This window comes from Brooklawnia cerclae, from assembly GCF_011758645.1.
Lineage (GTDB): Bacteria > Actinomycetota > Actinomycetes > Propionibacteriales > Propionibacteriaceae > Brooklawnia > Brooklawnia cerclae.
Genome location: NZ_JAAMOZ010000001.1, coordinates 515309 through 571629, shown reverse-complemented (window position 1 = coordinate 571629; position 56321 = coordinate 515309). Strand labels below are relative to the sequence as shown.

The following is a 56321-nucleotide window of genomic DNA, read 5'->3' as shown; positions in this document are numbered from 1 at the left end:
AACCGAATGAGCACCAGGCGTCGCGGACGACCGGCTCGTGTCTCAGGCGCTCACAGCGGACTCGTCGAGCCGGAACTCGTCGGGCACGTCGACCTCGTGCATGGCGATGCTCTGCTCCAGTTGGCGAGCGACTCCTTCGGCGTCGCGGGTTCGCAGAGCATCGACATAAGCTCGGTGCTCCTGCACCATGCGGACCCCCGCCTCACGATCGCGAAGATACTTGCGTCCGTAGATCAGTTTGTAGACAGCGAGCTTGTCCCACGCGGCGCGGATCGCCTCGACCACCACCGGCATCCCCGCAGCCTCATACCACGTGAAATGGAATTCACGGTTGCACAGATAGATCTCCTTCGGGCTGGGAGATGCGTCGAGAGTTGCGGCCTCCAGCTCGCCGAGCTTGTCCTCGACGGCGGCCACACCCTCATCGGTGATGCGTTCACAAGCCGTCCTGGCCACGATCGGCTCCAGGGCCTGGCGGATGATGTACCCCTCGCGTATCCGCTCCGGATCCAGCGAGACGACCCGGTAACCGCTGTAGGGGGTCGCATCCACCAGGCCACTGACCTGCAGGTTGATCAGCGCCTCGCGCACGGGCATCCGGCTGACGCCGAACTGATCGGCCAGGTCCTGCGTGCGGAGCTTGTCGCCCATGCGGATAGTGCCGTCCATGATGGCGTCCATCAGTGCATCACTGATCTGATCCGCCATCGTCTGGCGCTTCACCTTAGCCACAGCCACCTCTTCAGTATGACCGATCCACCCCGCTGTGGGTCAGGCGAACGCGCCGACCGCGCCACCCGCCAGGCGGAGGATCTCGGCGTATCCCTCACCCGACCAGGCGGAGCGTCCCACGAACAGGCCCGACACCCCGGGGATCCCCAGCAGCCGAGCGGCGTTCCCGGGGTTCACCGATCCCCCGTACAACGTTGCTTCCACCCGATCGCCGTAGCGGCCCTGCAACGCGTCGAAGACCTTCTCGAGATCGCCCGGCATGGGCTCGCGCCCCTTTTCGCCGATGGCCCAGATGGGTTCGTAGGCGAGCAGGATCGTCGACGTGTCGTCGACTCCGCGCAGGGCGGCATCCACCTGGGCGCAGACGTGCTCGACCGATCCGCCCGCCTCGAAGACGCTACGATCCTCCCCCACACACACCAGGGGCCTCAGGTCGTGGGCCAGTATGGCCTTGACCTTCAGGTTGACCGTCTCGTCGGTCTCGTTGAAGTACTCGCGGCGCTCGGAATGACCGATCTCCACGATCTGCGCTCCGGCGTCGGCCACCTGGGGAACCGACAGTTCACCGGTCCAGGCGCCCTTGTCCTCCCAATGCGCGTTCTGGGCACCGACCAGAACGCCCGCAGGACCCAGCGCTGCCCGCACGGCCGATATGAGGGTCGCGGGCGGGATCACGAACGGCTGCAACCCCTCCCAGGCTGACCGGTCAGCCGCGAGCAGGGCCGCGCAGTACTCGCGGGCCGATGCTGCGTCGCCGTTCATCTTCCAGCTGGTTCCAACCCAATACATGAAGTCGATTCCCTTCGTCGTTGGCAGTGCTCGACATGTCCTTGGCGCTAAAGACCCTCGCCGAACCTGACCGCTCACGCTCGAGCGTCGGCCAGGTCCTCACCGTGGGGGGTCGGGGCGACATCGTCCAGCAGGAACAGGATCGCCGCGAGACCGACCACGGCCCATGCACCGATGTATACCAGCATGGCGTTGTAGCCGCTCGACGACACCAGGTACCCGGCCACCACCGGCGACAGAGCTCCGAACAAGTTGGTGAAGAACCCGTAGGTGCTGTTGGCCAATGCCGATACCTCCTTGCGCGACACCTCCGCGGGCAGCACCCATGCGCAGTTGGCCATCGACGCAGAGAAGTACGCAACCGAGATGACTGTCAGGCCCGCCGTCTGGCTGTGCGCGAGCGGCATGAGGAACACGACGCTCGTCCCGATCAGGCCGATGCTGATCGGCCACTTGCGTGCGACCTTGGCCGGGATTCCGCGCTTGATGAGGTGATCGCTGAGCCACCCCCCGAAGACGATGCCGGCCAGAGCGAAGATGTAGGGGATCGTGCCTTTCATTCCGCTCGACAGACCGCCGGTGACGTCGATGCCCATGCTGTCCCTCATGTACTTCGGCAGCCAGGTCATGAAGAAGAAGAACGCCGTCGAGGTCGCGCCGGTGATCACGTACAGTGACAGCAGGCGGCGATCAGTCAACACGTAGCGCAGGTCTTCGCGTGTGATACGCCGACGCGCCTGTTCGGGCTCCCTGTCGGCGTCGATGAGAGCGCGTTCAGCACTGTTCACGCGCGGGGTCGACCCAGGCGAGTTGTGAACGAATCTGAACCACAGCAGCGCGATGACGAGCCCGAACGCTCCCGCCGCGAAGAACCCCGCGCGCCATCCCCACTGGTGGGCGATGAGCCCGATGATGGGTATCCCGAAGGCGGTCCCGGCTGTGGCGCCGAACTGATAGGTGGACACGGCCTTCCCTCGTTCGGATCGAGGGAACCACCGACGTACCAGGGTCGCGTTCATGGGAAAAGTCGGGGCCTCGAAGACGCCCAGCCCCAGCCGGCAGCCGAGAAGCGGCCAGAAGCCCGCCGTCGTACCGCTGAGCAGCGTCGCCAGCGAGAAACCGACCAAGCCGATTCCGCCGATCAGACGCTCGCCGAACCGCTGCATAAGAGCCCCGAAGACGAGGATGACAGCCACGATCCCCCAGACGAAAGCGGATGACAGCCAGCCGTACTGGACGTCGGTCATCCCGAACTCGTCCTGGAGCGTCGGGCCGACCACAGCGAGTGTGGCCCTGTCCAGGTAATTGGTGAAGGTGGCCAAGAAAAGTAGTGCGAGAATCCCTACTCGATATCGGGTCGGCCCGGCAGAGGTTCGGACCGTGGAGGACATGCTGGTTGTGGAAGACATGGGTCATCTCCATCGCTAGGAAGAACGGTTACCCTGCGCGACGATGCGCATGGGAGCCGAGGGACGCGATGATCGCGCCGGTGTGTGAGTGTGCTGACCGGGGTCTAGCCCCTGCCCGCCATGTGGGTCAGGAATGCGATCTGTGCCGTCTCTTCGACGAGTTCGGCCAGGTGCTCCGCGTTGTCCGGGCTCTGAGCCATGGCGACGATGCCGTGGTCACGCAGGATGAACGCGTCGACGTGCGGCTCGGCGAGCAGACATCGTTCCACGATCGGCCAGTCCGAGGGCCGGACCATCGGAGACTGCACGTCGAGCACCGGGATGCTCCCGGGGATCTTGAGACGGGAGTGCCAAGTCACGAGCGGCAACTGCGAAACTGCGTGCGCCATGGCGATCGCATACGGCGCATGCACGTGGACGACGGCCGACACGTCCGGCCTGCACTGATAGATGTGGCCGTGCATGTAGGTCTCGCGAGTCGGCTTCCCCTTCCCTTCCCTGACCGTGCCGTCGAGATCGGTGGTCAAGAAGGATTCCGGTCGGCAGTCGCCGAAGGAACCACCGCTGGCTGTCACCAGCATCGACCGGCCATCGGGTAGACGGGCGCTCACGTTGCCTCCATTGCCCGTCTGGATGCCGCGTGTATAGGCGCGCCCGGACGCAACCGCCAACTGCTCGCGAAGTTCGTCGACGTCGGTCACAACGATCCCACCTCCTGCCGTGTCGAGGGACGGGCACCGGCATGGTCGAACGCCTCGATCATGCGATCGGCGACCAGGGCACCGAACTCCTCGGTGTTGAGATTCATGGCGACCCTTTCGACCTCCACGCCATCGCCCGCGTGCTCGACGATGGCCTGGACGAGGGCCTCGTCCACCGGCGGATCATGCATCGGCTCTCCGGGGTCCGTGTCGGCTCGCAGCCCCGCTGTCGGAACCACGAGGCGAACCGGCACCCTCGCCCCACGCAGCCGCTCACCCACGACCCCACCGACCATCGCCGCCTCGTCAACCGTCAGCTTGATGTGGGCAAGCGTCCCGTTGTGCAGGACGTATTTGCGCCCCGCCAGGCCCGGTTCGAACTCGTTGACCATGTAGTCCACGAAATCGAGGCCTCCCGGCGTCACCACCAAAGGGATGCCTCGTTCAATCGCGGCGGACAGCCGGTTGCGCACACCGAACGAGTAGCCGCCCTGAAAACACTCGTTGACGATCTCGTGCAGGTTCATGTCGAGCACCGCGTCGACGAGCCCGGTCCGCACGAACTCTTCGAGGACGCCGCCGCCTGCGCCTGTCGCGTGGAACCCGACAGCCTCGAAACCGTGCCGTTCCAACTGGTGTATCGCCCCGGCGGCTCCGGCATTGGTCACGCCCATCAGGGTCAGGCCGACGACGGGGCGGTCGGGGCGCTGGAGTTCCGTCCTGTTCGACATCAGGCCTATGAGACAGTCGCAGGCAGTGTTGAGGGTCGATCTGGTGGCGAAGTTGAGCCCGGCCATGTCTGCCAGGGCCGGCACCACGACCACGTCGCGATCACCCACGACCGACATGAACGAGCGCCTGCCTGTGGCGACCGTGGTGGCCATCACCTTGGGGAACCCGATGGGCAGGGCTTTCATCGCGGCGGTGGCCAGTGTCGTGTTCTGCAGCCCGCCGGCACTGATCACGCCGTCGATCTGCCCGCGCTCCTGCAACAGCACGACGAAGTCGCGGGTCGCCCTGGCCATGAAGTCGATCTTCGCCCCTCTACCGGCTCCGGCGAGTTCTCGCCACTCGTTCTCCAGAGGCCGCCGGATGTCCTGCGCCGAATACCCGTTCGCGTCGTCGAATGCCTCGGTCACAACCGTCGACACGTCGACGAGGACGACTGCTATCCCTGCGTTCTCCAAACGGGACCGCATGTACCGCATCTCGTCCCGTTTGGTGTCCCAGCTACCGAGTACCGCTGCTGTCGACCGCATCGCTGGCTCCGCCGATGATCGGATTTTCGGCCACACGATCGGGCAGCGTCGCGTCGTGCGCGAGCAGCAGATGGCTCGGCGACTTCGCCCGTTCCTTCTGGAGCTCCACGCTCCGCCAGCACTCGACGATGTTGTAGAACCGCCCGGGCGGGGTCACGTCGTAATGGAGTTCCGGGATCGGGTCAAGGTTGCGCAGTGAGAACATCGAGTCTCCCGCACAGATGTAGCTGTCCCCGTCCGCGCAGTCGATCTCGACCGAGATGTGGCCCGGTGAGTGCCCGAACGTCTCGAACGCACGGATCCCGGGGACGATCTCCGTCTCCCCCTCGATCGGCTCCAGTTCGACACCCTTGAAAGGCGCCTCCAGCCCCAGGACCGGATCTTCGTACGACTTGTAGTAGAGGGGAATCGGATGCAGGGCGAAGTCGAGTTCCCGGCGATGACAGATCACACGTGAGTTCGCGAACTTCTGGGCGTAGTAGGTGTGATCCCAGTGGAGGTGGGTGAAGATCACGGTCCCGATGTCCTCACACGAGTACCCGCACGCCTTCAGTTGGCTTTCGATGTCCTGACCGGCGTCCTGCCATGAACCAGGATGGTGCACCCCCGAGGCCCTCTCGGTCCACGCCATGCCCGTGTCCACCAGGACGGGCTGGTCGCCGCCCTCGACGAGGAAGGTGAAACAGGGGAGCGGGATCTTCTCGTTGGGGACGTCCTTCAGATACGGACCCGCCGAGAAGTGGAAATGGTACTGAAGCGGCACAGTCGGGATATACCCCGTGTTCAGCGGCCGGATCGTGAGCGTTGACGCAGCCATGCGTCTCCTCCTTGGTTGGTGACCTGCGGCTTTGCAGATTGGATATTGGCTACAACATCCAACATCCAGTGTATGGTGAGGTTTCGGTGATGTCAACGACTGCGTCACCCACAGCATCCAGGAGGCGATCCCCGTGACGATGACGCCGACGAGAGCGCTCGAAAAGCGCCACTTCCGCTACTCACTGAGCATCGGATGGTTCTGTACGGACGTACCGGTGCCCGCAAGGTTCGACCGAGCCAGACAACTCGGCTTCCGAGCGGTCGAGATGTTCTGGCCCGGCGAGCCCGCCGAAGAGCTCCGGCGAGCCCAACGACGATCGGGAGTCGATGTCGCCCTGGTCAACATGTTCGAAGGCGACTACGCAGCAGGCGACCGGGGCTTCGCCTGCGACCCGGCGCGCCGAGAGACCTGGCGTGAGGCCTTGGACAGGGCGCTCGACCTGGCGACGGACTTGTCGTGCCGGCGCGTCAATGTGCTCACAGGGGACGTCCCCCGCGGACGGACGCGCGCGGAGGCTCAGGACTGCGTCCTGGAGAATCTTGACTGGGCCGCGCCCAGGGCAACCGATCGCGGGGTGACTCTGCTCATCGAGCCGCTGAACCACCTCACCCACCCGCACTACCTGTGCCAGCGGACGAGCGATGTGCTGGCCATCCTGGACGAACTCGACCGCGCGGGCGTCGCCCTGCAGTACGACCTCTTCCACGCACAGTGTTCTGAGGGGAACCTCATCGGCACGCTGAGACAGTCCCTGCCACGCATCGGGCACGTCCAACTGGCCGATGTGCCGACGCGGTCAGCACCCGGCACCGGCGAGATCAACTTCGGCAATGTGCTAGGCGAGTTGGCAGAACTCGGATACGAAGGATTCGTCGGCCTGGAATACGATCCCAGCCAGGTCGAGGACCCATTCGCCTGGCTCCCGTTCCCCGAGCGATCGAGGATTCCCCGGCTGTCCGGGTCCCTCAGCCCTTCAACAGCTCCCGCATGAGATCGGCGGTACCGCTCGGTGTGCGTCCCACGGTGACACCGACCGCCTCGAAGGCACGTTTCTTCGCCTCGGCGGTGCCGGAAGAGCCCGAGACGATCGCGCCGGCGTGGCCCATCGTCCGTCCTTCGGGCGCGGTGAAACCGGCCACGTAAGCGACCACGGGCTTGGTCACATGCTCCGCGATGAAGGCCGCGGCGCGCTCCTCGGCGTCTCCGCCGATCTCCCCGATCAGCACGATCGCCTCGGTCGCGGGATCGTCCTGGAACGCCTGGAGCGCGTCGATGTGGGTCGTGCCCACGATCGGGTCGCCGCCGATGCCGATGGCCGTCGAGAAGCCGAGGTCGCGCAGTTCGTACATCATCTGGTACGTGAGCGTCCCCGACTTGCTGACCAGCCCGATCGGCCCGGGCCCGGTGATGGACGCGGGGATGATGCCCGCGTTCGACTCCCCCGGCGAGATGATCCCCGGGCAGTTCGGGCCGATCAGCCGCACGCCCGCGTCCAGTGCCTGGTTGACGAAGCGCGCCGAGTCGGCCACCGGGATGCCCTCGGTGATGCAGACCACCATGTCGAGCGCGGCGCTCACCGCCTCGGTCACGGCGGCTCCCGCGAACGGCGGGGGCACGAAGACGACCGAGGTGTCCGCGCCCGTCGCGGCGCTCGCCTCGGCCACCGTGTCGAACACCGGCAATTCGACGCCCTCGAACGCCACCGACTGACCACCCTTGCCGGGGGTCACGCCCGCCACCACCGCTGTTCCCGAGTCGAGCATTCTCTGCGTGTGCTTGCGTCCCTCCGACCCGGTCATTCCCTGGACGACGATGCGCGACTGCTTACCCAGCCAGATGGACATCTCAGGCCTCCTCGTCGGTCTCGGCCGCCGCGAGCGCGGCGAGGCGCGCCCCTGCGTCCATGGTCTCGGCCAGCCGGATCATCGGATGCCCGTACTCGGCCAGGATCGCCCGGCCCTGTTCCACGGCGTTGCCGTCCAGTCGGACGATGATCGGGAGCGTGGCCTGGTCACCCAGCATGTCGAGTGCCTGCCGGATGCCGTTCGCGACCTCGTCGCAGGCCGTGATGCCACCGAAGACGTTGACGAACACCGATGTCACCTGTGGGTCGGAACAGATGATCGACAGTCCGTCGGCCATCACCTGCGCGGACGCGCCGCCACCGATGTCGAGGAAGTTCGCGGGTCTCGGCGTCCCCGGCAGGTCGGCCCCGGCGTAGGCCACCACGTCGAGCGTGCTCATCACGAGACCGGCACCGTTGCCGATGATGCCCACCGAGCCGTCGAGCTTCACGTAGTTGAGGCCCCGGGCGGCCGCCGCGAGTTCGAGGGGGTCGGTCGCCCCGACGTCTCGCAGTGCCTCGTGGTCGGGGTGACGGAAGCCGGCGTTGTCGTCCAGGCTCACTTTGCCGTCGGCGGCGAGGAATCGGCCGTCAGCGGTCTTGACGAGCGGATTCACCTCGACGAGAGTCGCATCCTCGGCGACGAACACCTCACCGAGCCGGACGAGTACCTCGGCGATATCCGCCTGGTCGGCCTCCCGGAACCCGGCCGCCGCCACGACCTCGGCAGCCTTGGCGGCGTCCAACCCGGCCCGGGGATCCACAGGTATCCTTGCCAGCGCCTCAGGATGTTCGGTGGCGAGCGTCTCGATGTCCATTCCCCCCTGGACGCTGCACATCGCGAGCCAGCGCCGCTCGGCGCGATCGACGAGCAGCGAGAAGTAGTACTCCTCGGCGATGTCGATGCCCTCGGCCACCATCACGGCCCGCACGGTGTGCCCCTTGATGTCCATGCCCAGGATCGCCTCTGCGGCCTCCTTCGCGGCTTGTGGTGATCGGACCACCTTGACGCCGCCCGCCTTACCGCGCCCCCCGGTCTTGACCTGGGCCTTGACGACGGTGACGGGCGTGCCGAGTTGTTGTGAGGCCTCGGCTGCCTCGTCCGGTGTGCGGGCGACGATGCCCCGCGGAACAGGAACGGCATGCTTGTCGAACACGTCACGCGCCTGATATTCGAAGAGGTCCACGGCGACCCTCCCATGGGTGTGTCGGACGAATGACGACCACACTAATGGGAAGATCGGGCGCGGCGCGGCCCAACGAGCGCGCCGGTGTTACAAACTTCTACAGTTTCTCTATCGGCGCATACTTCACGGCCAGGCGCTTCACTCCGTTGGACCCGAAGTCGACGTCGGCTCGCAGGCCGTCGCCCGCGCCGGAGGTGGCGATCACCTTGCCGAGCCCGAAAGCGGTGTGATTGACGCGGTCGCCGGGCTTCAGCGCCGGCACCTGTTTGACCACAGGCCCGCGCCCCTGGCCGAAGACCGTGCCGGACGCGAAGGCGGCTCTCGTCGACGACTCCCGTTCGGCGGACGAGGAGTGCCAGGTGGTGGCCGACGGGGCCAGCCGGCGCCAGTCGATGAGTTCGGGCGGGATCTCGTCGAGGAACCGGCTCGCCGGGTTGTACTGCGGTGAACCCCACGCGGAGCGGACGCCGGCACGCGTCAGATAGAGGCGTTTACGCGCCCGGGTGATGCCCACGTAAGCCAGGCGGCGCTCCTCCTGCAGCTCCGAGGGGTCCGTCATGGCGCGCATGTGCGGGAAGACGCCGTCCTCCATGCCGGTGAGGAAGACCGTGTCGAACTCGAGCCCCTTCGCGGTGTGCAGCGTCATCAGCGTGACGACGCCGGCGTCGTCGGTGGCGTCGGGGATCTGGTCGGAGTCGGCGACGAGCGCGATCCGCTCGAGGAACGCTCCCAGGGACGCGTCCGGTTCGATCATGCCCAGGGCGAGTTCGGAGGCCAGCTCGTACTCGTCCGAGTCGTCCGCCAGGTCCTGAGTGGTCGCCTGCCCGACGAACTCCTGCGACACCTTGACCAGTTCGAGCAGGTTCTCCACACGGGTCTCGTCCTGCGGATCCGTGGAGCCGCGCAGTTCGTCCAGCATGCCCGAGCGCTGGAGCACGGCGGTGAGGATCTCGCTGGCGGGCAGGTCGGCGGTCACCATCGCCCGGAAGTCGCGCATCATGTCGGCGAACCCACGTATCTGGTTGAGCGACCGCGTCGCGATGCCCGGCGCCTGCGACGCGCGGTCGATCGCCTCGCTGAACGCGATCCCCTCGGACGCCGCCAGCATGCCCAGGGCCGCCTCGGCCCGATCGCCGATGCCACGCTTGGGCACGTTGAGGATGCGCCGCACGGACACGTCGTCCGCGGGGTTCGCGATCGCCCTCAGGTAGGCGACGGCGTCGCGGATCTCACGCCGCTCGTAGAACCGGACTCCGCCGACCACCCGGTAGGGCAGCCCCACCCGGATGAACACCTCCTCGAACGCACGCGACTGGGCGTTGGTGCGATAGAACACCGCCACGTCGGAGTATTTGTGAACGCCCTTGTCGAACAGGTCGTCGATCTCTGAGGCGACGAACCGTGCCTCGTCGTGCTCGGTGTCGGCGACGTAACCGACGATCTTGTCGCCGTCGCCCTGATCGGTCCACAACCGCTTGCCGGGACGATTCGTGTTGTGCCCGATGACGGCGTTGGCTGCCGACAGGACGGTCTGCGTGGAGCGGTAGTTCTGTTCGAGCAGGATCGTCCGCGCCCCCGGGAAGTCCTTCTCGAAGTCGAGGATGTTGCGGATCGTCGCGCCACGGAACGCGTAGATCGACTGATCGGAGTCGCCCACCACCATCAGCTCGCCCGGCGCGATGCGAGGGGTCCCGGACGCGGGGTCCTCGTCCGGGCCGAGGTCGCCGCACAGTTCCTTGATGAGCAGGTACTGGGCATGGTTGGTGTCCTGGTACTCGTCCACGAGCACCTGGCGGAACCTGCGCCGGTAGGCCTCGCGCACCTCGGGATGCTGCTGGAACAGCTGCACCGTGGTCATGATCAGATCATCGAAGTCGAGCGCGTTGGCGGCCCGCAGCCGCTTGTCGTATTCCGCATAGGCTTCGGCGAACACTTCCTCGGCGCCGTTTGCCGTCGTGCCAGCCTGCTCGGCGGTGACGAGTTCGTTCTTGCAGTTGCTGACCCAGTTCATGATGGTCCGCACCGGAAACTTCTTCGGGTCCAGTGACAGATCACGGGTCACCAGCGTCATGAGACGCTTCGAGTCGGTGTCGTCGTAGATGGAGAAGTTCTTCTTGTAGCCCATCGCGTCGATCTCGGCACGCAGGATGCGCACGCAGGCCGAGTGGAACGTCGACACCCACATGACACGAGCCCGGTTGCCCACCAGGTCGACGACGCGTCCGCGCATCTCGGCGGCGGCCTTGTTCGTGAACGTGATGGCCAGGATCGATCCCGGGTGCACCCGGCGCTGCCCCACCAGATAGGCGATACGCCGCGTGAGGACGCGGGTCTTGCCGGAGCCCGCACCGGCGACCACGAGCACCGGGCTCCCGGCGTGCACGACAGCCTCGCGCTGCGGCTCGTTGAGGTCTGCCAGCAGATCGGCAGGATCGGTGTGACGACGGGGTGCGGACGACTCGAGGGCCGGGAAGAGATCGGGATGCTCGGACATGGCCGTTCCACGATACGCGGTCATGCGCGGAAAGCTTCTACCGGACACCCTCGGCGGCTAGCGTCATGACCATGATGTTCATCTCATGGATCATTCTGGGTTTCATCGCGGGGTCGATCGCCAAGGCGGTCGTCGGAGGCGGTGGCGGCTGGCCGATCACCATCCTGCTGGGGGTACTCGGTGCCGTCGTCGGTGGCTGGATCTCGGGTGCGCTGCTCGGCGTCTCTCTCCGGGGCTTCTGGAACCCCGTCACCTGGGTCATCGCGATCCTCGGGGGCTTCCTGGTCACCTTCCTCTACAACAAGCTGACCAAGCGCAGCTGAGTCACACGAGCTTGCGGTCCGTCGCCCACTTGGTGAGCTGGTAGCGGTTCGACAGCTGCAGCTTGCGCAGGACGCTGGACACGTGGGTCTCGACCGTCTTGATGGAGATGAACAGCTCGCGGGCGATCTCCTTGTAGGAGTAGCCGCGAGCGATCAACTTGAGCACTTCACGCTCACGCTGGCTGAGACGGTCGAGATCCTCGTCGATGGACGCGACGTCGATCGATCCCGAGAAGGCGTCCAGGACGAAGCCCGCGAGCCGCGGCGAGAAGACCGCGTCGTTGGTGGCCACCCGTCCGATCGCCTCGATCAGTTCCGGGGTCGCGATGGACTTGGTGACATATCCGCGTGCACCGGCGCGGATGACGCCGATCACGTCCTCGGCGGCGTCGCTGACCGACAGGGCGAGGAACTTGATCTCGGGATGACGCGCATGCACCTGCTTGACGACCTCGGCTCCCCCACCACCGGGCAGGTGCACATCCAGCAGCACCACATCGGGCAGGGTGGCGACGATGGCCTTCACGGAGCTGTCCACGTCCTCACCCTCACCGACGACCTCGACCTGGTCGGCGTATCGCCCGAGCTCGTGGCGGACGCCGGCGCGGAAGATGCCGTGATCGTCCACGAGGACGATCCGCCAGGGCCCCGGGGTGGTCACTGTCCCGGCGTCGTTGCTCATGCCTTCATCTCCAATCGGATCTCGGTGCCCTCTCCGGGCGCCGACCGCACTCGCGCGGTGCCCCCATGGCGCTCCATGCGACCGATGATCGACCCGCGTACGCCCATCCTGTCATCCGCGATGGCGTCGAGGTCGAAGCCGCGGCCACGATCCCGGACGAAGACCTGGACTACGTGCTTGTCGCCGTCGGCCTCCTCCACCTCCGCATAGACGTCGATCGCGTCGGCCTGCGAGTGCTTGGCGGCGTTCATCATCGCCTCGCGCGCGGCTTTCACCATCGCCCGGAGGTCATCGGTCAGATCGATGTCTCCGACGCAGACCACCTCGACGGGGACGCCCCGCTCGTCCTCCACCTCTCCCCCGGCCTGGACGAGTGCCGCCTTGAGTGTGACGGGGCCGGTCACGTCCGCATACAGCCACGTTCGCAGTTCCCGCTCCTGGCGGCGTGCGAGACTCGCGACCTGCTTGGGGTCGTCGGCCTGCCGCTGGATGAGCGCGAGAGTCTGCAGCACCGAGTCGTGCAGATGCGCGGCCATGTCGGCACGTGTGTCGGCGATGAGTTTCTCCTCGCGGGCGCGGTCGAGCTTGCGGCGGTAGCGCAGCATCCAGGGGGCGGCGACGACGACGCTGCCCGCCACGGTCAACGCGACCACCCAGGCGACGATGGGCAACTGCTCCACGCCGATGCGGGACGCGGCCACCATCGACATGCCTGTTCCCAGCAGGCCCATGCCGAGCACGATCCGCAACATCGCCGCGAGCCGGTGACTGCCGATGAAGGGGGCCAGCCATTCGGGCACGTTCTTCGCCGCTGCCCCTTCGGCGTCGTCGGACTCGTCGGCCTGAAGCCAGAACAGGGCGACGCCGATACCCGCGAGCAGAGCCGGCCAGAAGAACGCGTTGGTCACTCCCAGGCCCATGGTCTGAGCCAGCATGATGACCCCGAAGCCCACCATGACCACTGCGGTGACGCGACCGGCGTTCGAGGCCGGGCGCTCCTGCTTGGGCTGGGAAGGCCTCATGTCGTCGTGACTGGCGGCCCGCAGGCCAGGGGGCTCCTCCTGGGTGGGCTCGGCCGCCATCAGCAGCCACAGCGCACCGTAGATCACGATCGACAGGTAGCTCGTCAGCGTGAGCGCGACGAAGCAGAGCCGGACGAGCCAGATCGGCCAGCCGAGGTGACGCGCCATGCCGCTGGCCACACCGCCCAGCCACGCCTCGTCGCGATCCCGGTAGAGCGGGGGCCGTGGCTGTGGAGGCATGGGGGGCCGCGGTGGCGCGGCCTGCCGGGGCGGGACGTGGGCACCGGTGGGACGCCCCGGCCTGGTGTAAGCACCGGTGGTCTGCCGAGGCGGCGCCTGCCTGCCCCGGGTTCCGCGTGGGGCGACCGGCGGATAGTACGCGGGTAGACGTGCCGGGGCCGTGGGCACGGGGGGATGCGGCCACTGCCCGCCTGGCTGTGGTGTGCTCGTCATCGCTGCTCCGGTCGTCTTCTCACGCGCGTCTCCCCTTCAAGACTCACACGTCGGGCGGCGAAACTCCACCCGTCGGAGGCGATTTTGGGGAGGTTTCAGGGTGCTACCCCATACTCTGAGACGGTTCTCGCGTCCAGACTGGATGCATGCCAGCAAACCAGTGGCCCCTGCGACCTGGGACCAAGGTACCCCGCCCGGGATGGGAGGAGTCCATGCTGGCATTGGAACGCGATCCCGGCAAAGGAAAGATCTCCGGGTTCTGCGCTGCCCTGGCCGACTACTACGGGGTCGATCCACTCCTTGTCCGGACGCTGTTCGTCGTCGCCGCACTGTCGTCCGGTATCGGCGTCGTGCTGTACCTGGCGGGCTGGGCGCTCACCCCCGCCTCGACGACCGGGAGGGCTCCGGTCGACAGGCTCGGCCCTCGGTGGCGCAATCTGTCGCCACGGACCTTGGTGTGGTGGGCGATCGGCTTGACCGCCGTCACCGCGATCGTTCTCGGCTCCTTCGGCGGTCTGGGATGGACCCCTTTGATCATCGTGGCCCTGACGATCCTGACCGGCCAGCGAACCCACCACCGTGCTCGTCCGACGGTCTACCGCTTCCCCACACCCCAAGCCGCCGCCGCTGCGCGGCAACGCGCGATCGAACGCGGCTCGCAGGCCCGGCGAAAGCCTCGTCCGACCGACGGACGCCGCTCGACCGGCCCTCTGACGCTGCTCGTCATACTGCTGGCGCTGGCCGCCGGGGGCGGATGCGCGACCCTGTGGCCCGGCGACCCCACGCTGGTGGTGTCGGCCGCCCTCGCCACCGTCGGTCTGGGCCTGGTCGTGCTGGCATGGCGGGGTCGTGCGGTCGGGCTGATCGTCTTCGGTGTCGTCTGCTCCCTCGCGCTCGCACTGACCGCCGCCGTCGGGCCGACCCCTCTTCGCACTCAGCAGCACATCGAGACCCTGTCGTCCGGCGAGCAGACCGTCGTGTCGTCGGAGTACTCGCTGCTCGACGCGGGCGACGTCCGCGTCGAGCAGGACACCGAGTGGGAACTGACGGTCGACTCGTCGTCCGTCGTGCTCCAGTTGCCCGCAGACGAGAACATCCAGGTGGAGACCGACTACTCCAACACCGTGATCGTCATGGACGATCAGGCCTACGCGGGCAACGGCCGTACCGCCTGGGGACGTCACCCCGACCCCGACGGGCCGACGCTGATCGTCCACATCACCACCTGGGACTCCGTGGTGGTGGTGAGGACGCCATGAAACCCCGCCGCCGTCCCAACGTCGCGGCCACCCTGTGGGGCCTGCTGTTCATCGCCATCGCCGCACTCGGTATCTGCCACGCCACCGGTGTCGAACTGACCACGACCACGCTCAGCATCATCGTGCCCCTGGCCCTGATCGGGCTCGGGGCGGTAGGGCTCGCGCTCGGGCGCCGGCCCTGAATCATCCCACCCGCAAGGAGGAAACCATGAGCAAGCAACTGACCCGAAGCCAGGATCACCGCGTGATCGCCGGGGTCTGCGGAGGCCTCGCCGACTACTTCTCCATCGACCCACTGCTCGTCCGCCTCGGAGCGATCGCCCTGGGGTTCGTCAGCGCCGGGCTGGCAGGTGGCGCCTACGCCGTCGCCTGGCTCCTCCTCCCCGAGGAGGGAACGGGCCAGACCGGGCTCGACCAGTTGTTCAGGCGCTACGACGCCTACCGCAACGATCGGAACGCCGGCGGTTCCCCGCGCCCCAACGACACCTTCCGCGCGGACGAGTGAGCGAGGCGGTCGATGCGGCCGGTCAGTACGCGAGTTTCTTCGCGACGATCGACGTGCCGGCCGCATCGACAGCCACGTAATCGCCGGCCGTTCCCTGCAGCGCCTGCGCGAACTCGTTGAACTGGTCGGTGGCCTCGGAGGTCCAATCCCCCGCCTGGCTCTGGCAAACGGAATACGTGCCGGCCGGCATCGTGACCATCCCGAACTCGCCCGAGTCGGCCTGCGCCGCCTTGACCTGCGCGTTGATCTCGGCCATTCGTTGCGCCCAGTCCTCCCAGCGGTTGGCCTGGCTCGTGATGTTGCTCGGGGACGCTGTCGTGTTGTTGCCCAACCCGGGTTCGTAGGTCGAGCCGGAGTAGTTGCCGGAGTACGACACCCCCGGGCTGTACCCACCCGAGCTCGATCCCGACGACGTGGAATACGACCCCACCGCCGATGAGCCCGTCTGACCGGAACCCGTCTGGCCAGAGCCGACGCCGGTCGTCCCGGGCGTATAGCCACCGCTCACGCCACCGTCGGCGGAACTGGAACCAGAGCCGGATCCGCTACCGGTCGCGCTACCGGCGCCCTGATGGCCGACCTGCGAGCCCGTCCCCGCGGAGCCCTTGCCGTCCGCGGCGGTCGTCCCCCCGCCGGCATACCCGCCGCTCACACCCGAGCCGGTCTGCGCACCGACGATGCCCGAGGACGCATACCCGCTCGTCTGCGCCGACCCGGCGGCACTGGTGCCACCGATCAGGCCGAACGAACTGCCCGAAGAACCGCCTGCCGTCCCGCTGCGGGAAGCCCCCGCCCTGCCCGCCACGCCGGTGCACGCCGAAGCGGTGAGCGCCGCGCTCGCGTTACCACCGGCCGCACCCGAGGCCACGCCGCTGGACGACACCGTCCCGGCCGCCGAGGTGCCCACGACCTGCGTACCTGCCGTCCCCTGCGTACCACCCATGGCCGCGGGCGGCATCATGCCCCCTTGACCGTCCTTGCGATCCCGGCGCTTGAGCGCATCGACCTCGATCAACGCCTCGTAGACGTCCAGGTCGCGCAACTCGTCGTCACTGCTCGCGCGGTAGCCGGAGACACCGTCCTGCGCGGCACGCGCCGCACCGCCCGCATCCGGGGTGGGCAGCCCCGAGTTCATGTCGGCCATGCCGACGAGTCTGCCATGGCGCGGGGTCAGCGCCCCGGAGCCCTCACTCCCATTCGATGGTCGCCGGCGGCTTGCTGGTGACGTCGAGGACGACGCGGTTGATCTGACGGCACTGATTGGTGATGCGCGTGCTGATCCGTTCCAGGACGTCGTAGGGCAGACGCGACCAGTCGGCGGTCATCGCGTCCTCGCTGGCGACCGGACGCAGGACGATCGGGTGGCCATAGGTTCGTCCGTCACCCTGCACCCCCACCGAGTTGACGTCGGCGAGCAGGACGACCGGCATCTGCCACACGTTACGGTCCAGTCCTGCTGCGGTGAGTTCCGCGCGAGCGATGGCGTCGGCCTCACGCAGCAGATCGAGCCGATCGGCCGTGACCTCACCGATGATGCGGATCGCCAGGCCGGGCCCGGGGAACGGCTGGCGCCAGACGATCTCGTCCGGGAGCCCCAGTTCGAGGCCCGCCGCGCGCACCTCGTCCTTGAACAAGGTGCGCAACGGCTCGATGAGGGTGAAGCTCAGGTCGTCCGGCAGCCCGCCGACATTGTGGTGGCTCTTGATGTTGGCCGCGCCGTCCCCGCCACCGGACTCGACCACGTCGGGGTACAGCGTCCCCTGGACGAGGAAGTCCACTCCCTTGGCGCCCGTGACCGAACGGGCGACGGCCTCGAAGCTGCGTATGAACTCACGCCCGATGATCTTGCGCTTGGCCTCCGGTTCGGTCACCCCCGCCAGCGCGCTGAGGAAGCGCTCCTGCTCGTCGGCGACCACGAGGTCGACCCCGGTGGAGGCCACGAAGTCCTCGCGCACCTGCTCCGCCTCACCCTTGCGTAACAGGCCGTGGTCGACGAACACACATGTCAGCTGACTGCCGATGGCCCGTTGCACCAGGGCGGCGGCCACCGCGGAATCGACGCCGCCCGACAACGCGCACAGCACCTTGCGGTCACCGACCTGCTCACGGATGCGCTGCACCTGCTCGGAGACGAAGTTCGCGCTCGTCCAATCGGGGGTGCACCCCGCGATGCCGAACAGGAAGTTCTCCAGCACCTGCTGCCCGTACTCGCTGTGCATGACCTCCGGGTGCCACTGGACGCCGGCGAGGCGCCGTCCCGCGTCGACGAACGCCGCCACGGGGGCCCCGATGCTGCGGGCGAGTTCGATGAACCCCTCGGGTGCGCGCGTCACCGCGTCCCCGTGACTCATCCAGACGTTGAACTGCACCGGCAGGCCGTCGGTGAACGACGACTCCTGGTCGTCCAAGCGGACGGCGGTGCGCCCGAACTCCGAGGTCTCGGTGCGGCGCACCTCGCCGCCCAGCGCCTGGGCCATGGCCTGGAAGCCGTAGCAGATCCCGAACACGGGCAACCCTGTGCCGAAGAGCCCGGGATCGATCTGCGGAGCCCCTTCGACGTAGACCGATTGCGGTCCCCCGGACAGGATCACGGCCTTCGGCCCGCGCGCCATGATCTCGGCCGCGGACGCCGTGTGCGGCATGATCTCGGAGTACACGTGCGCCTCGCGCACCCTGCGGGCGATCAGCTGCGCGTACTGGGCGCCGAAGTCGACGACGATCACGAGATCATTGGGCATGGGCCGAAGTCTATGACAAGGTCGGGAATCGGCGTTCAACGCCACCTTCGAACTCGACTGGGCTATCGGCGGGTGATTGGATGGACCCGTGAGCATCTACTCGACGATCCGCGCGATCGCCTCGCGCGTCAATGAGGACCTGTCCGCGGCCCAGCGCGAGGACCCCGCGGCACGCTCCAAGATCGAGATCGCCATCGCCTACTCCGGGGTCCATGCGATCTGGATGTACCGGATCGCCCATCGTATGTGGCAGGTGGAGCCGCTGCGCTTCCCGGCCCGGCTGCTCAGCCAGTTCGCCCGCTTCACCACGGGGATCGAGATCCACCCCGGGGCGACCATCGGGCGACGGTTCTTCATCGACCACGGTATGGGCGTGGTGATCGGCGAGACCGCCATCATCGGGGACGACGTGCTCATGTACCACCAGGTGACCCTCGGGGGCCGTGCCCGCGGGCGCTTCAAGCGCCATCCCACGATCGGCAACCGCGTCCTCATCGGCGCCGGGGCCAAGGTCATCGGTGACATCACCGTGGGGGACGACGCCAAGATCGGCGCGAACGCCCTGGTCGTCAAGGATGTGGCCCCGGGCTCGGTCGTCGTCGGGATCCCGAGCAGCGTTCACAAGGGCGACGTCATCGCCTGACGTCGTCGGCGATCTGGGTGTGGTGACGCACCACCTCGCTGACGATGAAGCCCAGGAGCTTCTCGGCGAACTCCGGGTCGAGGTCGGCATCAATGGCCAGCTCCCGCAACCGGGCGATCTGCTGCTGCTCGCGAGTCGGATCGGCCGGAGGGAGCCCCAACTCGGCCTTGAGCCGCCCCACTCGCTTGGTGATCTTGAAGCGCTCGGCCATGATGTGGATCAGGGCCGAGTCGAGGTTGTCGATGCTCCCCCGGAGCTGGGAGAGCTCGGGGGGGATCTGTCCGGTGTCGGCAGCCATGTCAGTGGACGATCAGATCGATCCGCTGGAACGACTTGACGTCGGTGTAGCCCGTCGACGCCATCGCGCGACGTAGCGCCCCGGCCAGGTTCATCGTCCCGTCAGGAGTGTGCGAGGGCCCCAGGACGACCTCCTCCAGCGTCCCGACCGGCTCCATGCGGACGCGGCGTCCGCGCGGCAGCGTCTGATGCCAGGCCTCCGGGCCCCAGTGCCAGCCGGCGCCCGGGACGTCGCTGGCACGTGCCAGCGGGGTGCCCAGCATGGCGGCGTCCGCACCGCAGGCCAGTGCCTTGACGATGTCGCCGGAATGCCCCATCGAACCGTCGGCGATGACGTGGACGTAGCGTCCACCCGACTCGTCCAGGTAGTCGCGACGCGCCTCGGCCACGTCCGAGATCGCCGTGGCCATGGGCACCTCGATGCCGACGACCTGGGCGTTGGTCGAAGTGGCCGCGCCACCGAACCCGACGAGGATGCCGGCCGCACCCGTGCGCATCAGGTGGAGGGCGGTCTGGTAGGTGGCACAGCCACCCACGATGACGGGCACGTCGAGTTCGTAGATGAACTTCGCGAGATCGAGCGGCTCCAGCGCGTCCGAGACGTGCTGAGCGCTCACCGCGGTGCCACGGATGACGAAGAAGTCGACACCCGCGTTCTCGACGACGTCGGCGAACTCCTGGGTGTTCTGCGGGCTGAGCGCGCCTGCCACCGGCACACCCGCCTCGCGGATCTCGCGCATGCGCTCGGTGATCAGCTCGGCCTTGATCGGCTCGGCGTAGACCTCCTGCATCCTGCGGGTCGCGGCGCGTTCGTCGTCGATCGACGTCAGTTCCTCGAGCAGCGGAACCGGATCGTCGTAACGCGTCCACAATCCCTCGAGGTTGAGCACACCCAGGCCACCGAGCCGCCCGAAGGCGATCGCGGTCTGCGGGCTCATGACGGAGTCCATCGGGGCGGCCACCATCGGGAAGTCGAAGCTGATCGCGTCGATGCGCCAGCTCAGGTCGACGGTCTCGATGCCTCGCGTACGACGCGTCGGCATGATCGCCACATCGTCCAGTGAGAACGCCCTCGCCGCGCGCTTGCTTCGTCCGATGTCGTACATGGTCCCTCCGATTCGGTTTGCCGCCTGACCAATCTAGCGTCGGTCGGCCTGCGCCACGACGGCCGCCAGCGTCTGGTCGAAGTCGGTGTGGCTCTCGCCGAGCATCGTGCGCGCATCCGAGTCGTCCATGACGAACGGTCGCTCGAACTGGTAGAGCTGCTGGCCGACGGACCTGAGGTCGGCGCTGACCAGGCCGGCCGACCGCACGACCCAGCCCGGGAGCGCCGAGACCCGCGCCGGGCCGGGGAGGCCCGCGGTGGCGCGCAGGGCGTTGCAGTACTCCCGCATCGACACCGCCGGGGCGCTCGGCACGTGCCACGCCCGGCCCCACATCGCCTCGTCGCGGGTGGCCCTGGCCAGCAAACGGCCGAAGTCGTCCACCGCCGTCCAGGTGTGTGGCTGTTCGGGATCGCCCAGCGGGCGAGCCGTGCCGCCGCCCAGCACCGCGGGGACGACGCGCGTCGCATGCGAGTTCGCTCCTGCTCCCGGCCCCACGTAGTCCGAGCCGCGCACCTCGACCACGCGAACGCGTCCGGCCTCGTGGGCTGTCATCGCCTCGCTCCACACCAGGGCGCGGACGCGTCCGTTGATCGTGGTCGAGGTCTGGGGATCGGTCTCACGCATCGGGCGGGTCGGCGGCGCGTAGGCGTACAGATTGCCCGCGAGGACGAGGACGGCACCGGATCGCTCGGCGGCGGCGATCAGGTTGCGTATCGCCGACGGCCAGTACCGGTCCCAGCGACCGTACGGAAAGTTGCAGCAGGCGACGACCGCCTCGATGTCATCGGGCAGCCGGGCGGGAAGATCGGCCGATGTGACGTCCGCCGCCAGCGGCCGGGCGCCGGGCAGGGATGTCGCCGAGCGTGTGACCAGCGTGACGCGATGGTCGTCGGCAACCAGGTGGGCGGTGGCGGAGCGGCCGAGCGGGCCTGCTCCGACGACGAGTGCGTGCATGGCGACCTCCTATAGTGAACAGTGTTCACAACAAACTTAGGTGAGCACTGTTCACCACGTCAAGAAGGCATGGCATCGTTGTGGCATGCCCAGACGATCGGACGAGCAGACGGCGGCCATGCGCGAGCGGATAGCCGTGGCGGCCCGGGAGGAACTCGCCGCCACGGGTGCCTCCGGCCTGTCGATGCGGCGCGTCGCGGCTCGGGTCGGCGTCACCGTCGGAGCGCTCTACCGGTACTACGCGGACCGCGATCAGTTGCTGACGGGGCTCATCATCGAGGCATATCTCGCCATCGGCCAGGCAGCCGAATCCGGCGAGCGATCGGTCGGTGCGCCCGCGGAGCGTTGGCTGGCCATCTTCCGCGCGGTCCGTGATTGGGCGAAGGCGCACCCGCACCAGTTCGACCTCATCTACGGGTCACCCGTGGTCGGCTACATCGCCCCGGAGACCACGATCGGCCCCGCCACCAGGATCCTCGCGCCCCTGATCCGCACCGCCCTGACCGCACCGGGGCGCGTGGACCCTTCCCCGGTGACCGACGCCGGGCTCGCGTCCGACCTCGACCGGGTGCGCGGCTGGCTGTCCGATCAGGGCTACGAGGTGGACCCCGGCACGCTGCCCGACTCCGTCATCCTCGGGGTCCTACGAGCATGGACGGAACTGGTGGGGACGATCGGCCACGAACTGCACGGCCACTTCGTCGGATCCATCGAGCACACGGACGACTACCTCGACGAGATCGCGCGCCGCACCGGGCAGGCCATCGGGCTGTGAGCCGCCCGGGCCCGCTCACCCCTTGTTGGACGCGTAGTTGGGCGCCTCGACCGTCATCTGGATGTCGTGTGGGTGAGACTCGCGCAACCCGGCCGACGTGATACGGACGAAACGCCCGTTGCTCTGGAGATCGGGCACGGTGCGGGCGCCGCAATAGAACATCGACTGGTGCAGGCCGCCTGCGAGCTGATAGATCACCTGGCCGAGCGGGCCGCGATAAGGAACCTGTCCCTCGATGCCCTCGGGGATGATCTTGTCGTTGCTCGTGACGTCGTCCTGGAAGTACCGATCCTTCGAATAGCTCATGTGCCGACCGCGCGTGGCCATGGCGCCCAGCGAGCCCATGCCGCGGTAGCTCTTGAACTGCTTGCCGTTGATGAAGACCAGCTCGCCGGGACTCTCGTCGCAACCCGCCAGCAGCGAGCCGAGCATCACCGTGTCGGCACCCGCCACGATCGCCTTGGCGGTGTCGCCGGAATACTGCAGGCCACCGTCCCCGATCACCGGCACTCCCGCAGCCTTCGCCGCCCGGGAAGCGTTGTAGATCGCGGTGATCTGAGGGACGCCCACTCCGGCGACCACGCGGGTGGTACAGATCGATCCCGGTCCGACCCCCACCTTGATGCCGTCCGCGCCGGCGGCGATGAGAGCCTCCGCGGCCTCGAACGTGGCCACATTGCCGCCGATGACGTCCACCCCGGCCGCGGCCGGGTCGGCCTTCAACCGCGTGATGAACTCGACCTCCGCACGCGAATGCCCATGGGCGGTGTCGACGACCAGCAGGTCGACACCCTCCTCCACCAGGGCCATCGCCCGCTCCCAGGCGTCCCCGAACACCCCGACGCCCGCACCGACGCGCAGCCGGCCCTGCTCGTCCTTGCTCGCATTGGGGTACCGGTCGGACTTCGCGAAGTCTTTCAGCGTGATGAGACCCTTGAGGCGCCCCTGATCGTCCACCAGGGGGAGCTTCTCGATCTTGTGGGCGGCCAGCAGCTTCAGGGCGTCGTCGCCCCTCGTACCGACAGGCGCCGTGACCAGGGGCATCGGCGTCATGACCGCGCCCACCAGCCGGGTCGGGTCCGTCTCGAAACGCATGTCACGGTTGGTGATGATGCCCAGCAGCACCATGTCGTCGTCGACGACCGGGATGCCGGAGATGCGGTAGGTGGCGCAGAGCTCGTCGGCGTCGGCGATCGTCGCGTCCGGGCTGATCGTGATCGGTTCGTCGATCATGCCGGCCTCGGACCGTTTGACCTGATCGACCATGTGGGCCTGCTCGACGATCGACAGGTTGCGATGAAGTATCCCGAGACCACCCTCACGTGCCATGGCGATTGCCATGCGCTGCTCGGTGACGGTGTCCATGGCCGCCGACAGGAACGGCATCTTCAGCGTGATGCGACGGCTGACTCTTGAGGAAGTGTCGACCTCACTGGGGATCACATCGGATTCCCGGGGCTGGAGCAGGACATCATCGAAGGTGAGTCCAAGCGTCTCGAACAGTGGTGGCACTCCGGCAGGCGTCAACTGGTCAGTCACTCACATACCCCTCGTCATCTGGTCGAGCCGCCATACTATCTCGCGCCCACCGCCGCAGCAGCAGCACGACCACCACCGCCACGCCCTGCCCCACCGGAATCGGCAGCCCCGCCGTCTCCAGGCAGACGCTGAGGGCGAACAGCCCGCCCACGACGGCGACAGCCCAGCCCTCGATGCGGGAGTCGTGCCCCACCGCCCCCAGCAGAACCCCGCCCCACAGCACGTACCAGGGCTGCAGGCTCGGGGTCGCGAACGCGAACACGACGAGCGCCCAAGCGACGAAGGCGACAGGACGCGTCGCGCCGCAGCGCCAGCCGAGCCAGGCCATGACGCCCACGCCGGCGAGGACGAAGACCGGCCCGACGATCGCCAGGCAGTCGGCCAGCGGACGCCCGGTCACGAGCGCCGCAGTAGCGGCCACCGTGCGGGGCAGTGAGGGATTGCCGGTCGAATAGGGGGTTCCCGATCCCCTCGCCCATCCCAGTCCCCAGCCCGTCGACGCGGACACGGCCCCGAACGTGGCCAATGTCACGGCGACCGCCACCGGCACCCGCCACAGGGCCGGACGGATCGCCTCGCGCCACGCTCGACGAGGTGGGGTGCCTCCTGGCAGGGCGATGCCGAGCATCGCCACGGCTACCGCCATGAGCCCGACGGGCTGCTTCACACTCATCCCGAGGCCGACCAGGGCGGCAGCCGCCAACCAGGCGATCGCGGACCGCCATCGGGCGGCCAGCCAGACGCCGGTCACCGCGAGGGCGAGCGCCCACGCGTCGTTGTGCATGCCGCCCACGAAATAGACGATGACCAATGGGTTGAGCAGCGACCCCCAACGAGCGCGATCGGCGCCGTGCCCTGTCAGTTCGGCGATCCGTGGGACGAGAGTCCCGATCACCACCACCGACGTCAGTGCCGGCAGGCGCATCGCCATGAGCGACCAGAACGGGTCGGCGCCGCTTGCCACCACCACGCCCGCCTGGACGAGCAGCGCCCCAGCCGGGTAGACAGGTGTCGTCCCCTGCCAGTACGAGTCCACCCGGTCGGCGAACGGCCCGCCGATCGTCGCGAGCCCCGTGGAATAGGGATCGAACCCCTGCGCGACGATCCACCCCTGGTCGAGGTAGGCCCAGGCGTCCTTGCTGAGCAGCGCGGGAGCCAGTACGAGCGGGACGCTCCACAGCGTGAAGGCCCGCCAGGCCGTGCGCCGATCCGCGTCGCGGATCCCGACCCAGGCGAGGAACAGAGCACCGAGGCCCAGGACCGCCGGCACCGTCTGCACGACGGTGACGCCTACCGGATTCTCCCGGGACGCGAAGCCCAGGCCCCAGGGAGAGGCGAGCCAGGCCGACGCCGCCAGCAGCAGGCTGCCTGCCAGCCCCAGCAGCTCATCGCGGCGAATCAGCACCCTCGAAGAGTACCGGGCCCTGCCCACGTGGATCGCGTCCACGGGGCAGGGCCCGGATCAGTGTGCCGTACTACCGGCTGGGCCGGTCAGTGCGCGTGCGCTGCGGCCTGCTCGTCGTCCTCTTCCTTCTTCTCCACCACGATGGCCTCGGTGGTGAGGAGCAGAGAGGCGATCGACGCGGCGTTGGCCAGCGCGGAACGGGTGACCTTGACCGGGTCGATGACGCCCTGGTCGATGAGGTTCCCGTACTCGCCGGTCTTCGCGTTGTAGCCCGCGTTCGGGTCGTCCAGTTCGGCGACCTTCGACACGATCACGTAGCCCGGCTCGCCGCCGTTCTCCGCGATCCAACGCAACGGCTCGACGACGGCCTTGCCGACGATCTGGGCGCCGACCTGTTCGTCCGAGTCCGCGGTCTCGACCGAGTCGAGCACCTTGACGGCATGGACGAGCGCAGCGCCGCCACCAGCGACGATGCCCTCCTCGATGGCCGCGCGAGTGGCCGACACGGCGTCCTCGATACGGTGCTTCTTCTCGTTCAGCTCGACCTCGGTGGCCGCGCCGACCTTGATCACGCAGACGCCACCGGCGAGCTTGGCGACCCGCTCGGCGAGCTTCTCGCGGTCCCAGTCGGAATCCGTGCGCTCCATCTCGGCACGCAGCTGCTCGACCCGGCCCTTGACCTCGGCCTGGTCGCCTGCGCCGTCGACGATGGTGGTCGCATCCTTGGCGACGACCACGCGACGGGCGCGGCCGAGCACCTCCAGCCCGACCTGATCGAGCTTCAGGCCGATCTCGGGGGCGACCACCTGGCCGCCGGTGAGGATCGCGATGTCCTGAAGGATGGCCTTGCGACGATCGCCGAAGGCCGGAGCCTTGACGGCGACGGAGGTGAAGGTGCCGCGGATCTTGTTGACCACGAGCGTCGACAGAGCCTCGCCGTCGACGTCCTCGGCGATGATGACCAGCTGGCCGTGCGCCGCGATGACCTTCTCGAGGATCGGCAGCAGCTCGTTCATGTTGCTGATCTTGCCCTGGTTGATCAGGATGTACGGATCGTCGAGGACGGCCTCCAGGCGGTCCTGATCGGTCACGAAGTAGCCCGAGATGTAGCCCTTGTCGAACTGCATGCCCTCGGTGAAGTCGAGCTCGGTGCCGAACGTGTTCGACTCCTCGACGGTGATGACGCCGTCCTTGCCGACCTTGTCGAAGGCCTGGGCGATGATGCCGCCGATCTCCTCGTCCCGCGAGCTGATCGTCGCGACATTCGCCATGTCGTCGGCGCTGTCGACCTCGCGAGCCACGGAACGCAACTCGGTGGTGATCGCCTCAACGGCCTTGTCGATGCCGCGCTTGAGACCCACGGGGTTGGCGCCGGAAGCGACGGCCCGCAGGCCCTCGTGCACCAGGGCCTGCGCCAGCACGGTGGCGGTGGTCGTTCCGTCACCCGCCACGTCGTTGGTCTTGGTCGCGACCTCCTTGGCGAGCTGGGCACCGAGGTTCTCGTACGGATCGGCGAGCTCGACATCCTTCGCGACGGTCACACCGTCGTTCGTGATGGTCGGCGCACCGTACTTCTTGTCGAGGACGACGTAGCGGCCCTTGGGGCCGAGCGTCACCTTGACGGTGTTGGCGAGGGTGTCCACGCCGCGCTCGAGGGAGCGACGAGCATCCTCATCGAACAGGAGTTCCTTGGCCATGAGGTATCAATGCCTCACTTCTCGACGACGGCGAGGATGTCGCGCGCGTTGAGCAGCAGAAGGTCCCTGCCGTCGTAACGGACCTCGGTGCCACCGTACTTGCTGAAGATGATCACGTCGCCATCCTTGACGTCCATGGGCACACGAACGCCCTTGTCGTCCACGCGGCCGGGGCCGGCGGCGATGACCTTGCCCTCCTGCGGCTTCTCCTTGGCGGTATCGGGGATGACCAGGCCCGAAGCGGTGGTGGTCTCGGCCTCGAGCGGTTCGACGAGGACGCGGTCCTCGAGCGGCTTGATCGTGGTTGCCACGTCAAACCCCTTTCTTGTTGTCCAGAGGTGTTCAACTTCGAAAACGAACGGGACGTCGTCGCGGGGCCGTTCCGTCGTTGGCACCCGACGCATTCGAGTGCCAGGAATCACATTAGCCCCGCCTTGGCACTCACACAACCTGAGTGCCAAGGCCGCGACGTCATGCTGCCATCGGCCTCCGCCGCTTGCGCAGAACCCCGCGCAGACGCCGCAGAAACCCTTCGGGATCGGACTGCAACTGCGCCCAGGTGACACGGACCACGACCCAGCCCAACGAGGCCAGCACTTGGTCACGCAACCGGTCCGCCTCGAACCCTGCACGTCCACCGTGATACTCGAATCCATCGACCTCCAGGCAGACCCGTTTGCGCTTCCATGCGATATCCAGGAAGTAGTCCCCCACACGCACATTGGTCTGCCAGCCCTCGAGGTTCGCCCGGCGCAGGATCCGGTGCGCGAGCCGCTCGGCCTCACTCCACGGTTCGTCGCGCGAATCCAGCAGAAGTGCCCGTCGTTCACTGTTTCCGCGGCGGCCGGGCATCGCCGCGAACGCCTCCCACAGTTGCGTCAACTGACAACCCGAGCGCAGGGCCTCGTCGATGGCGGAGGACGCACCGGAACCCGCGAGGTCGACCGCAGCGTAGGCAGGGTGCGCGAACCTGAGTGTCCCTCGACGGACGATCCACTCCGGCGGTACAGCCCGCCGGTGCCAGCGCACAGCATTGCCGCTGCCCACGGCGTTCCTGTGAAAAGCCGTCACTTCGTGCACCATGCATCGGTGCCAGTACCCCAGAGCTGCCGCCGCCTCGCCGGTGATGACAGCGTCGTCGGCATAGGCGCAGGCCGCCAGGGCCCGGACCTGCCACGTGATGTCGGTCTCCGCGGCGACCATCACCCCCGGCAACACGGACTTGAGCAGACCTGCGCTGGCTGCGTGATCGAGCGACGCCCTGAGCCTCCCTGCCTTGCGGCGCACCAGAACCCCTTCTTCGCGAAGCCGATGCCACAATTCCTCATCCACAACCCAACTGTCGGGTGCAGATCGTCCTCGGCAGGGGTTATCCACAGGGGCGATCCGGGATTTATCGGCTATCCACAAGAGAATCTGACGGCGGATCGAAATATCGGCCCGCCGAACCCCGATCAGCCTAACGAGCGTCAGATTTTCTCGCGGTTTGTCCCTCAGACCCGCCGGACGACGAAGGCACGAGCCCCGTGCACCGTGCGGGCGAGGATCAGAGTCGCCTGATGAGGCCCGGCCGGCCGCAGCCGGCGCCGCAGGGCGGCCGGATCGAGATCGAGGGCTCTCTTCTTGATCTCCAACGTCCCGATGTGATGCTCACGAACCCAGGTACGCAGTGTCCGCTCATTGGTGTCCATGGTCTCCAGCACTTCGAAGACGGACGCGAAAGGCGTCACCACCGGCTCGTCCGTGGAGAGGTAGGCGACTTCGGCGTCGAGCAACCAGGCCCCCGGGACGATGTCGCCCACTGCCCGCGCCCGTATCACCGCCCCATCGGGTTCCAGGATGTACCGCCCGGGTGCCGCGACCGGCAGACGCCGTCCCGTCCCTTCGACACGGTCGCCGGAGGGCAGCAGCTCCGCCACGCTCGCGGCCGTGCCACCCGGCAGGCGCCACAGCCCCGCCTCGACGACATCGCCCCGATGGGAGACCCAGCAGGCCTCGACATCGTCGGGAACGAGCTCGCGCGGAAGACCGGGCCCGAGTTTGACGCATGCCACATGCCGCCCGTCCAGCAGCCCGCACACGAACGACCACGGCGGACTGAAGTCCTCGACGCGCCAACTCCGACCCCGACCGGTGCGTCTCGCGGGATCGCAGAACACAGCCGTCCCGGGCCCGAGCAGATCGGACGCGGCCTCGGTCGCGTCCGCCACGACCACCGTGGCCCCTGTGCCCTCCAGGTTGGCGGACGCGACGGCCGCGGTCGCCGGATCGCGCTCGACGGCTACCACCCCGAGCCCGGCATGCGCCAGGGCGAGCGCGTCGGCACCGATGCCACAGCCCAGGTCGACGATGCGGCTCACACCGGCCTCCGCGAACCTGCGGGCCCGCCACGCCGCCACCTCGGGCCGGGACGCCTGCTCCAGCCCGTCGGGCGTGAACAGCATCTCGCCCGCGGCCTCACCGAACTTTGCCCGGGCCCGTCGCCGCAACGACGCCTGGCTGAGCGCCGCGGCAGCCAGTTCCGCAGGGAAGTCGCGGCGCAGGCGGGCTCCGGCCGCGAGCGAGTCCGGATCGTCCTCGGCCATCGCAGCGGTGAGCGCCGCGGCCCCCTGACCGGCCGACAGCGGATGCCTCACCTGATCGTCCCGTGCCAGCCGAGGGGACGTCCGCCCTGGTAGGGGATGACGAGATGGAACTGCTCGACGCCCGGGTCGAAGACCTGCGGCAGGAAGTAGCGATCCCCCTCCCACATCGGTAGGTCGGCCAGCGCCGTGATCGGCTGCCACGCCAGCGGGCCCTCGACGTTGTGCTCGGGCACATCGCCGGTCCACTCGTCCACCACGAAGACGAATCCGAGGACGTCCGACCCGTCGGTGTGGAACCCGGGCCAGCTGACCGTGCCACGCAGACGCATCGACACCACCTCGATGCCGGCCTCCTCGCGCAGTTCGCGCGCCATACCGGTCCAGATGTCCTCGTCGCGCTCGACCTTGCCGCCCAGGCCGTTCCATTTGCCAAGTTGCTCGTCGTCCGCCCGGCCGATGCGATGCACCATGAGCACCCGCCGCCGGTCGGGCGACAGGACGAAACCCAGCGTGGTCAGTTCGGGGCTGTACGACACAGGTCAGACGCAGGTGTATCCGCCGTCGACGACGACGCTCGTGCCGGTCACGTAGCTGGACTCGGGGGATGCGAGGAACAGCAGCGCGGTGTTGAGCTCACCGGCCTTTCCCTGGCGACCCAGCGGCACCCACTGCTTGACGTACTCCTGGAACTCGGGGGTCTTCAGGGCCTCGGCGGTGAGCTCGGTCTCGAAATATCCCGGGCAGATGCAGTTGACGGTCACGCTGTCCTTCGCCCACTCGGCTGCCAGGGCCCGCGTCAGGTTGACCACACCACCCTTGGCCGCGTGGTAGGCCGACGTCGGTATGGTCGTGTTGCCGACCAGCCCGTACATGGACGAGATGTTGATGACCCTGCCGCAGTCGGAGCGTTTGATGAGCCGGTTCATGAACTCGCGGGTGACTCGGAAGGTGGCGGTCAGGTCGAGGGCGATGTCGGCGTCCCACTGCTCGTCGGTCATGTCGAGGGCAGGGGCGACTCCGCCGGTGCCCGCGTTGTTGACCAGGATGTCCGCACGCCCGAACCGTGCGTCCACGGCATCGACGGCGGCCCGTACCTGGTCGAGATTCGTGACGTCGCAACCCACCGGCAGCACCTCGACGCCGAACATGTCGCGCACCTCGTCGGCCACCGCCTGGAGCTTCGGGACCCTCCGGGCGAGCAGGACCAGGTTCGCACCCTGAGCCGCGAGCGCCCTCGCGAACTGCACCCCGAGCCCGCTTGATGCCCCCGTGATGACCGCGACCAGACCGCTGAAGTCGAACATGCTGGGCCTCCTCGCTCGTATGCGTGACAACAGCCTAGTGGTCAGGCCAGCACCCGCATGACGGGCATACCGGAGTCCGCGGAGATACCTGGGTCGCTGGGATCACGGCCGGCCTCGACGACTGCGGCACCGAGCACCGCGATCATGACTCCGTTGTCGGTGCACAGGCCCGGACGTGGACGGCGCAGCACGACACCGGCGTCGTCCGCCCGTTCGGCCATGAGCCCCCGAAGACGCGAGTTCGCGGCGACCCCGCCGCCGAGGACGATGTGATCCACCCCGAAGTGCCGGCACGCGTCGATCGCCTTGGCGGTCAGCACGTCGGCGACCGCCTCCTGGAAGGACGCGGCGACATCGGGGACGCTGATGGGGCGCCCGTCGACCTCGGCCTGCTCGACGTACCGTGCGACCGCGGTCTTGAGCCCCGAGAAGGAATAGTCGAAGCGGTGTCGTTCGAGATCGTGCCGGGCGGTCAGGCCGCGCGGGAACGCGATCGCGGCAGGGTCGCCTTGCTGGGCCAGCCGGTCGATCACGGGGCCGCCGGGGTAGGGCAGGCCGAGCAGCCGGGCCACCTTGTCGTACGCCTCGCCTGCCGCGTCGTCGATGGTCGTCCCCACCTCGGTGATGTCGGAGGCGATGTCGCGGACGAGCAGCAGCTGGGAGTGTCCGCCCGACACGAGCAGGGCGAGCACCGGATCGGGGAGCGGGCCGTGCTCGATCATGTCCACGCCCACATGGCCCACCAGGTGGTTGAGCCCGTATAGCGGTTTGTGCAGGGACGCCGCGAGAGCCTTCGCGGCTGCCAGCCCCACGACCAGCGATCCCATGAGACCCGGCCCGGCGGTCACCGCGATGGCATCCACCTCGGTGAGATCGACGTCGGCCTTCGCCAGGGCGCGTTCCAGTGTGGGCACCATGGCCTCGAGATGGGCACGGGACGCGACCTCGGGGACCACGCCACCGAACCGGGCATGCAGGTCGACCGAACTGGCCACCTCGTTGGCGAGCAGTTCGCCGGTGCCCCGGACGATTCCGACGCCGGTCTCGTCGCAGCTGGACTCGATGCCCAACACCAAGGGACCACTCACTCAGGCCACATCCCAAACACCGGGGCCCACGGCCGCGCACGGGCGGAGTTCCAACTCCATCACCACGGCGTCGTGTCCCGGATAGTAGTTCTGGCGGCGGGCGATCGGCTCGAACCCGGCCCGGCGGTAGAGGGCGAGCGCCGGCGAGTTGTCGTCGCGCACCTCGAGCAGCATCCGATCGGCGCCGGCCGCCTCGGCCCATTCCAGCCCGAGTTGCAGCAGACGCCCGGCCGCCCCGCGGCGACGGCACTCGGGGGCGACGACGATTCTCAGTAACTCGGCGGTGTCGCCGACCACACGGAAGGACGCGGCGGCCTCGACCCGGCCCATCGAGTGGCTCATGACCACCAGGCGGTCGGGCGCGTCCAGCTCGGCACGCCATGACTCCATGGACCAGCGCTCGCCCTTGTCGAACCCGGATTCCTCAAGGGCGACCAGTGCGGGCAGGTCGGCGGTGGTGACGGCGGAGATCAGCATCTGTTCACCTCGGCAGCGTTGGTGGTGTGGGCAGGGCCAGCAGGCGTCCGCCGGCGAGGGCCGACTTGCGGGTACGCGGCAGCTCCGCGTCGGGTTTGCGCAGGTAGAGAGGTTCCAGCCCCACGTCGGGCAGGTCGTCGATCCGGGCGGCCAGCAGCGCCGCGTCGAGGGTGGGCGCGGCACCGACGCCGGGACCGGCGGTGGGCAGGTTGGGAAGATCCGCGGGAGCACTCACCTCGGGCGCACCGAGGCGTTCCCCCGAGGGGGCGTACCGCGCCCAGTACAACTCGTGGCGCCGGGCGTCGGTGGCGACGACGACGTCGGAGCCGGGGGGCGGCGGAGCGAAGTCGCCGCCCGCGAACCAGCGCAGGGCGATGGCGTCCAGGGTGCAGGCCCCGCGGACCGGCACGCCTGTGACGAAGCCGAGGGTGCGGGCGGTCACGATGCCGATCCTGAGCCCGGTGAACGGCCCTGGCCCGACGCCCACCACGATCCGGTCCAGGTCGCCGAGAACGACCCCGGCGTCGGCGAGGAGCGCGTCCACCATCGGCTGCAGGAGCTCGACATGCTTGCGGGACGACTCCTCGGATCGGGCGGCAACCGGCTGTCCTCCGTGGGCCAGGCCGACGTTGATGCCGGTCGCGGTGTCGATGGCCAGCGTCCAACCGGATGGGATCGTCACAGGGCCTCCTGATCGGGTACGAGAGCCTGTAGATCAACACCTTGCCAGCGCTCACCGACGCCGCGCAGCAGAACCGTGCGAGTGTCGTCGGCGACATCCCCGCTGCGGTCGATCTCGATCTCCAGCCGGTCGTCCGACAGTCCCTCGGCCAGGCCCTCGCCCCATTCGACGATGGTGATGGTCTCGGCCAGGGACGAATCCAGGTCGATGTCCTCGAGTTCGGCCGCCGAGCCCAGCCGGTAGGCGTCCACGTGCACCAGGGCGGGGCCACCGTTTCTCGCCGGGTGAATGCGGCTGAGCACGAATGTGGGCGAGGTGATCGGGCCCTCGACGCCGAGGCCCTCGCCGAGGCCCTGTGTGAGGGTGGTCTTGCCGGCGCCCAACTCACCGCTGGCGACGACCAGGTCGCCGGCGCGCATCAGTCGGGCCAGACGGACCCCGAGGAGCCGCATGTCATCGGCCGTCGGCACGACGACCCGCACCGGCAGTTCCGTGCTCAACACGTAGCGGTGCTCGTCGAGCTCGTCGACCACCGTGAAGCCGTGTTTGCCCCACCAGGCAACCATCTGCGGCAGCTCGCGGCGTGCGATCAGCCGGATCCGGCGCAGGCCGAGGTCGAGCGCCACGTGGGCCGCGGCACGCACCATCTCGGCGGCCACGCCGTGCTGGCGCTGATCGGGAAGGACGCTGACCCGGTGCAGCATGCCGACGCCGTCCTCGTGGCTCGACAGGAACAGGCAGCCAGCATCGCGTCCGCCGACGGAAGCGATGATGCCCACCTGCGACGCCAGCCGGTCGGCGATCGCGGCGAGATCGTCGCCGAATGCGTCGGCCGGAGGGTCCAGCGAGGGACGAGCGCTGAAGGCCTCACGGATGATGCGGAGCATCGACGGGGCGTCGCCGATCCCCGCGATCCGGAGTGTCGGCTCCCCCGCCGCCTGCCCCTCCTGCTCAGTCACGGCAGCCGAGTTTACGCCGGTGTAACGTGGCGTCCCAATCGTGTGTGCCGATGTCCCTTCCTCGGACCGTGTGCGGGGCGCGACGAGCGGGCCTGGCGAGGCGGGGCGATGATCGCCTTGTCGTCCGAATCGGCGATGGCACGGCCATGGGGTTCGTGACCCCGAGAGGCACCACAATGCCGGTGCCGAGGCGATGGGGGCGGATCGCCCCAAGACGGGCCTCGTCCTACAGGTTCGCGTGAATGGGTCACTTTCCCAGAAGTTCACCCATCGTTCCCCGTCTGACCCGTTTGCGGAAAGCTCCTCGTCCGCGCGGGGGTCGTAGCATGGGGCTGTGCGCGTTGCATTTGTGACGGAATCATTCCTGCCTTCGGTCAACGGGGTCACCAACTCGGTCCTCCGAGTGCTCGAGCACCTGCGGCGCACCGGCAACGAGGCCATGGTCATCGCCCCCAACCATCCGGGTGGCCTGCCCGAGACCTACGCGGGCTTCCCCATCGTCCCGACGGCCTCGGTCACCCTGCCCTGGTATCCCGACATGCGCCTGTCGGCGACACTGACCGCCCAGGTGGAGAAGCACCTGGCAGAGTTCGGGCCCGACGTCGTGCATCTTGCGGCACCCGTGGTGCTCGGTTCCAAGGGAATCCTCGCGGCCGCCGAGCTCGGGCTGCCGAGCGTCGCGCTCTACCAGACGGAGGTGCCCCAGTACGCGGTCCAGTACGGCTACGCCGCCGCCGAACCACTCGTCTGGCACCACCTGCGCAAGCTCCACAACATGGCCACGATCAATCTCGCCCCGTCGAGCTACACGCGTGACCAGCTCATCGAGCAGGGATTCTCGCGCGTCGGGGTGTGGGGACGCGGGGTCGACGTCGAGCGGTTCAGCCCGTCGAAGCGTGACCAGGCGCTGCACGACTCCTGGGCGCCGAACGGCGAGGTCGTCATCGGCTACATGGGCCGTCTGGGATCCGAGAAGCAGGTGGGAGACCTGGCGGTGCTCAGCAACATCCCGGGCACCCGCATGGTGATCATCGGGGACGGCCCCGCTCGCGCCGAGGTCGAGGGCCAACTGCCCCACGCGATCTTCGTCGGCATGCGGCGCGGGGACGATCTGCCCCGGCACCTGGCGAGCGTCGACCTGTTCGTCCACCCCGGTGAGTTGGAGACCTTCGGCCAGGCGATCCAGGAGGCGCAGGCCTGCGGGCTGCCGACGATCGCCCCGCGCCGGGGTGGCCCGATAGACCTCGTCGCACCGTCACACAACGGCTGGCTGTACACCCCCGGCGACCTGTCGATGATGCGGCAGTACGTGGTCGATCTGGTCGGCGACGGGTACAAGCGGGCCGCGTTCGGGCACACGGCCAGGGTTCGCGTCGAGGACCGCACGTGGCCGAAGCTCTGCGACGAGCTGATCGGTCACTACGAGACGGCCATCGAGTTGGGCGCCAGTGTCGGCGCCCGCATCGCCTGATTCCTACTGCTCCACCGGAAGCACGAACGCCCGGCTCCGCAGGGTCGTCCACAGCCCACCGAGCACTTCGGGCAGTGTGCGTGCGATGACGGCCGGAGGGAACGGCCCAGGCTTGTGTGCCGCTGCCATGGCCTGCACCGAGGCGCCCAGTGCCCCCGCCTGCCAGGCGGGAAGCCCGGCCGCGAGCAGCATCCCGCAGATCCCCGCGAGGACGTCACCCGATCCGGCCTGCGCCGTCCATGCCGGCCCGGGAACCGCGATCGTCACCCGTCCGGACGGTTCCACCACGTACTGGGTGGCCCCCTTGAGCAGAACGGCCGTGTTCCACCGCGCCGCCGCCTGCCGTGCGTGTCGGATCGGATCGACCTCGACGACGCGCCGGTGGACGCCGAGCATCGCGGCCAGCTCGCCTGCGTGCGGCGTCAGCAGCCAGCCGTCCGGCACGGTCTTGGGCAGGTGCTCGAGGGCGTCCGCGTCGACCACCGCGGGCAGCCCTGATTCGAGAGCCGCCTGGAGGCGCGCGGCATGGGCGTCGCGATCCTGCTTGCCCCAGCCGCAGCCCATGAGCCAGGCCTCGACGCGGCCGGGACCGATCGTCACCGAGGGCATGGCGTCGAGGATCAGGTTCGCCGCACGCTCCGGCCCCACGAAACGGATCATCCCCGTGCCCGCGTTCAGTGCGCCGGTCGTCGAGAGCACGGCGGCACCCGGATAACGCTCGGAGCCGGTGTCGATGCCCAGCACCCCGCGTGAGTACTTGTCGTCGACGGCGGTCGGCCAGGGCCACCAGCGGGCGATGTCGACCTCGTCCAACCGTCGCACATCGGGCTCGGGCAACGACAGGCCGACGTCGATCACTTCGACCGACCCGCAACGCTCGGCCGCGGGCTCGCCGACATGACACAGCTTGGGCGCGGCGAACGTGACGGTGTGCGCGGCACGGAAGGAGGTCGCGGTGGGGGTCACCTCGTCGGTCGACAGGCCGGAGGGCACGTCGACCGACAGCACCGGGATACACAGGTCGTCACAGGCCGTCGCGAACCGTTCGACGACGGGGAACAACCCGGGCCGCCCGCCGATGCCGAGTACGGCGTCGATGACGAGCATCACGTCGGGCAGCATGTGCATCGCCGTGCTCGAGTCGACGAACTTGACGCCCACCTGACGGGCGGCGATGACGGCCTGCGGATGCGCCTGGCCGGTCACCAGCCAGGCCACCGCGGGACGCCCTGCCGCGGCGAGGTTGCGAGCTGCGAACAGCCCATCACCGCCGTTGTTCCCAGGCCCGACGACGACCAGAGTCACCCCTGTCGGGGCCATCTCGCGCGCCCGGTCGCTGACCGCCCGGGCCGCGATCTGCATGAGGTCGGCGCCAGGGTTCTCCTCGAAGAACCTGTCTTCCGCCTCGCGGATCACCTGAGCGCTGTGCACCCCGATCATGATTCCCCTTCACATACGACGAAGGCCGCCGCCATGCCGGCCTCGTGGCTCAGCGAGAGCTGGATCCGACGGACCCCCAGCCGCTCCATCAGCGCGGCAACGGTGCCCCTCGTCTCGAACACCGGCCGCCCGTCCGGTCCGGAGTGAACCTCGGCGTCCACCCAGACCATACCGCCCGGGGAGCCCAGTGCCTTGGCAAGGGCCTCTTTTGCCGCGAACCTCGCGGCCAGGGACGCGGGGGTCCGCAGTGTGCCGTCGGGGCGATGGGCCTCCTGATCGGTGAACAAGCGCCCGAGCATGCCGGGGCGCCGGCGCAACATCGCCTCGACCCGGTCGACCTGGCAGATGTCGACGCCGATCCCGACGATCATCGCCTCACTCCACCGTGACGGACTTCGCCAGGTTCCTCGGCTGGTCGACGTCGTGACCCAGCAGGGTGGCCAGTTCACAGGCGAACAGCTGCAGCGGCACGGCCGCCACGAGCGGCTGCAACAGCGTCGACACCCGTGGAAGCCGGATGATCACGTTCGAGTAGGCCTCCACGTCCGCATCGTCCTCCTCGACGAGGACGATCGTCCGAGCACCGCGCGCCCGAACCTCCTGGATGTTGCTGACGACCTTGTCGTGCAGCTGATCACGCCCCTGCGGGGGGACGATGACGAACACCGGCATGCCGGGCTCGATGATCGCGATCGGCCCGTGCTTGAGTTCACCGGCCGCGAAGCCCTCCGCGTGCTGGTAGGCGATCTCCTTGAGCTTGAGCGCGCCCTCGAGCGCCACCGGGTAGCCGACGTGGCGGCCGAGGAAGATGAAGTCGTTGATCGACGACAGGTCGCGCGCGAGGTCGTAGACCTGCTGGGCGTTGTCGAGCAGCTGCTGGATCATCTGCGGGGTGCGTCCCAGCTCGTCGGTGACCGCACGGATCTCGTCCGCGTACTTCATGCCCCGCACCTGCGCGAGGTACAGCCCCAGGAGGTAACAGGCGGCCACCTGTGTGAGGAAGCCCTTCGTCGAGGCCACACCGATCTCCGGACCGGCGTGGGTGTAGATGACCGCGTCGGACTCCCGCGGGATGGTGGCGCCGTTGGTGTTGCAGATCGCGATCACCTTGGCGCCCTGCACCCGCGCATGCCGGATGGCCATGAGTGTGTCGGCCGTCTCGCCCGACTGACTGATCGTCACGCACAGGGTGAGCGGGTCGATGATGGGGTCGCGGTAGCGGAACTCCGAGGCCACCTCGACCTCGCAGGGCACCCTCGTCCAGTGCTCGATCGCGTACTTGGCGACCATCCCGGCGTAGTAGGCGGTGCCACAGGCCACGATGACGATCTTGTTGACGCGGCGCAGATCCTCCTGCGAGATCGAGCGCATCTCGTCGAGGACGAGTTCCCCGCGGTTGTTGTACCGGCCGAGCAGGGTGTCGGCGATCGCCTGGGGCTGCTCGAAGATCTCCTTGCGCATGAACCAGTCGAAGCCGCCCTTCTCAGCGGCCGAGGTGTCCCAGTCGACGTGATAGCGGCGGGTGTGCGCGGGGGTGCCGTCGAAGTTCACCACGGTGATCTCGTCGCGGCTGATGAGCACCGCCTCGTCCTGGCCGAGCTCGATCACGTCGCGGGTGTGCGCGATGAACGCCAGCACGTCGGAGGCGAGGAAGTTCTCGCCGTTGCCGACCCCGACCACCAGCGGCGAATTGCGACGGGCGGCCACCACGTGCTCGGGATCCTGGGCGTCCACCGCCACGAGGGTGAAGGCGCCCCGGAGCCGGTTGGCCAGCGCGCACATCGCTTCGAGCAGGGGCACCGACCGCAGTTCGCGGGCGAGCAGGTGCGCCGCAACCTCGGTGTCGGTCTCACTGACGAAGGTGGTGCCCTCCGCCTCGAGTTCGGCGCGCAACTCGGCGAAGTTCTCGATGATCCCGTTGTGGACGAGGGCCACGCGGCCGTCGTTCGACACATGCGGATGGGCGTTCACGTCCGTGGGAGCGCCGTGGGTGGCCCAGCGGGTGTGTCCGATCCCCTGGTTGGACGCGGGCAGCGGCGCCGAGGCGAGCACCGCCTCGAGGTTCGTCAGCTTGCCGGCCTTCTTGGCGGTCGAGAGCCGTCCGCCCGCCACGACGGCGATGCCGGCGGAGTCGTAACCGCGGTATTCCATGCGCCGCAGGCCGTCGATGATGACCTGCTGCGCGTCCTGCGGCCCGACGTATCCGATGATTCCGCACATGCTCCCACCCTATCCATGCCTCACGATGTCTTCCGAACCGCGCCGCGCACGTGCGAGCCAGCGTAGCTTGGGCGACTGGTCACCTGCCCGGCAACCGCATTGGGACCGCATGTGACTCCCCGCTAGGCTATGGCGAGCGAACGGGGGAAAACGGGGGAAGGAGACCGGCTGTGAGCAGCCCCTGGGTAACTCTGGCCAGGCAGGACTGGGCAGACCTGGCGCGGGACGGGCACATCCGCCTCGACAGCACAACGGTCAATCGGCTACGCGGCCTTGGCGATCCCACCGACGAGCGCGACGTCGCCGAGGTCTACCTGCCGTTGACTCAGCTCATCCACCTCCATCGGATGCACCACGACCAGCTGTACGCCGAGTCGAACGACTTCCTCCACATCTCCCCGAGCCCCACCCCTTTCGTGATCGGCGTGGCGGGCTCGGTCGCGGTCGGCAAGTCCACCACGGCCCGCCTGCTGCAAGAGCTCCTCCGCCGCACCCCGGGCAACCCGAAGGTCGAACTCATCACCACCGACGGGTTCCTGTATCCCAACGCCGTCCTGATCGAACGTGGCATCCTCGACAAGAAGGGCTTCCCCGAGAGCTACGACCGGCGGGCTCTCCTCGACTTCGTCGTCGCGGTCAAGTCCGGTGCCGCGACCGTCACCGCACCGACGTACTCTCACGTCATCTACGACATCGTCCCCGACAAGCTGCTGACCATCGAGAGGCCCGACATCCTCATCGTCGAGGGCCTCAACGTGCTGCAGCCTGCCCACGTGGCCCGTCCGGGGGGCGCGGGGCTCGCGGTCAGCGACTTCTTCGACTTCTCCGTGTACGTGGACGCCGATGCCGCAGCCATCCGCGACTGGTTCATCACGCGTTTCCTCGCCCTGCGCGACACCGCGTTCCGCGACCCCGACAGCTACTTCCGCGCATACGCACGTATGACCGACGACGAGGCCGTCGAGGCCGGCGGGCACGTGTGGGACACCATCAACGCCCCGAACCTCGTGCACAACATCGAGCCCACGAAGGACCGGGCCACCGTGATCCTGCGCAAGTGCGCGAACCACGTCATCCACAGCGTGCAGATCCGCAAGATCTGACCCGCCGCCGCAGACCTCAGCGGGCCAGACGCCTGGCGACGATCGCCGCGAGTTCCTCGGCGACGTGCTGCGCCTTTTCCTGCGTCACGGCCTCCACCATCACCCGCACGAGGGGCTCGGTTCCCGACGGGCGCAGGACGACTCGTCCGCCCTCGCCGAGCTCGCGGTTGGCCGCCGTGACCGCCTGGGTGATCTCGGGATCGATGCCGGCGCGCATCTTGTCGACGTCGGGAACGTTGATCATCACCTGGGGCAGGGTCGTCATCACGGACGCGAGGTCGGCTATCGACCGTCCGGACGACGCCATGCAGCCAGCGAGATGCAGACCCGTGAGCACCCCGTCGCCGGTGTTGGCGTACTCGCTGATGATGACGTGTCCCGACTGCTCCCCCCCGAGGCTGAAGCCGTTCTCGGCCATCGCCTCCAGCACGTAGCGGTCGCCGACGCGCGTCTGGTCGACCTTGATGCCGTGGTGTTTCATCGCGTTGATCAGCCCGAGGTTGCTCATGATCGTCGCGACCAGCGTGTTGCTGTGCAACCTGCCCTGTGACTGCAGATACAGGGCGAGGATCGCCATGATCTGATCACCGTCGACGATCTCCCCGGACGCATCGACCGCCAGACATCGATCGGCGTCACCGTCGAGGCCGATCCCCAGATCGGCTCCGTGTGCGACCACGGCCGTCTGCAACCCCTCGATGTGGGTCGACCCGCAGTTGTCGTTGATGTTGAGCCCGTTGGGAGTGTCGTTCGTCCCGATCACAGTGGCGCCGCTGGCCTCGAAGGCGGGGACGGCGGTGAGGGATGCCGCTCCGTTCGCGGCGTCGACGACGATCTTCAGCCCGTCGAGACGGACCCCCTCAAGACTGGCCACCAGATAGTCGATGTAGCGGTGCAGCAAGGTGCCGTCGTCCCTGGAGATACGGCCCACCGCGGCGCCCGTCGGGTGACGCCACGGTTCGTTCAGGCGCTGCTCGATGGCGTCCTCGATGTCGTCGTCCAGCTTGACCCCACCACGCTGGAAGAACTTGATGCCGTTGTCGGGCATCGGGTTGTGGGAAGCCGACAGCATGACTCCGAGGTCGGCGCCCTGTGCGTTGACGAGATGGGCCAGACCAGGGGTGGGGACGACACCGACATCGACGACGTCCACACCGGCGCTCGCGAGCCCCGCGTCCACCGCGGCTTCGAGGAACTCGCCCGAGATGCGGGTGTCGCGGCCGACGAGTGCGAACGGTCGTCTGTCATCGAACGCGCCGGCTTCGCCCAGCACGTGGGCAGCGGCCACCGCCAGCTCCATCGCGAGTTCAGCGGTCAAGTCGTCATTGGCGACGCCACGCACGCCGTCGGTTCCGAAGAGTCGTGCCATGGGCACAGAGCCTAGCGTCAGCTCCGGAGCACTGCGATCGGGGCGATGCGGCCCGATCGCTCCGGCGGACACGAAGCCGCGATCAATGTTTCCCACAGGTCGCGACTTCCGGCCCGAAGTGTCACAGCCGACCTCTAGAATCGTACACATGTTCGATTGGTTGGGTGAATGGGTGCCGGACGACCGCAGCCCCATGTGCGAGCGCCGCCGGGCTGCAGTGGAACACCTCGCGGCCGCCGATCGCGCGGTACGGCAGGCCGAGGCCGACCGGCTCGCGGCCGCAGCCGAGTTGTGCCAGGTGTTCGCCGACACCATGCCCGCCGACGAGGCCCCCATCGACAGCACCGACGACGGGGTGCCGCCCATCCCTCGGTACGCCCATCTCGAGGTCGCGGCCAGGCTGAGCACCTCGGCAAGAGCCTGCCAGGCCCTGCTGGCCGACGCTCACACCCTGCGCCACCGTTTCCCCACCGTGTGGCGACAAGCACAGACCCTGGACGTTCCCGCCTGGACAGCCCGTCAGCTCACCCGCTGGTGCAGCGAACTCACAGCGCACGAGGCCGCGTGGGTCGATCGGCAACTGGCCGACCGTCCCATCGGTGGCTGGACGCAAGCACGGCTCCACAAGCTCGTCGACGGTTTGTGCTCGATCGCCGCACCACAACTCGCCGCCCAACAGATCGCGGCCGCGAAAGACCGGCGCCGCGTCTGGATCGGACCGTGCGATCCAGACCTCACCAACGAGGTCTGGGCGCGTATCGACGCCGCCGACGCCCGCTACCTCGACGACACCGTCGACCGCATCGCCGCGGCCTACGCCGACCGCGGCGACACCTCGCCACTCGACCAACGACGCGCCAGGGCCCTCGGACTCCTTGCCTTCCCCGCCCGGGCCCTCGCTCTGCTGCACGGCGACGACCCCGACGTAGACAAGCTGCTCCCCCGTGCGAAGGTCTACGTCCACACCACTCCGCAGGCTCTCGCCTCGGGCCAGGGCATCGCCCGCGAGGAGACCCTCGGCGCGATCCCCGTCGGGCTCCTCAGGGACGTGCTGGCCACCCACCGCATCCAGATCCAGCCCGTCATCGACCTTGCCGGTATGGCACCGGCCGATTCGTACGAGATCCCCCACCGCATCCGCGAGGCAGTCGTCCTGCGCAACCCGGTCGAGGTATTCCCCGGCTCGTCGCGGGCCGCACGCGGCTGCGACCTCGATCACACGATCCCCTACTGCTTCGCCGGGCCGCCCGGCCAGACCAGGCCCGGTAACCTCGGCCCGCTCACGCGCACCGTACACCGCGCGAAGACCCATGCCGGCTGGCAGCTGCGTCAGCCCACTCCGGGCGTCTTCGACTGGGCGAGCCCCCTCGGCTACCGTTACCGCGTCGATCCCACCGGAACCCATCGCCTTGAGGACACGCCACTCGAGTAGCGCTCGTCCCACAACGGACGACGCCCGCTCCCACGAGCGGGAACGGGCGTCGCTGCTGTCTACTGGACAGCGCTGGGAGTCAGCGCTTCGAGTACTGCGGAGCCTTGCGGGCCTTCTTGAGACCGGCCTTCTTGCGCTCCTTGACGCGAGCGTCACGGGTCAGCAGACCCGCCTTCTTCAGCGACGGGCGGCTCGCCTCGGTGTCGATGGCGTTGAGAGCACGAGCGATGCCGAGCCTCAGCGCACCGGCCTGGCCGGTGACACCGCCGCCGACGATGCGGGCGATGACGTCATAGGAGTCGACGACGGCCGCGGTCACGAAGGGCTCGTTGATCGACTGCTGGTGCACCTTGTTGGGGAAGTACTCCTCCAGGGTGCGGCCGTTGATCGACCACTTGCCGGTGCCGGGCACCAGCCGGACGCGGGCGATGGCCTCCTTGCGGCGGCCGGTGCCGACGCCGGGGGCGACGACCGCCGGACGCGAGGTCGAGGCGACCTGCGTGGCACCCGCGGAATCGGATCGGTAGGCGATCTCGCGGTTCTGCTCGTCGACGAACGGGGTGGTCTGGGTATCGACGACAGTCTCGTCGGTCTGGGTCTCGGACACGGTCACTTCCTCGCGGTTCGGCGCGCTCACTGCGCGACCTGGGTGATCTCGTAGGGCTGCGGACGCTGCGCGGAGTGCGGGTGCTCCGGACCTGCGTACACCTTGAGCTTGGTCATCTGCTGGCGGGACAGCTTGTTCTTGGGCATCATGCCCCACACGGCCTTCTCGACCAGGGTGCGCGGGTCCGCGTCACGGAGATCGCCCGCGGTCCGCGTGCGCAGGCCACCCGGGCGGCCCGACACCGAGTAGCGCAGCGAGTCGGTGGTCTTCTTGCCGGTCAGCGCAACCTTCGACGCGTTCACGACCACGACGAAATCGCCACCATCGATGTGAGGGGCGAAGGTCGCCTTGTGCTTGCCACGCAGCAGCTTGGCGATCGTGGTGGCCAGACGGCCGAGCACGACATCGGTGGCGTCGATGACGAGCCACTCCCTGGTGATCTCACCAGGCTTTGGGCTATACGTAGTCACGGGTTGTCTTCCGTCCAGTTGATTTTGCGAGGACACGAACAAAAAGGCGTTCCCATTCTTCCTGGGACCCGGGATCTGCGAACAGACCCCGCGCGGGAACGACCGCCGTCCAGATTAGTCGACGACGGCCGACCGCACCAAATCGGGGTGACGAGCAGGCGTCCGGAAGATGTCCGGAATCCTTGCAGACCCCTGCACAGGGGGGCAATGTTGGTTCATGAGTTCAAAGGCGAGCACATCAGCACCCCAGGCAACCGATCCCGCAGACCTTCGCAACGTGGTCCTGATCGGTTCGTCGGGATCGGGCAAGACCACGTTGTTCGAGAACCTCATTCGCACCCGCGTGCCCGGCTACCGCGGGGAGAAGGACGATCCCGAGCGCGCCGCGGCCCTCACCCTGGCCACGATCACCAACGGCAGCACCGTCATCAATCTCCTCGACGCCCCGGGCAACCCCGATTTCGTCGGCGAGTTGCGCGCAGGTCTGCGCGCCGCCGACGCCGCCGTCTTCGTGATCAGCGCGGCGGACGGCATCGACATCACCACCAGGCTGCTGTGGGCCGAGTGTGCCGGCGTCGGCACGCCCCGGGCGATCGTGGTGACCAAGCTCGACACGGAGCGAGCCAGTTTCGAGGCCACCGTCCAGGAATGTCAGCAGGCCTTCGGCGAGGGCGTCCACCCCGCATACATGCCGTTCGTCGACGACGACGGCCAGATCGTGGGGAGCCTGTCGCTGCTGAGCCGCAAGGTGCACGACTACTCGTCCGGACGCCGCGTCGCCCGCGTGGCCAGCGACGCCGAAACCGAGGCGATCGACGGGTTCCGCACCGAGTACCTGGAGTCGATCATCACCGAATCCGAGGACGACGACCTGCTCGAACGCTACTTCGACGGCGACGAACTGGCGGTCGACGAAGTGGTCCAGGATCTCATGAAGGCCCTCTACCTCGGCCGGTTCTACCCGGTGATCCCCGTGCTCACCAGCGGCGTCGGCACCGAGGAACTCATCGGCGTCATCGACCGGGGGTTCCCCACACCGCTGCGCTGGAAGCCACCGCTGGTCACGACACCCGCGGACGACCCCGTCGACGTCCCGGACGTACAAGCCGACGGGCCGCTCATCGCCGAGGTCATCCGCACCACTTCCGACCCCTACGCGGGCCGCCTGTCCATGGTGCGCGTGTTCAACGGCACCCTCCGCCCCGACGCCTCGGTGCATCTCTCGGGGCGCCGGGGCCGTCAGGTGGACGACACCGAGCGCGTCGGCCTGCTGTCGGCGCCCGCGGGCATCGACCTGGCGAGCAAGGACAAGGCCATCGCCGGGGAGATCGTGATGGTCGCCAAGCTCACCACGGCCGAGACCGCGGACACACTGAGCGACGCCTCGTCCCCCGTGGTCGTCGAGCCGTGGCCGCTGCCCGAACCACTGCTGCCGACGGCCATACGCGCCGCCACCCGGGGTGATGAGGACAAACTTGCCGGGGCGTTGCAGCGCCTGCTGGTGGAAGACCCGACCGTGCGCATCGAGCGCGCCTCCGGCACCGACCAGCTGCTGCTGTGGACCACAGGTCAATCGCACCAGGACCTGCTGATGACGCGCCTGAAGGAGCGCTACGGCGTCAACATCCAGGTCGACCAGATCCACACACCGCTTCGTGAGACGTTCGTGGCTCCGGCCAGCGCCCACGGGCGCCATGTCAAGCAGTCCGGAGGCCACGGGCAGTACGCCGTCTGCGACATCCGGATCGAGCCGAACGTGCGCGGTGCCGGGTTCGAGTTCATCGACAAGGTCGTCGGCGGAGCGGTGCCGCGCCAGTTCATCCCGTCGGTCGAGAAGGGTGTCAGGACGCAGATGGAACGCGGCACGATCACCGGCTATCCGATGGTCGACATCAAGGTGACTCTCTACGACGGCAAGGCGCACTCGGTGGACTCGTCCGACATGGCCTTCCAGGCGGCCGGGGCCCTCGCCCTGAAGGAGGCGGCCTCGGCCAGCACCGTCGCACTGCTGGAGCCTCTCGACGAGATCGGCGTCGAGGTGGCGGACGAATACCTCGGCGCCGTCATGACCGATCTGGGTAACCGGCGCGGCCAGGTGCAGGGCACCGACTCCGTGGGTGAGGGACGCAGCGTCGTCCGGGCGCTCGTCCCGCAGAGCGAGCTGTGCCGGTACGCCATCGACCTACGTGGCATAGCCCGCGGCACCGGCACCTTCACCCGGTGTTTCCACGGCTACGAGTTGATGCCGGCGAACGTCGCCCAGGAGCATCTGAAGGGCTGAGCGGCGTCCCACCAGTAGGCTGGCAGGCATGCCACAGCCAACGCGTCCGGTTGCACCGAGCCGGACGATCGTCTCGTACGTGCGCAGGAGCCCGCGTATGAACGACTCGCAGCGCCAGGCGCTGACCCGGCTGTCGGACGAGTACATCGTGGAGGTCCCGCGCGGCGAATTGAGCACCTCGGTGGCACCCGGGACGACGGTCGAGTGGCGCGAACGCTTCGGACGCGAGGCCCCGCTCGTGGTCGAGATCGGCTCGGGCACCGGGGATTCTCTGGTGGCGATGGCAGCGGCACGTCCGGCGATGAACGTGGTGGCCTTCGAGGTCTACGAGCGCGCAGTGGCCAGTTCCCTGCTGAAACTCGCCGATGCGCGGGTGCACAACGTGCGGCTGGTGGTGGCCGACGGGGTGCAAGGGCTCGAGCAGCTGGTGTCTGTCGGCACACTGGCCGAGTTGTGGACCTTCTTCCCCGATCCGTGGCACAAGACCCGCCATCACAAACGCCGCCTCGTCTCGCCCGCGTTCGCCGCGCTCGTGGCCACACGGCTCGTCCCCGGTGGCCTGTGGCGGCTGGCCACCGACTGGCCCGACTACGCCGAATGGATGCGCGAGGTGCTGGACGCCGAGCCCGCGCTGGAGAACGCACACGCCGATGCACCCGGAGGCCGGGCTCCCCGCCCACCCGACCGGCCGGTCACCCGTTTCGAGGCACGCGGGCTCGCGGCCAGGCGTCCCGTCGTCGACCTGCTGTACCGGAGGATGCCGTGACCCGCCGCTGGCGCCTCGACATCGCCTACGACGGCACCGCCTTCCACGGCTGGGCGACGCAGGAGGGCCTGCGCACCGTGCAGGGTGAGCTGGAGCACTGGATCACCATGGTGCTGCGGCTCGACGAGCCCGCCCGGCTGACCGTTGCCGGACGCACGGACGCCGGCGTCCACGCTCGCGGGCAGGTCGCCCACGTCGACCTGCCGAAGGAGGTCGACGGCACGCACCTCGCTCAGCGGCTGGCACGAGTGCTGCCCGAGGACGTCGCCGTGCGCACGGTACGCCGGGCCCCGGAGGGATTCGACGCCAGGTTCTCGGCCACGTGGCGCCGCTACGTGTATCGCCTGTGGGATCCGGACTCACATCCCGACCCGGTGCTGCGCGGCCAGGTGACGCCCGTGCGAGAGCGACTCGACGTCGCGGCCATGGACGCGGCTGCGGCCGGTCTTCTCGGGCTCCGTGACTTCGCCGCCTTCTGCAAGCACCGGGAGGGGGCCACGACCATCCGGAACCTCACGCTCCTCTCGGTTGCCAGGCAGGACGATCCCAGTCGTACCATCACCTGCGTGGTACAGGCCGATGCCTTCTGCCATTCGATGGTGCGCTCGCTGGTCGGCGCCCTTTGGGCGGTCGGTGCTCACAGGCGGGATGCCGCCTGGCTGGCCCGCATGGCCGCGCAATCCGTGCGGCAATCCGACATCCACGTGATGCCCGCACGAGGTCTGTGCCTCGAAGAGGTCGGCTACCCACCCGACGAGCTGCTGGCCGAGCGGGCCGCCGAGGCGCGTGCCTTCCGCGAACTGCCGGCCCCACCCTGTACAGGATGCGAATGAGCCACTATTTCGAGACCCCCGACAAGCCCGCCGCGCTCCACGAGGTACAGGCGACCATCTGGGACGACGAGTACACCTTCTGGTCGGCCCCCGGCGTGTTCAGCGCACACAGGCTCGACCCGGGCACCCGGGTGCTCTTCCGCGCGACCCAGCCTCCCCCGGCGTCCGCTCGAAGACTTCTCGACCTGGGGTGCGGCTTCGGACCGATCGCTGTCGCACTGGCGCGCAATTGTCCGGACGCCCGGGTGGACGCCGTGGACGTGAACGCGCTCGCCTGCGAGCTCACGGCTCGCAATGCGGAGCGGTTCGGGGTGGGCGATCGCGTCCACTCCGGTCATCCCGGCAGCATCGAGCCACAGGCGAGCTACGACGAGATCTGGTCCAACCCACCGATCCGTGTGGGCAAGACCGCCCTCCACGACCTGCTGATGACCTGGTTGCCGAGGCTTCGAGCCGGCGGGATCGCCTGGCTCGTCGTCGGGCGCAACCTCGGTGCCGACTCCCTGCAGACCTGGCTGATCGATCAGGGCTGGCCGACCGACCGGGTCGCGTCGAGCAAGGGGTACCGCGTCCTGCGCATACAGCCGGAATAAACGCGGCCGACCTTGTCGCTGTACCAGACAGCGGCCAAGGCCGCGGCATCGACCCCCGAAAGGAAGCGAAGCAATCATGGCCATCTACACCCTGCCTGATCTGGACTACGACTACGGTGCGCTGGAGCCCTACATCAGCGGCGAGATCATGCAGCTCCACCACGACAAGCACCACAAGGCCTACGTGGACGGCGCCAACACCGCGCTGGAGAAGCTTGCCGAGGCCCGCGCCACAGGCGATTTCGGCGCCGTCAGCAAGCTCGAGAAGGATCTGGCCTTCAACCTCGGCGGCCACACCAACCACAGCATCTTCTGGAAGAACCTGGCCCCCAACGCCCCCGAGCGTCCCGACGGTGAGCTGGCCGCCGCGATCGACGAGTACTTCGACAGCTTCGATGCCTTCAAGAAGCAGTTCGGCGCTGCCGCGCTGTCGATCCAGGGTTCCGGGTGGGGCGCCCTCACCTACGACCCGGTCGCCGGACGGCTCAACACCCTGGCCTTCTACGATCAGCAGAACAACCTTCCCGTGGGTTCGGTGCCGCTGCTGTTGCTCGACATGTGGGAGCACGCCTTCTACCTGCAGTACAAGAACGTCAAGGCGGACTACGTGAACGCTTTCTGGAGCGTCGTCAACTGGGCCGACGTCGCCGCCCGCTTCGCCGCCGCCAAGTAAGCCGCGACAAGCAAATTCAAAGACGCCCTCGTCCTCCGGGACGAGGGCGTCGCCGCGTCCGCGGACAACAGAATCCCAACGATTTACTTAGATCTTCTTTGCAATCTCTCAGGTTCCACGTAGAGTGTTCACCGCGGGTGGGCTAGGACCACCCCGTACCCGGACAACCAACCTGGAGAAGACCAATGAAGAAGACCGTTGTCGCGATCGTAGCGGGCACCGTCACCGCGGTGTCCGTTGGGGTCGGAGGCATCGCCAGCGCCGCCGACAAGGCGATCACGCTGTCGGTCGATGGCCAGGAGCAGTCGGTCCACGTGTGGGGAAGCACTGTCCAGGACGCTCTCGACAAGAATCAGATCGTCCTCGGCGCGCACGACCAGGTCGTGCCGACCGCAAGCGACAGGATCTCCGACGGGACCACGGTCGTCGTGAAGTACGGCCGCCCGCTCACCATCATCGTGGACGGCAAGAGCCGGACCATCTGGACCACGGCTCTCACGGTCGACGAGGCGCTCGCCGAGTTCGACCTGCACGACAAGGACACCCGGCTGTCGGTCGACCGGTCCACACCGCTCGGACGCGAGGGCCTCACCTTGTCGGCCACCACTCCCAAGAACGTCACGATCACCGTCGACGGCGCGACGGTGGACGCGAAGTCCACGGCGTCCGACGTCGACGCGCTGCTCACCGAGAAAGGCGTCAAGCTCGGTTCGGACGATCGGGTCTCCCCCGACCGCGCCACCGCGTTGAGCACAGGGCTCGCCGTCGTCGTGCAGCGCGTGTCGAGCCAGGAGGTCACCGAGACGCAGCCGGTCGACTTCGAGACGGTCTCCACCGAGAACGCCGACCTGGCTCAGGGCACCGAGCAGGTGACCCAGGAGGGCCAGGCAGGCGAGAAGAACGTGGTCATCAAGGTGGTCACGGTCGACGGGGTCGAGGAGTCACGGAGCGTCGTCCGCGAGGACGTGACCAAGCAGCCCGTCCCGAAGCAGGTGTCGGTCGGCACCAAGGCCGCGTCCACCTCGACGACCTCCACCAACACCGGTGCGTCGGCTCCGACGGTGGCCAGCGGCTCGGTCTGGGATTCCCTCGCCCAGTGCGAATCCGGCGGCAACTGGGCCATCAACACCGGCAACGGCTACTACGGTGGCCTGCAGTTCTCGGCCGGTACATGGCAGGCATACGGAGGCGGCACCTACGCGTCGACCGCCGACCAGGCCACTCGCGAGCAGCAGATCGCCATCGCGTCGCAGGTTCAGGCCGCACAGGGCTGGGGAGCCTGGCCCTCCTGCACCGCCAAGCTCGGCATCAGCTGACCCGACGGATGTGCCGGGGGTCTTCACCCCTGGTCGTGGAACCCCCGGTACATCCACCGCGGCACTGCCTCACCCGTGAACCACGCCTTCCACACCTGGTAGGCGACCGGCCCGGCGAGTCCCAGCCGGGTGTCCACGGTCGACCAGGGATAGACGGGACGCACGTCGCTCAACGGCGCGAATCTCACATGGCCCGCTCGATGGTCAGCCCTCGACGCGCAGACGTCCAGCGTCCGACCCGCATGAGTGACCCGCAACCACGTATGCCGGATGACCCACCACGGCGCGCTCCCCGGCCTCGGCGGAGTGAATCGGACGCGAGCCGCCTGCACGACCTGCACCTCGAATCCGAGCCCGGCGAGCACCCGCCCCAGCGCCATGTTGTATTGATCGGAGAACCCGCGGCTGTTGCGGAAAGCCACGCCCGAGCCCTCCCACAGATGCCACAGCGAGTAACGAGTGAACTTCTGGTTCACCAGCCGTGTGGCGTAGTCCACGAGCTCCCAGCCGTCGAGGCTCGTCGCGAGGCAGTCGTCCAACGCCTCGTCGAGCGTTCTGACATCGCGCGGAAGATTCGGGACAGGCTTGGGCGCTCGCGCCACCACGGGCACGGCGATGACGCCGACGACACCCGCGACCGCCAGCCAGAACTTGCTCTTTCGGTTCACAGTCCCCCCCCAAGGTCGGAGTGGATGGAAAGCATGGCTTCAACACTGCGCTGCCAGCCGAACTGCTCTGCCCGCGCTCGGGCCGCGCTCCGCAGACCGGGCGACAGGCGCGCGATCAGGCGTTGAACGGCATCGGCCAGACCGTACGGGTCCGGCGGCGCCCATTCGCCACAGGTGGCGTCCACCAGCTCGTGTGCGCCTCCGCGATCGGACGTGACGACGGGGGTTCCACAGGCCAACGCCTCGAGCACGGCCAGGCCGAAGGTCTCCGTCGGGCAGACCGACAACGAGATGTGCGAGCGAGCGAAACGACGGGCCATCTCACCACGCCCGCTGACGTGTCCGTGGAAGAAGACCGGCGCATGCCCGGCCTGGCGGCGCAGCCGACTCGCGTCCGGGCCGGTTCCGTACATGTGCAACTGGACGGGCACGCCACGCCGATGCAGCTCGACGGCCGTGGCGACGGCGAGCTGCGGATACTTCTCGTGCGACATGCGTCCGACATAGCACAGCTGAGTGGTCGCGGATCCCGGATCGGGCTCGCCGACCGTGGGAGTGAAGGTGTCGAGATCAACACCGAGCGGCACCTTCACCAGGTTCGCGCCTGTTCCCTCAAAATCACCAGCGGAATAGTCGGAAGTGACGACGACGACGTCGAACTCCCTTGCGAGGCGCCGGTTGAGGGCGCCGACGGTCGACTCGACCCCAACCGCCGACCGGAGCCACCCGGCAAGCATGTCGTCCAGCCGTTCGTGGCTGAGGAGCACCGAGCCGACCCCCCGGCGGCGGGCCCAGCCGCCCACGGGCGACAGCGTCCATTTGTCGGAGCATTCCACCGATGTGGGCCGGAAGCGCTTCAACACGTCCAGTGCGCGCCATGGCCTGGCAACCATGCGATATGTGGACGACACCCGCGGCGACCGCACCTGGACGATGATGCCGTCAGCGGTCTCGGTGACCAGGTCACGAGCCCCGGGGACGAGCAGGACGCGCTCCGCGCCGGCCGCGACGTAGCCCTTGCCGAGCTGGTCGATCGCGACTTTCATGCCCCCCGATGTGGGACCGACGAAGTTGGCCAACTGGGCAATACGCAGTTGCCCCATGAGCACCTCCCTCGGCTGTCTGGGGTGAGCTTACCAAGCCGAGGGAGGTGGGGTTCGATCAGGCCTGCTTGGCCTCGGCCTCTTCGGCGCTCTCCTCGGCCTCCTGGGGAGCGACCTCTTCCTCGGAGGTCTCCTCCTCGACGACCGGCTCGGCGGCCTCGGCCGCCTTCGAGGTCTTCTTGGCCTTCTTCGGGGTCACGGCCTCGGTCACGAGCTCGATGATCGCCATCGGAGCGTTGTCACCCTTGCGGGGCCCGATCTTGGTGATCCGGGTGTATCCACCGTCCCGGCCCTCCATGGTGGGGGCGATCTCGGTGAACAGCACGTGGATGACGCCCTTGTCGGCGATGGTCTGGTTGACCAGACGCCGGGCGTGCAGATCTCCCCGCTTGGCCTTGCTGATCAGCTTCTCGGCGAGCGGCTGGACGCGGCGCGCGCGGGTCTCCGTGGTGGTGATACGGCCGTGCTCGAACAGCTGGCTGGCCAGGTTGGCCAGGATGATCCGCTCGTGGGCGGGCGTCCCGCCGAGGCGGGGGCCCTTCGTTGGCTTGGGCATGTCGGTGGTTCTCCAGTGTCTAGTGAGGGATCAGTACTGTTCGGTCTCGATGAACTCGTCGTCGTCATCGCCTTCGGTGGCTGCGTACTGGTCTGCGGCCGCCAGCGGGTCGAAGCCCGGCGAGCTGTCCTTGAGCGACAGGCCCAGTTCGGCCAGCTTCTGCTTCACCTCGTCGATCGACTTGGAGCCGAAGTTGCGGATGTCCAGCAGATCCTGCTCGCTGCGGCTCACGAGCTCACCCACCGTGTGGATGCCCTCGCGCTTGAGGCAGTTGTAGGAACGCACGGTGAGGTTCAGATCCTCGACGGGCAGGGCGAGATCGGCAGCGAGCTGCTCGTCGATCGGGCTGGGCCCGATCTCGATGCCCTCCGCGTCCAGGTTGAGCTCACGGGCCAGGCCGAAGAGTTCCACCAGGGTCTTCCCGGCGCTCGCCACGGCATCGCGGGGGGTGATCGCGGGCTTGGTCTCGACGTCGATGATGAGACGGTCGAAGTCGGTGCGCGTCTCCACGCGAGTCGCCTCCACCTTGTAGGTGACCTTGACGACCGGCGAGTAGATCGAGTCGACCGGGATGCGGCCGATCTCGGAATCGGGGCCCTTGTTCTGCTGGGCGGACACGTAACCGCGTCCCCGCTCGACGATCAGCTCCATCTCGATGGCGCCCTTGTCGTTGAGCTCCGCGATGTGCAGTTCGGGGTTGAGCACCTCGACGCCGGCGGGCGCAGCGATGTCGGCAGCCGTCACGGCGCCGGCACCCGACTTACGCAGGTACATCGCCACGGGCTCGTCCTCCTCGCTGGTGAGCACCAGCGACTTCAGGTTGAGGATGATCTCGGTGACGTCCTCGACGACGCCCGGCAGCGTGCTGAACTCGTGCTGGTTGCCCTCGATCTTGATGCTGGTCACAGCCGCGCCCGGAATGGACGACAGCAGGGTGCGACGCAGCGAGTTGCCCAGGGTGTAGCCGAAGCCCGGCTCCAGGGGTTCGATGACGAACCGTGAACGAAACTCGCTGACGACCTCTTCGGCAAGGGTCGGACGCTGAGCGATGAGCATGATTGTTCTTCCTTTCCGCGCCGCCCGCTATATGACGACGCGCCCAGGGGGGCGGGGAACCGTTCCCCGCCCCGTGAACGGACGATTACTTCGAGTAGAGCTCGACGATCGCCTGTTCGTTGACGTCGATGGTGATCTGCTCGCGGGTCGGCAGCTGGTGCACGAGGATCCGCATGCGGTTGGGCTTGACGGTCAGCCAGCCCGGCACCTCGCGCTCGCCGAACGTCTCGCGGGCGATCACGAAGGGAGTCAGGTTGAGCGACTTCGGCGCCACGTCGACGATGTCGAGCGGGCTCACCCGGTAGCTCGGGATGGTGACGCGCTTGCCGTTGACCAGCAGATGGCCGTGGCTGACCATCTGGCGGGCCTGGCGCCGCGTCGAAGCGATGCCGGAGCGGTAAACGACGTTGTCGAGACGCGACTCGAGAATCTGCAGCAGCGCGTCGCCGGTCTTACCGGGAACGCGATCGGCCTCTTCGTAGTAGCGACGGAACTGCTTCTCGAGGACGCCGTAGGCATAGCGAGCCTTCTGCTTCTCCTTGAGCTGCAGCAGGTACTCGGAGTCCTTCGTCCGACCGCGGCCGTGCTGGCCCGGCGGGTAGGGACGATGCTCGAATGCCTTGTCGTTGCCGACGAGGTCGGTCCCGAGGCGTCGGGACTTCTTGGTGATGGGTCCGGTGTAGCGGGCCATGGTGTGTCAGTCCTTTCTGGTCTCGGGCGGTACTAGACGCGACGACGCTTCGGCGGGCGGCAGCCGTTGTGCGGCATCGGGGTGACGTCGGAGATCGTCCCCACCTCGAGGCCGATGGCGCCGAGCGAACGGATCGCGGTCTCCCGGCCCGAGCCGGGACCCTTCACGAACACGTCGACCCGCTTCATGCCGTGATCCATCGCGCGCCGACCGGCGGCCTCAGCAGCCATCTGCGCGGCGAACGGGGTCGACTTGCGCGAGCCCTTGAACCCGACGGTCCCCGACGAGGCCCATGAGATGACCGCACCGGTGGGATCGGTGATCGTGATGATCGTGTTGTTGAACGTGCTCTTGATGTGGGCCTGACCGGCGACCACATTCTTCTTTTCCTTGCGCCGCACCTTGGTCTTGGCAGCGGCTGAGCCCTTGCGGCCTGCAGTAGCCATAAGTCTGTTGTTCTCCTTGGCAGTTCGTGGTGTGGGTGGTTAGCCCCGAGGATCAGCGGGCCTTCTTCTTGCCCGCGACGGCCTTCTTCCTGCCCTTGCGGGTGCGGGCGTTCGTCCGGGTGCGCTGACCACGGACGGGCAGGCCACTGCGGTGGCGGCGGCCCTGGTAGGTGCCGATCTCGATCTTGCGGCGGATGTCCGCGGCGACCTCGCGCCGCAAGTCGCCTTCCACCTCGTAGTTCGCGTCGATGTGATCACGCAGGACGACCAACTGCTCGTCCGTCAGATCCTTGACGCGGGTGTCACCACTGATTCCAGTGGCTGCCAGGGTTTGCGCGGCACGGGTCTTCCCGATGCCGTAGATGTAGGTCAGTGCGACCTCGAGGCGCTTCTCGCGCGGGAGGTCAACACCCTGGAGGCGTGCCATGTGGCGGTTACCTTTCTGGTTGTCCCGTCAGCGGCCGGTGGCCTCGACGGGCGAAGGTGTCTGGCGTGAGGCGTTCCCGGATCGCCAGCCGGGATATGTCCCGACTCCGGGTCCCCGGCCTTCGTCCGGGGGTGTGCCACATGACCCCGAGGGGCCAGGCTGCACTCACGTTGTGTGGTGTATTCAGTTGTCCCGATTGGGTGTGCTCAGCCCTGGCGCTGCTTGTGCCGCGGGTTGTCACAGATGACCCGGACAACACCGCGGCGACGAATCACCTTGCAGTTGTCACAGATCCTCTTGACGCTCGGGTGGACCTTCATTCGAGTGTCTCCTTCTCCGGTTCGCCGGGCGAGCAATCAGCTGTCAACGCCTCACCTGTGGCGGTAGACGATCCGCCCGCGAGTGAGGTCGTACGGGGAAAGCTCAACGACGACCCGGTCCTGGGGAAGAATCCGGATGTAGTGCTGGCGCATCTTGCCACTGATGGTGGCAAGCACTTTGTGGCCGTTGTCCAACTCCACGCGGAACATCGCGTTGGGCAGGGCTTCGACTACAGTTCCCTCCAGCTCAAGCGCTCCCTCTTTCTTTGCCAATGCACTCCCGATCTACCCGATGGTTTTGGTGGTGTTGGCCGCGTACAACCCCGAACATGCCTGTGGGCATGCCAAAGCGCACGTGACCGACGTCCAATGCTACCGTGCCCCCGGGCTGGTACCCAAATCAGGGCGGGATCAGGCCGGAGCGGCTGATCGGAGCGGGGCAAGTAGCGCTGACGCAGCGCAACGGTGACGGTGGAACAGCATCGGGCGGCGTGTGTGCTCCGGTTCCCCTCCAATAGGCTGAGCCCATGTCTTACTTCGCCGTCCAGTACGTCTACCGGGCCGACGCCGACGTCGCGGCCGTCCGCCCCGAGCACCGGGCCTACCTTCGCACCCTCGTCGACGCGGGGCAGCTGAAGGCGTCCGGGCCCTATGTCGGCGCCGAACGCGACTCTGCACTCCTCGTCTTCCAGGCCGAGGACGCGGACAGCGTCCAGCAGCTCGTCGACGCCGACCCGATGTCACGCGAGGGCA

At 68.0% G+C, this 56321-nt stretch carries 59 protein-coding genes and 1 pseudogene (1 of these 60 cut by a window edge); 17 read left to right on the top strand and 43 right to left on the bottom strand.

All coding sequences use genetic code 11. The features are described 5' to 3' along the window. Positions 1-42: 42 nt before the first annotated feature. The 6 genes from FB473_RS02815 to FB473_RS02790 form a co-directional block, all read right to left on the bottom strand. The gene (locus tag FB473_RS02815; protein WP_167164640.1) at positions 43-738 is read right to left on the bottom strand and encodes an FCD domain-containing protein; all 696 of its coding nucleotides are present in this window, start codon (positions 736-738) and stop codon (positions 43-45) included. A 33-nt stretch (positions 739-771) separates the two neighbouring features. Beyond that, positions 772-1521 carry a triose-phosphate isomerase gene (locus FB473_RS02810; RefSeq protein WP_167164638.1) on the bottom strand — a complete coding sequence of 250 codons (750 nt, stop codon included), beginning with the start codon at positions 1519-1521 and terminating at the stop codon, positions 772-774. Positions 1522-1595: 74 nt separating this feature from the next. Further along, positions 1596-2843, bottom strand: coding sequence for an MFS transporter (locus FB473_RS02805; RefSeq protein WP_167164636.1), 1248 nt, complete (start codon positions 2841-2843; stop codon positions 1596-1598). 191 nt (positions 2844-3034) lie between these two features. Next, a complete protein-coding gene (locus FB473_RS02800; RefSeq protein ID WP_208390409.1) occupies positions 3035-3631 on the bottom strand; it encodes a class II aldolase/adducin family protein in 597 nt (198 codons plus the stop codon). Beyond that, positions 3628-4890 (bottom strand): Tm-1-like ATP-binding domain-containing protein, encoded by a 1263-nt coding sequence (locus FB473_RS02795; protein ID WP_167164634.1) that lies wholly within the window; start codon positions 4888-4890, stop codon positions 3628-3630. Before FB473_RS02795 ends, FB473_RS02800 begins: the two co-directional genes overlap by 4 nt. After that, positions 4862-5707, bottom strand: coding sequence for an N-acyl homoserine lactonase family protein (locus tag FB473_RS02790; RefSeq protein ID WP_167164632.1), 846 nt, complete (start codon positions 5705-5707; stop codon positions 4862-4864). The genes FB473_RS02795 and FB473_RS02790 overlap by 29 nt, the downstream gene beginning before the upstream one ends. Positions 5708-5846: 139 nt before the next feature. Here FB473_RS02790 and FB473_RS02785 point away from each other — a divergent pair, with 139 nt between their 5' ends. Then, a complete protein-coding gene (locus tag FB473_RS02785; RefSeq protein ID WP_243863691.1) occupies positions 5847-6701 on the top strand; it encodes a hydroxypyruvate isomerase family protein in 855 nt (284 codons plus the stop codon). Here the strand turns inward: FB473_RS02785 and sucD are convergent. The 3 genes from sucD to pcrA form a co-directional block, all read right to left on the bottom strand. After that, positions 6676-7554, bottom strand: coding sequence for a succinate--CoA ligase subunit alpha (gene sucD, locus FB473_RS02780; RefSeq protein ID WP_167164628.1), 879 nt, complete (start codon positions 7552-7554; stop codon positions 6676-6678). The two genes, FB473_RS02785 and sucD, sit on opposite strands and share 26 nt — an antisense overlap. Before the next feature lies 1 nt (position 7555). Continuing rightward, positions 7556-8740 (bottom strand): ADP-forming succinate--CoA ligase subunit beta, encoded by a 1185-nt coding sequence (sucC, locus tag FB473_RS02775; protein WP_167164626.1) that lies wholly within the window; start codon positions 8738-8740, stop codon positions 7556-7558. Between the two features lie 97 nt (positions 8741-8837). Further along, positions 8838-11234 carry a DNA helicase PcrA gene (gene pcrA / locus FB473_RS02770; protein ID WP_167168921.1) on the bottom strand — a complete coding sequence of 799 codons (2397 nt, stop codon included), beginning with the start codon at positions 11232-11234 and terminating at the stop codon, positions 8838-8840. Between the two features lie 71 nt (positions 11235-11305). On the opposite strand from pcrA, the gene FB473_RS02765 reads away from it, so the two are divergent. Continuing rightward, positions 11306-11557 carry a GlsB/YeaQ/YmgE family stress response membrane protein gene (locus FB473_RS02765; RefSeq protein ID WP_167164624.1) on the top strand — a complete coding sequence of 84 codons (252 nt, stop codon included), beginning with the start codon at positions 11306-11308 and terminating at the stop codon, positions 11555-11557. Position 11558: 1 nt separating this feature from the next. Here FB473_RS02765 and FB473_RS02760 read toward each other — a convergent pair whose 3' ends face one another. Further along, complete coding sequence (locus tag FB473_RS02760) at positions 11559-12239, bottom strand: LuxR C-terminal-related transcriptional regulator (protein WP_167164622.1); 681 nt, start codon at positions 12237-12239, stop codon at positions 11559-11561. After that, the gene (locus FB473_RS02755; RefSeq protein ID WP_167164620.1) at positions 12236-13501 is read right to left on the bottom strand and encodes an ATP-binding protein; all 1266 of its coding nucleotides are present in this window, start codon (positions 13499-13501) and stop codon (positions 12236-12238) included. Before FB473_RS02755 ends, FB473_RS02760 begins: the two co-directional genes overlap by 4 nt. A gap of 425 nt (positions 13502-13926) precedes the next feature. Between FB473_RS02755 and FB473_RS02750 the strand changes: the two genes are divergently transcribed. Genes FB473_RS02750 through FB473_RS02740 form a run of 3 tightly spaced genes read left to right on the top strand, consistent with a single transcriptional unit; the run spans position 13927 to position 15478 of the window. After that, positions 13927-14973 (top strand): PspC domain-containing protein, encoded by a 1047-nt coding sequence (locus FB473_RS02750; RefSeq protein ID WP_167164618.1) that lies wholly within the window; start codon positions 13927-13929, stop codon positions 14971-14973. After that, on the top strand, positions 14970-15155 hold the full coding sequence (locus FB473_RS02745; protein WP_167164616.1) for a hypothetical protein: 186 nt from the start codon (positions 14970-14972) through the stop codon (positions 15153-15155). Before FB473_RS02750 ends, FB473_RS02745 begins: the two co-directional genes overlap by 4 nt. A gap of 26 nt (positions 15156-15181) precedes the next feature. Then, positions 15182-15478 carry a PspC domain-containing protein gene (locus tag FB473_RS02740; protein WP_167164614.1) on the top strand — a complete coding sequence of 99 codons (297 nt, stop codon included), beginning with the start codon at positions 15182-15184 and terminating at the stop codon, positions 15476-15478. A gap of 22 nt (positions 15479-15500) precedes the next feature. Here FB473_RS02740 and FB473_RS02735 read toward each other — a convergent pair whose 3' ends face one another. Both FB473_RS02735 and guaA read right to left on the bottom strand, forming a co-directional pair. Continuing rightward, a complete protein-coding gene (locus tag FB473_RS02735) occupies positions 15501-16622 on the bottom strand; it encodes a hypothetical protein (RefSeq protein WP_167164613.1) in 1122 nt (373 codons plus the stop codon). Between the two features lie 43 nt (positions 16623-16665). After that, on the bottom strand, positions 16666-18216 hold the full coding sequence (guaA, locus tag FB473_RS02730) for a glutamine-hydrolyzing GMP synthase (RefSeq protein WP_167164611.1): 1551 nt from the start codon (positions 18214-18216) through the stop codon (positions 16666-16668). Positions 18217-18304: 88 nt separating this feature from the next. Between guaA and epsC the strand changes: the two genes are divergently transcribed. Then, the gene (gene epsC, locus FB473_RS02725) at positions 18305-18859 is read left to right on the top strand and encodes a serine O-acetyltransferase EpsC (protein WP_341770009.1); all 555 of its coding nucleotides are present in this window, start codon (positions 18305-18307) and stop codon (positions 18857-18859) included. On the opposite strand, the pseudogene FB473_RS02720 reads toward epsC, so the two are convergent. The 3 genes and pseudogenes from FB473_RS02720 to FB473_RS02710 all read right to left on the bottom strand — a co-directional run. Then, positions 18830-19157 (bottom strand): annotated as a pseudogene (locus tag FB473_RS02720) (chorismate mutase); the annotation flags it as partial. The gene epsC and the pseudogene FB473_RS02720 overlap by 30 nt on opposite strands. A gap of 1 nt (position 19158) precedes the next feature. After that, a complete protein-coding gene (locus tag FB473_RS02715) occupies positions 19159-20262 on the bottom strand; it encodes a GuaB3 family IMP dehydrogenase-related protein (protein ID WP_167164605.1) in 1104 nt (367 codons plus the stop codon). A 33-nt stretch (positions 20263-20295) separates the two neighbouring features. Beyond that, positions 20296-21216, bottom strand: coding sequence for an NAD-dependent epimerase/dehydratase family protein (locus FB473_RS02710; RefSeq protein ID WP_167164603.1), 921 nt, complete (start codon positions 21214-21216; stop codon positions 20296-20298). Positions 21217-21301: 85 nt separating this feature from the next. On the opposite strand from FB473_RS02710, the gene FB473_RS02705 reads away from it, so the two are divergent. Further along, a complete protein-coding gene (locus FB473_RS02705) occupies positions 21302-21991 on the top strand; it encodes a TetR/AcrR family transcriptional regulator (protein WP_167164601.1) in 690 nt (229 codons plus the stop codon). 15 nt (positions 21992-22006) lie between these two features. Here FB473_RS02705 and guaB read toward each other — a convergent pair whose 3' ends face one another. From guaB to tsaE, 12 genes are all read right to left on the bottom strand, one after another. Beyond that, positions 22007-23518: an IMP dehydrogenase gene (gene guaB / locus FB473_RS02700; RefSeq protein ID WP_167168918.1), complete on the bottom strand. Its 1512-nt coding sequence runs from the start codon at positions 23516-23518 to the stop codon at positions 22007-22009. Between the two features lie 4 nt (positions 23519-23522). Further along, complete coding sequence (gene mptB, locus FB473_RS02695) at positions 23523-24935, bottom strand: polyprenol phosphomannose-dependent alpha 1,6 mannosyltransferase MptB (protein WP_167164599.1); 1413 nt, start codon at positions 24933-24935, stop codon at positions 23523-23525. 86 nt (positions 24936-25021) lie between these two features. Beyond that, positions 25022-26632, bottom strand: coding sequence for a chaperonin GroEL (groL, locus tag FB473_RS02690; protein WP_167164597.1), 1611 nt, complete (start codon positions 26630-26632; stop codon positions 25022-25024). A 14-nt stretch (positions 26633-26646) separates the two neighbouring features. Continuing rightward, positions 26647-26943, bottom strand: coding sequence for a co-chaperone GroES (gene groES / locus FB473_RS02685; RefSeq protein ID WP_167164595.1), 297 nt, complete (start codon positions 26941-26943; stop codon positions 26647-26649). 160 nt (positions 26944-27103) lie between these two features. Beyond that, positions 27104-27964, bottom strand: a complete 861-nt coding sequence (locus tag FB473_RS18380; RefSeq protein ID WP_167164593.1) for a DUF559 domain-containing protein — start codon at positions 27962-27964, stop codon at positions 27104-27106. A 161-nt stretch (positions 27965-28125) separates the two neighbouring features. Next, positions 28126-29268, bottom strand: coding sequence for a class I SAM-dependent methyltransferase (locus tag FB473_RS02675; RefSeq protein ID WP_341770008.1), 1143 nt, complete (start codon positions 29266-29268; stop codon positions 28126-28128). Further along, the gene (locus FB473_RS02670; protein WP_167164591.1) at positions 29265-29753 is read right to left on the bottom strand and encodes an NUDIX domain-containing protein; all 489 of its coding nucleotides are present in this window, start codon (positions 29751-29753) and stop codon (positions 29265-29267) included. Before FB473_RS02670 ends, FB473_RS02675 begins: the two co-directional genes overlap by 4 nt. Before the next feature lie 3 nt (positions 29754-29756). Then, positions 29757-30521 carry an SDR family NAD(P)-dependent oxidoreductase gene (locus tag FB473_RS02665; protein ID WP_167164589.1) on the bottom strand — a complete coding sequence of 255 codons (765 nt, stop codon included), beginning with the start codon at positions 30519-30521 and terminating at the stop codon, positions 29757-29759. Positions 30522-30562: 41 nt separating this feature from the next. Beyond that, positions 30563-31609, bottom strand: coding sequence for a tRNA (adenosine(37)-N6)-threonylcarbamoyltransferase complex transferase subunit TsaD (gene tsaD / locus FB473_RS02660; protein ID WP_167164587.1), 1047 nt, complete (start codon positions 31607-31609; stop codon positions 30563-30565). Further along, a complete protein-coding gene (locus tag FB473_RS02655) occupies positions 31610-32086 on the bottom strand; it encodes a GNAT family N-acetyltransferase (RefSeq protein WP_167164585.1) in 477 nt (158 codons plus the stop codon). Between the two features lie 4 nt (positions 32087-32090). Then, complete coding sequence (gene tsaB, locus FB473_RS02650) at positions 32091-32768, bottom strand: tRNA (adenosine(37)-N6)-threonylcarbamoyltransferase complex dimerization subunit type 1 TsaB (RefSeq protein ID WP_341770007.1); 678 nt, start codon at positions 32766-32768, stop codon at positions 32091-32093. After that, positions 32765-33727: a tRNA (adenosine(37)-N6)-threonylcarbamoyltransferase complex ATPase subunit type 1 TsaE gene (gene tsaE / locus FB473_RS18375; RefSeq protein ID WP_341770006.1), complete on the bottom strand. Its 963-nt coding sequence runs from the start codon at positions 33725-33727 to the stop codon at positions 32765-32767. The genes tsaB and tsaE overlap by 4 nt, the downstream gene beginning before the upstream one ends. A 334-nt stretch (positions 33728-34061) precedes the next feature. Here tsaE and FB473_RS02640 point away from each other — a divergent pair, with 334 nt between their 5' ends. Then, the gene (locus tag FB473_RS02640) at positions 34062-35198 is read left to right on the top strand and encodes a glycosyltransferase (protein WP_167164582.1); all 1137 of its coding nucleotides are present in this window, start codon (positions 34062-34064) and stop codon (positions 35196-35198) included. A gap of 3 nt (positions 35199-35201) precedes the next feature. Here FB473_RS02640 and FB473_RS02635 read toward each other — a convergent pair whose 3' ends face one another. Genes FB473_RS02635 through glmS form a run of 3 tightly spaced genes read right to left on the bottom strand, consistent with a single transcriptional unit; the run spans position 35202 to position 38858 of the window. Further along, positions 35202-36638 (bottom strand): NAD(P)H-hydrate epimerase, encoded by a 1437-nt coding sequence (locus tag FB473_RS02635; RefSeq protein WP_167164580.1) that lies wholly within the window; start codon positions 36636-36638, stop codon positions 35202-35204. After that, positions 36635-37009, bottom strand: coding sequence for a holo-ACP synthase (locus FB473_RS02630; protein WP_167164579.1), 375 nt, complete (start codon positions 37007-37009; stop codon positions 36635-36637). The genes FB473_RS02635 and FB473_RS02630 overlap by 4 nt, the downstream gene beginning before the upstream one ends. A gap of 4 nt (positions 37010-37013) precedes the next feature. After that, entirely contained in the window at positions 37014-38858 is a 1845-nt protein-coding gene (glmS, locus tag FB473_RS02625; protein WP_167164576.1) for a glutamine--fructose-6-phosphate transaminase (isomerizing), read from the bottom strand. Positions 38859-39028: 170 nt separating this feature from the next. On the opposite strand from glmS, the gene coaA reads away from it, so the two are divergent. After that, entirely contained in the window at positions 39029-39961 is a 933-nt protein-coding gene (coaA, locus tag FB473_RS02620) for a type I pantothenate kinase (protein ID WP_167164573.1), read from the top strand. A 16-nt stretch (positions 39962-39977) separates the two neighbouring features. Here coaA and glmM read toward each other — a convergent pair whose 3' ends face one another. Then, positions 39978-41330 carry a phosphoglucosamine mutase gene (glmM, locus tag FB473_RS02615; protein WP_167164571.1) on the bottom strand — a complete coding sequence of 451 codons (1353 nt, stop codon included), beginning with the start codon at positions 41328-41330 and terminating at the stop codon, positions 39978-39980. A gap of 148 nt (positions 41331-41478) precedes the next feature. Between glmM and FB473_RS02610 the strand changes: the two genes are divergently transcribed. Continuing rightward, positions 41479-42762 carry a 13E12 repeat family protein gene (locus FB473_RS02610; protein ID WP_167164569.1) on the top strand — a complete coding sequence of 428 codons (1284 nt, stop codon included), beginning with the start codon at positions 41479-41481 and terminating at the stop codon, positions 42760-42762. A 79-nt stretch (positions 42763-42841) separates the two neighbouring features. Here the strand turns inward: FB473_RS02610 and rpsI are convergent, their stop codons facing one another. Together rpsI and rplM are read right to left on the bottom strand one after the other, a co-directional pair. After that, on the bottom strand, positions 42842-43369 hold the full coding sequence (gene rpsI / locus FB473_RS17820) for a 30S ribosomal protein S9 (protein ID WP_167168905.1): 528 nt from the start codon (positions 43367-43369) through the stop codon (positions 42842-42844). A gap of 26 nt (positions 43370-43395) precedes the next feature. After that, positions 43396-43839, bottom strand: a complete 444-nt coding sequence (gene rplM, locus FB473_RS02600) for a 50S ribosomal protein L13 (RefSeq protein WP_167164567.1) — start codon at positions 43837-43839, stop codon at positions 43396-43398. 217 nt (positions 43840-44056) lie between these two features. Between rplM and FB473_RS02595 the strand changes: the two genes are divergently transcribed. The 6 genes from FB473_RS02595 to FB473_RS02570 all read left to right on the top strand — a co-directional run bounded on the left by FB473_RS02595 (position 44057) and on the right by FB473_RS02570 (position 50301). Next, complete coding sequence (locus FB473_RS02595; RefSeq protein ID WP_167164565.1) at positions 44057-46120, top strand: elongation factor G-like protein EF-G2; 2064 nt, start codon at positions 44057-44059, stop codon at positions 46118-46120. A gap of 28 nt (positions 46121-46148) precedes the next feature. Further along, positions 46149-46886, top strand: a complete 738-nt coding sequence (gene trmB / locus FB473_RS02590; RefSeq protein WP_167164563.1) for a tRNA (guanosine(46)-N7)-methyltransferase TrmB — start codon at positions 46149-46151, stop codon at positions 46884-46886. Further along, the gene (truA, locus tag FB473_RS02585; protein WP_167164561.1) at positions 46883-47719 is read left to right on the top strand and encodes a tRNA pseudouridine(38-40) synthase TruA; all 837 of its coding nucleotides are present in this window, start codon (positions 46883-46885) and stop codon (positions 47717-47719) included. The genes trmB and truA overlap by 4 nt, the downstream gene beginning before the upstream one ends. After that, positions 47716-48312 carry a class I SAM-dependent methyltransferase gene (locus FB473_RS02580; RefSeq protein ID WP_167164559.1) on the top strand — a complete coding sequence of 199 codons (597 nt, stop codon included), beginning with the start codon at positions 47716-47718 and terminating at the stop codon, positions 48310-48312. Before truA ends, FB473_RS02580 begins: the two co-directional genes overlap by 4 nt. 76 nt (positions 48313-48388) lie before the next feature. Next, on the top strand, positions 48389-48985 hold the full coding sequence (locus FB473_RS02575) for a superoxide dismutase (protein WP_167164557.1): 597 nt from the start codon (positions 48389-48391) through the stop codon (positions 48983-48985). A 185-nt stretch (positions 48986-49170) separates the two neighbouring features. Then, positions 49171-50301: a resuscitation-promoting factor gene (locus tag FB473_RS02570; RefSeq protein ID WP_167164555.1), complete on the top strand. Its 1131-nt coding sequence runs from the start codon at positions 49171-49173 to the stop codon at positions 50299-50301. Positions 50302-50324: 23 nt separating this feature from the next. On the opposite strand, the gene FB473_RS02565 is transcribed toward FB473_RS02570, so the two are convergent. The 9 genes from FB473_RS02565 to infA all read right to left on the bottom strand — a co-directional run bounded on the left by FB473_RS02565 (position 50325) and on the right by infA (position 55841). Beyond that, complete coding sequence (locus FB473_RS02565) at positions 50325-50969, bottom strand: hypothetical protein (RefSeq protein ID WP_167164553.1); 645 nt, start codon at positions 50967-50969, stop codon at positions 50325-50327. Continuing rightward, entirely contained in the window at positions 50966-52072 is a 1107-nt protein-coding gene (locus FB473_RS02560; protein ID WP_167164551.1) for a glycosyltransferase, read from the bottom strand. The genes FB473_RS02565 and FB473_RS02560 overlap by 4 nt, the downstream gene beginning before the upstream one ends. 58 nt (positions 52073-52130) lie before the next feature. Beyond that, on the bottom strand, positions 52131-52628 hold the full coding sequence (rplQ, locus tag FB473_RS02555; RefSeq protein WP_167164549.1) for a 50S ribosomal protein L17: 498 nt from the start codon (positions 52626-52628) through the stop codon (positions 52131-52133). A gap of 30 nt (positions 52629-52658) precedes the next feature. Continuing rightward, positions 52659-53684, bottom strand: a complete 1026-nt coding sequence (locus FB473_RS02550; protein ID WP_167164547.1) for a DNA-directed RNA polymerase subunit alpha — start codon at positions 53682-53684, stop codon at positions 52659-52661. A gap of 85 nt (positions 53685-53769) precedes the next feature. Next, positions 53770-54375, bottom strand: a complete 606-nt coding sequence (gene rpsD / locus FB473_RS02545; RefSeq protein WP_167164545.1) for a 30S ribosomal protein S4 — start codon at positions 54373-54375, stop codon at positions 53770-53772. Between the two features lie 32 nt (positions 54376-54407). Beyond that, positions 54408-54821, bottom strand: a complete 414-nt coding sequence (gene rpsK / locus FB473_RS02540) for a 30S ribosomal protein S11 (RefSeq protein ID WP_167164543.1) — start codon at positions 54819-54821, stop codon at positions 54408-54410. Positions 54822-54873: 52 nt separating this feature from the next. Beyond that, positions 54874-55248 (bottom strand): 30S ribosomal protein S13, encoded by a 375-nt coding sequence (gene rpsM, locus FB473_RS02535; RefSeq protein WP_167164541.1) that lies wholly within the window; start codon positions 55246-55248, stop codon positions 54874-54876. Between the two features lie 206 nt (positions 55249-55454). Beyond that, positions 55455-55568, bottom strand: a complete 114-nt coding sequence (gene rpmJ / locus FB473_RS02530; RefSeq protein WP_167164539.1) for a 50S ribosomal protein L36 — start codon at positions 55566-55568, stop codon at positions 55455-55457. A gap of 51 nt (positions 55569-55619) precedes the next feature. Continuing rightward, positions 55620-55841 (bottom strand): translation initiation factor IF-1, encoded by a 222-nt coding sequence (gene infA / locus FB473_RS02525; RefSeq protein WP_167164537.1) that lies wholly within the window; start codon positions 55839-55841, stop codon positions 55620-55622. Between the two features lie 254 nt (positions 55842-56095). Between infA and FB473_RS02520 the strand changes: the two genes are divergently transcribed. Then, positions 56096-56321: the 5' portion of a YciI family protein gene (locus tag FB473_RS02520; protein WP_167164535.1), read on the top strand. Its footprint extends 59 nt past the window's final position; the window shows 226 of its 285 coding nt (coding positions 1-226); the start codon lies at positions 56096-56098; its stop codon lies beyond the right edge, outside the window.

What these genes read in the sequence shown, in the direction of transcription:
- FB473_RS02810 (WP_167164638.1), bottom strand. Translation starts at nt 1,521, where the DNA reads ATGTATTGGGTTGGAACCAGCTGGAAGATGAACGGCGACGCAGCATCG.
- FB473_RS02795 (WP_167164634.1), bottom strand. Translation starts at nt 4,890, where the DNA reads ATGCGGTCGACAGCAGCGGTACTCGGTAGCTGGGACACCAAACGGGAC.
- FB473_RS02790 (WP_167164632.1), bottom strand. Translation starts at nt 5,707, where the DNA reads ATGGCTGCGTCAACGCTCACGATCCGGCCGCTGAACACGGGGTATATC.
- FB473_RS02785 (WP_243863691.1), top strand. Translation starts at nt 5,847, where the DNA reads ATGACGCCGACGAGAGCGCTCGAAAAGCGCCACTTCCGCTACTCACTG.
- sucD (WP_167164628.1), bottom strand. Translation starts at nt 7,554, where the DNA reads ATGTCCATCTGGCTGGGTAAGCAGTCGCGCATCGTCGTCCAGGGAATG.
- pcrA (WP_167168921.1), bottom strand. Translation starts at nt 11,234, where the DNA reads ATGTCCGAGCATCCCGATCTCTTCCCGGCCCTCGAGTCGTCCGCACCC.
- FB473_RS02765 (WP_167164624.1), top strand. Translation starts at nt 11,306, where the DNA reads ATGATGTTCATCTCATGGATCATTCTGGGTTTCATCGCGGGGTCGATC.
- FB473_RS02760 (WP_167164622.1), bottom strand. Translation starts at nt 12,239, where the DNA reads ATGAGCAACGACGCCGGGACAGTGACCACCCCGGGGCCCTGGCGGATC.
- FB473_RS02755 (WP_167164620.1), bottom strand. Translation starts at nt 13,501, where the DNA reads ATGCCTCCACAGCCACGGCCCCCGCTCTACCGGGATCGCGACGAGGCG.
- FB473_RS02750 (WP_167164618.1), top strand. Translation starts at nt 13,927, where the DNA reads ATGCTGGCATTGGAACGCGATCCCGGCAAAGGAAAGATCTCCGGGTTC.
- FB473_RS02745 (WP_167164616.1), top strand. Translation starts at nt 14,970, where the DNA reads ATGAAACCCCGCCGCCGTCCCAACGTCGCGGCCACCCTGTGGGGCCTG.
- FB473_RS02740 (WP_167164614.1), top strand. Translation starts at nt 15,182, where the DNA reads ATGAGCAAGCAACTGACCCGAAGCCAGGATCACCGCGTGATCGCCGGG.
- FB473_RS02735 (WP_167164613.1), bottom strand. Translation starts at nt 16,622, where the DNA reads ATGGCCGACATGAACTCGGGGCTGCCCACCCCGGATGCGGGCGGTGCG.
- guaA (WP_167164611.1), bottom strand. Translation starts at nt 18,216, where the DNA reads ATGCCCAATGATCTCGTGATCGTCGTCGACTTCGGCGCCCAGTACGCG.
- FB473_RS02715 (WP_167164605.1), bottom strand. Translation starts at nt 20,262, where the DNA reads ATGTACGACATCGGACGAAGCAAGCGCGCGGCGAGGGCGTTCTCACTG.
- FB473_RS02710 (WP_167164603.1), bottom strand. Translation starts at nt 21,216, where the DNA reads ATGCACGCACTCGTCGTCGGAGCAGGCCCGCTCGGCCGCTCCGCCACC.
- FB473_RS02705 (WP_167164601.1), top strand. Translation starts at nt 21,302, where the DNA reads ATGCCCAGACGATCGGACGAGCAGACGGCGGCCATGCGCGAGCGGATA.
- groL (WP_167164597.1), bottom strand. Translation starts at nt 26,632, where the DNA reads ATGGCCAAGGAACTCCTGTTCGATGAGGATGCTCGTCGCTCCCTCGAG.
- FB473_RS02665 (WP_167164589.1), bottom strand. Translation starts at nt 30,521, where the DNA reads ATGTTCGACTTCAGCGGTCTGGTCGCGGTCATCACGGGGGCATCAAGC.
- FB473_RS02655 (WP_167164585.1), bottom strand. Translation starts at nt 32,086, where the DNA reads ATGCTGATCTCCGCCGTCACCACCGCCGACCTGCCCGCACTGGTCGCC.
- FB473_RS02635 (WP_167164580.1), bottom strand. Translation starts at nt 36,638, where the DNA reads ATGATCGGGGTGCACAGCGCTCAGGTGATCCGCGAGGCGGAAGACAGG.
- FB473_RS02630 (WP_167164579.1), bottom strand. Translation starts at nt 37,009, where the DNA reads ATGATCGTCGGGATCGGCGTCGACATCTGCCAGGTCGACCGGGTCGAG.
- glmS (WP_167164576.1), bottom strand. Translation starts at nt 38,858, where the DNA reads ATGTGCGGAATCATCGGATACGTCGGGCCGCAGGACGCGCAGCAGGTC.
- glmM (WP_167164571.1), bottom strand. Translation starts at nt 41,330, where the DNA reads ATGGCACGACTCTTCGGAACCGACGGCGTGCGTGGCGTCGCCAATGAC.
- FB473_RS02610 (WP_167164569.1), top strand. Translation starts at nt 41,479, where the DNA reads ATGTTCGATTGGTTGGGTGAATGGGTGCCGGACGACCGCAGCCCCATG.
- FB473_RS02595 (WP_167164565.1), top strand. Translation starts at nt 44,057, where the DNA reads ATGAGTTCAAAGGCGAGCACATCAGCACCCCAGGCAACCGATCCCGCA.
- trmB (WP_167164563.1), top strand. Translation starts at nt 46,149, where the DNA reads ATGCCACAGCCAACGCGTCCGGTTGCACCGAGCCGGACGATCGTCTCG.
- FB473_RS02580 (WP_167164559.1), top strand. Translation starts at nt 47,716, where the DNA reads ATGAGCCACTATTTCGAGACCCCCGACAAGCCCGCCGCGCTCCACGAG.
- FB473_RS02575 (WP_167164557.1), top strand. Translation starts at nt 48,389, where the DNA reads ATGGCCATCTACACCCTGCCTGATCTGGACTACGACTACGGTGCGCTG.
- FB473_RS02570 (WP_167164555.1), top strand. Translation starts at nt 49,171, where the DNA reads ATGAAGAAGACCGTTGTCGCGATCGTAGCGGGCACCGTCACCGCGGTG.
- FB473_RS02560 (WP_167164551.1), bottom strand. Translation starts at nt 52,072, where the DNA reads ATGGGGCAACTGCGTATTGCCCAGTTGGCCAACTTCGTCGGTCCCACA.
- rplQ (WP_167164549.1), bottom strand. Translation starts at nt 52,628, where the DNA reads ATGCCCAAGCCAACGAAGGGCCCCCGCCTCGGCGGGACGCCCGCCCAC.
- FB473_RS02550 (WP_167164547.1), bottom strand. Translation starts at nt 53,684, where the DNA reads ATGCTCATCGCTCAGCGTCCGACCCTTGCCGAAGAGGTCGTCAGCGAG.
- rpsD (WP_167164545.1), bottom strand. Translation starts at nt 54,375, where the DNA reads ATGGCCCGCTACACCGGACCCATCACCAAGAAGTCCCGACGCCTCGGG.
- rpsK (WP_167164543.1), bottom strand. Translation starts at nt 54,821, where the DNA reads ATGGCTACTGCAGGCCGCAAGGGCTCAGCCGCTGCCAAGACCAAGGTG.
- rpsM (WP_167164541.1), bottom strand. Translation starts at nt 55,248, where the DNA reads ATGGCACGCCTCCAGGGTGTTGACCTCCCGCGCGAGAAGCGCCTCGAG.
- rpmJ (WP_167164539.1), bottom strand. Translation starts at nt 55,568, where the DNA reads ATGAAGGTCCACCCGAGCGTCAAGAGGATCTGTGACAACTGCAAGGTG.